The organism is Acinetobacter sp. YH12251 (assembly GCF_013417465.1).
GTDB lineage: Bacteria > Pseudomonadota > Gammaproteobacteria > Pseudomonadales > Moraxellaceae > Acinetobacter > Acinetobacter amyesii.
The window spans coordinates 1-57671 of record NZ_VPDZ01000018.1; the positions used below are offsets into that span (position 1 = coordinate 1).

Consider the following 57671-nt stretch of genomic DNA (forward strand, 5'->3'; position numbering starts at 1 on the left):
TAATCAGCGAAGAATTCAAAAAGGCTTGGATTTTAAGACACCAAATCAAATGGCAGAAGACTTTTATCGGTTAGCTGCCTAGAATCTCCCAAGTGAAAGTCTCCTGCTAATTCAGCACACATCATACCTTTGATACCGCTTGGACTTCCGTAGTGTTTGCATTTGCAGTTGAGAGCATTGAACCAGCTATAAGTACTGCACCACCAGCTAAAAGGAGCTTACGGGTTTTTGAATTCATGTTATAAGCCTACTTTAATTTGAAAGTGAATTAATTACTATAAATTGCTTTTAAGGTCATTTTGTTTTTTTATGTATTAAGTATTTGATCTTTAATCATTGTTTAACTTTTCAAGTTTTATTAATCCTTTTACTACCATTTTTAACAGATAAAATAATATTACTTATATAAGCCCAAAAACTAAGTGAAAAAATGCTTACATTAAGCAAAATTATAATTACTTTCTAAGAACTCACTTACTTCTAAAGCACTTCAAGAGAGTATTGAATAAGAAAATTAATTGACGAAATAAATAGTTTAGTAATGGTCTTAATTTGCTTTACTACTTAATATTGGATTATATATCTAAAAATATGATAACATGCTCAAACTCTAAACAACGGCTTTGAACGAGTCAGCTTTAAATTTTCAAACGAAAATGAAAATGCCAGCACTTTTCAATACAAGCCTGTTTCTTTCGCAAGTAGCGGATATCTCTTTGATCAATTTAGATCTGTCTTACAAATAAAACGGAATAGGGAAGGTATGTCTTCATTGAAACCGTCATGGTATTCCAATGTGAATCCAAATGTGTTTATTAGCACAGTTGTTATTATCGGCATTTTTATTGCCATTGTATTTTTAGCTCCCAATGCTTTTGATTTAATAACTAAACAACTGAATCAATGGGTTACAAACTCATTCAGTTGGTTCTATGTACTATCTGTAGCCATTTTTCTCTTAGTGCTTATTTATATTGCCTGTTCAAATATGGGTAAAATTAAACTTGGTTTAGACCATAGCCAGCCAAAGTTTAGTAATAGCTCTTGGTTCGCTATGCTATTTACAGCTGGTATGGGCATTGGCTTAATGTTCTTCGGTGTCGCGGAACCAGTGATGCACTATGTTTCACCTCCAACTGGTGAGCCTGAAACAATTCAATCAGCGCAGCAAGCCATGCGTGTAACATTCTTTCATTGGGGACTTCATGCTTGGGCAATTTACACAATTGTGGGCTTAGCTTTAGCTTACTTTGCATATAGACATAATCTACCTCTTAAGATTCGCTCTGCTTTATATCCTCTTATTGGAAAGAAAATTTATGGTCCAATTGGTGATGGTGTGGATACTTTTGCGACCATCGGTACAGTATTTGGTGTCGCAACAACATTAGGTTTTGGTGTAACCCAAATTAACTCTGGCTTAAATTATTTATTCGGAATTTAATATTCAACGACGACGCAGCTTATTTTAATTGTCATTGTTACAGCTATGGCATCTTTATCTGTATTTATAGGCTTAGACAAGGGTATTAAACGATTATCAGAGATTAATCTGGGCTTAGCTTTAGTGCTGTTGCTATTTGTATTTTTTGCTAGTTCAAGCATTTTTATATTGCAAACGACTATCCAAAACACGGGGCAATACATTTCAAATTTGTTCAATATGACCTTTAATTTATATGCCTACCAGTCTGATGGTTGGATCGGTGGTTGGACAATTATGTACTGGGCATGGTGGATTTCATGGTCGCCATTCGTAGGTATGTTTATTGCGCGTGTGTCTGAAGGACGTACTATTCGTGAGTTTATTGTAGGGGTTTTACTTATTCCAACAGGCTTCACGCTGATCTGGATGGGAGTCATGGGGAATGCTGCACTCTATAGTATTTTAAACGAAGCGAACACCTCGCTGATTTCTGCCGTGCAACGAGATTCATCCGTTGCATTATTTGAATATTTAGGGACATTGCCATTCTCAGGTGTGATGAGTTTTGTGGCGACCATTCTGGTCATGTTGTTTTTTGTGACATCGGCAGACTCTGGGGCTTTAGTTACAGACTATCTAACTGCAAAATCTGAAAACTCTCCAACTTGGCAGCGATTGTTTTGGACAACGTTAATGGCTGTACTTGCGATTGTTTTGTTGTTTGCAGGAGGTTTAGGAGCTTTGCAATCTGCAACAATGTTGAGTGCATTACCATTCACCTTCGTAATGCTTTTAATTTGCTGGGGCTTAGTCAAGGCTCTACATTTAGATGCAACCAAGATGCAAGCATTACAGGATGCACGTATTACACCTAGAGCAATTCATAATCCAAGAAGTTGGCAACAACGTTTAGGATTGATTATGCATTATCCGCATACACGTGAAGAAGTTGAACAGTATATTGATACAACGGTAAGCCAGGCATTTTCAAATTTACAGAAAGAGTTTAAGCGTCGTCATTTAGATGTGACGGTAAACACGATAGATGATGGCTTGCAGCTACGTGTAAACCATCAAGATGAGATTAACTTTATTTACCAAGTGGTTGTTCAAGAAAAAAATACACCAAGTTTTATGACTGATTCAGCAGAAATTACGCAAGATTATCAAGCTGAAGTGTTTTTGAGGGAAGGTGGTCAAAATTATGACATCATCGAATGGACGCAAGAAGATATTTTGCAAGATGTTATTGATCAATACGAACGTCATCTACATTTTTTAAATCTAGTTAGAACCAAGAACCAATAGATAAAAAACCGCCCAGAAGGGCGGTTTTTTTATTCATAGTTAAATTAGGCCGGTATAGAAGCAACTTTATCTTCACGATCCCAATAACGGTGATTCTGTATCGCTGTTTTAAATTGATCACTGACATCTTTGAAACTTTGTGAAGTGAAAAGCGCAGCATCTTGAGTCAGATTAAGCTCTTTAATTAAAGCCTCTTTATCACCTAATAGTACTATAGGTTTAAGATGCTTAAATGTTTCCATTACATAATGTTTAGCTACACCATCATTTAAGAACTCATCTAAATTATCTCCATCAATAACAACGACAGCATCGTAGGTAACCGAAGGTTCGCCATTCTGACGTCCATCAACTGCAATTTCTTTACCATCGTTAGATATCACCGGCGCGGCATTTGGTGCTAAAACTTCGACTACAGCGCTTTCTGATTCGCCCCAAGTCTTAATTGCATCGATAGAGGAAGCATTAGCGCCGTTGTGCACCAACAGAGCAATTTTTCGTTGCTTAATATCAGATGCAGGGTATGCCAATGTGCTTAAGTGATCAGATTTAGCGACGGTAGCTTTCTTAACCGATTTATTTTGCTTAGTCGGAGCAGCTAACCCTAATTCATTTGCAACAAATTTCGCTAAATCCAAGTCAATATTTGCAAGCACCTCATTTACAACTCGTTCCCTAATTTCAACAGCTTTCACTTTTGAGAGTTCAAAGGCATAGGCATCCTTTATATGCTGTTGTTCATGCTTAGCAAGACTTTGGTAATGCATGGTCGCTTGCGAGAAATGATCTGCGAAGCTTTCTGGTCTAATTCTTAACTTGCTGCCTTGGATTTGTTCAGGATGGGTTCGAAATGCATGCGGATCATTATTAGATTCTCTAGGCCAATTTTCATCTACAGAGTTAGGCTCATAATTCGCTTTACCTTTATAGACTTCATGGTTTGCATAGCCGCCACGTCGATTTGTATGGAAAGGGCAGACCGGTTTATTAATTGGAATTTGATTAAAGTTTGCTGTTCCTAAGCGGTGCAGATGCGTATCTGTATAGCTGAACAAACGACCTTGTAATAAAGGATCATTACTAAAATCAATTCCTGAAACAATATTGGCTGGACTGAAAGCAACTTGCTCTGTTTCTGCAAAGAAATCATCTGTATTTCGATTTAGAGTAAATTTACCTAGTGGGGTAATAGGTACAAGCTCTTCAGGTACCAGCTTTGTAGCATCTAAAACATCAAAGTCCCATTGAGCCGCTTCTTCTTCAGTAAAGATCTGTGCCCCTAATTCCCACTCAGGATAATTGCCACGTTCAATGGCATCCCATAGATCGCGACGATGGAAGTCTGGATCTTTGCCATTAAGCTTTAAGGCCTCATCCCAAACGACTTGAGCAACACCTTGCTTAGGAGTCCAGTGAAATTTAACCAAATGCGCCTGATTATCTTTGTTAATTAATCTGAAGGTATGTACACCAAAACCTTGAATCGATCGTAAATTTCTAGGAATAGCACGATCTGACATCACCCAAGTAGTCATATGAGAAGCTTCGGTATTTAAAGAAATAAAATCCCAAAACGTATCATGCGCAGATTGACCTGTTGGAACTTCATTCGGATCTTCAGGCTTTACAGCGTGGACAAAGTCAGGGAACTTAATTGCGTCCTGAATAAAAAATACAGGAATGTTATTACCGACTAAATCGTAGTTTCCATCTTCGGTATAAAACTTAATGGAAAACCCGCGTACATCACGGACTACATCAGCTGATCCGCGTCCACCTTGTACTGTAGAAATCCTGACAAAGATTGGTGTTGGATTTTGAGTGTTAGTCAAAAATTTAGCCTTAGTCCATTTTTCGTTGCCTTCATAAGCTTCAAAATAACCATGCGCTCCTACACCACGAGCATGCACTACACGCTCAGGGATACGTTCACGGTCAAAATGAATTAACTTATCTCGTAAGAGAAAATCTTCTAACAGAGTAGGACCAGTCTGATTTATTTTTAAGCTATTTTGATTGTCAGCTACAGGTACACCCAAAGATGAGGTCAGTGTTTTACCTTTAGGGTCTACATATGCCTCTTTTTCAAACTGATCAATTTTAGGATTATTTGATTTTTTCATGAGCTACATCCCTTTGTCTGATGTTATTTAGTACATGTGCTAGATAAGGTTTTGCTATTGCATAAAGCTAATATAGACAATAAAGATGCTCGGCAAATTTAAAGTAAAAAATTGTCTATTTTGTGTTCAATCTGAGGGTTGAATAGAGTTGCTTTCACAATAAAAAGCAGATCCAGCCCAGCGGTCACATTTGCAGCGGGGGCACTGAGCATTTAGAGAACTAATAAATTGTGTTTGACCACACAGCATGCACGAATAGTATTTTTTGGAATCAAAACGCTGTGCTTTTTGGTAGTGATCAGGAAAAATTGGTAGTCCCCATTTAATATTATCCTTGGCATAAGGGATTACACTTAGACACCCATCTGTTTCAAGTAATGCTGTCTTAACTTGACCAAGGTGTTCTATTTTGTTTTGCCTTAACTCAGCAAAAAATTCGTCATATGAATACTTTTCCTGTTTGATATCTTCAACAATCAATAAGCCATCTTTAACGATATACATTGGCCTACCTTCTAACATAGTTTCAAATGAATCTGATTTCATGATGAGGTATGTAGTTAATCTATAGAGAAGAATAATGACTGCAAATACAATGAGTGCTTGAATGATGGGGATATCATCATTAAACATGGGGTCGCCTGCTGCAGATCCCAAACTTAAAATAATAGCTAACTCAAATACTGAAAGTTGCCTGACACCTCTTTTCCCTGAAAATCTTAAAAAAATAATAATTAAGATAAACATAATGATGCATCGGAAAATAATTTCCAATGCAAAAGTAAAAGAAGTGTCATGCAGAATTATTTTTATGAAGTCCATGCTTATACATTTTTTGAATTTTAGTTTATAAGTTGTTGTTTACATCTTGTCCCAAGCATCCTTAATTGCATGCTTAGCATGTTCCCATTTCAAACGAGAATCTGCTTTAAACTCTTCCCATTTGGTTTGTAAATCCGGCTCAGAATCTTCGAAACGCGCATTCTCACCGTATAAATGACGTTCGCGCTCACCAAGCTCATAAGCTGACCTTAGATCACGGTCATAGTCAATATCGGGTACTTCTCGTTGAAGATCGCCATAGTACGGTCTATTGGAGTAATCCGTACGCCAGTCATGATGTATTGGATGTTCATTTTGATGGTCGTTCATAGTAATAACTCCGATAAATTATTTAATAAATTGCAAAAGTAGTGATCCCTGGGCTACTTCTGCAAATACAAATTACTGTTGTTACTTTGACTATTGGTCTTGCTGATCATTCTGCTGACGTTGTTGATCAGACTGCTGATTTTGTTGATGTTGGGGTTGCTGCTGTTGTTGCTGATCATTCTGCTGACGCTGTTGATCAGACTGCTGATTTTGTTGGCGTTGGGGTTGCTGCTGCTGTTGCTGACCATTCTGCTGGCGCTGCTGATCAGATTGTTGATTTTGTTGATGTTGGGGTTGCTGCTGTTGTTGCTGACCATTCTGCTGGCGCTGCTGATCAGATTGTTGATTTTGTTGATGTTGGGGTTGCTGCTGTTGTTGCTGATCATTCTGCTGACGCTGTTGATCAGACTGCTGATTTTGTTGGTTTTGAGGTTTTTGAGTATCGCCACGTTGGTGCTGTAAGCGAGTATCATTATTTTGATCTTGGTTATAATTAGACATAATACTGTTCCTTTAAAGATTAATTAGATAATCTACTCAATTACAGTAGACCATTTATTATTAACATGAATATTGCTAATATGATTATTAAAGATGTTACATAATCTTTATTAAGTTTCAATTTGTTTAAAAGTAAAAATTTAGGGGCTGTTTTATATACATAAATAGTCTTTTTTTAATTACATGAAACTAACAATAATAATTTTTTAATATTTTAGTGAGTGACTTGCATAGAGCTTTATATAGTATTTTTAATTTTTTGATAGGCTTACCTTTAGTTAAAATTTTGAAATTATAAAATTTTTTCTTAAAATAAATGCAATAGAAAAAAGTACCTACAGGTTTCTTTTTGTTTTCGGATCCTCCGCGCTTTAAAAGTCCAGTGCAAGATATATAAATATCTGATTTAAATAATTTTTTCCCATTTATAATCATTTGATTGGTTACTTCTGGGGATTCAGCAGTATATTTATCTATAAGTGATTGTTTTATATTTAAAATACGCTTCTTGAATAGTAAGTCATAACTAACAATAGAACCATCCAGAAGTATTCCAGAGTTTTTATCTTGTGAAATTCTATATGCTAAATAACCTGCACTCGCACTTTCAAATAGCGTTATTGATAGGGATTTTTTAGAAATAAAGTCAAAAATTTATTTCATATAAATTATCCTATGAATATTTTATAAAAGAATCATAATTGATATTTAAATATGAATATGTGAATTAAGTCACATCAAAAAAATGTTACTTTTTAAAAACTTGTTAAAAATTATGCTAAAGGTGTGTTTTATATATTAAAATTTTTAAAATATTACATTGCGTTAAATTTTTATTAAAAAAAATTAACAAATACTACTTATTTTCTGAACTATGGTTAAGAAGAATCATTTACCGCGTGAGAATTATAATGCCTACAGCAGTAAAAGAAAGAATCTTAAATTTAATAACCAAAGATCATCAGAAATATTTCGAAATTGTTGAGTTCTTCTTAGATGCTTCAATACCTAATTCTGCCAAAGAATTAAAGGCATTTAAGGTTTTAGAGAATGAAATTATAACTCTCGAACACATTGATGAGATGCCAAATGAGATAGACCATCTTGTCGATTGGATTCATCATAATAACCGTACACAGTGTGAATATTATAAAGAATACCTAGATAGAAGAAAGCAAGGTGGAGGAAGAGAGTATTTTTCATCAGTTAGTAAAGCTTATGAGTTTTTATACAAGGTTGCACCCACAAAAAAAGTGGATGGTTCATGGCTATATAGCTTTACTCAGTATTGGAATGATCCAGTATTTAGAGATTTTATTCAGATATATTTAGAGGAACTTGGTCTCGGTTCAGAAAAAGCCAATCACGTGAGAATGTACGACAACCTACTACTTGCACATGGTTTGAATCAACTATCTTTAAACTTATCTGATGCCTATTACCATCAGGCAGCAATACAGCTTGCGCTTGCATATGCACCTTCAGAGTTTATACCAGAGATAGCAGGTTTTAATTTAGGCTATGAACAACTTCCTTTACATTTGCTAATTAGCAATTACGAGTTAAAAGAACTTGGAATTGATGCACACTATTTTAATGTTCATATCACGATAGATAATTTTGATAATGGGCATGCGCAGCTTGCGACCAATGCCATTAAAAAACTTTCTACAAGGTACAGATCTAAAGAAGAGTTCATTCGTAAACTCAAAATCGGCTATCTCCTAAATAACAAAGGAATGAGTTCAGTTCAGATAATTAAAAATTTAAGCACTGAAAAGATGGTGCTAGAAATATTTAAGAAAAAGGCGATCGTTGGTAAACACATGCATAGCAATAAGTGCATGTTTAATAATAAAACAACGAATGAATGGCTGTCTGAAGATGATAGTGTTGAAGAGTTTATTTTTGAACTTGTCCGTATGGGCTGGATAAAATTGAATCGACCACCTGAAGAGAGTAGGTTCTGGCAGATGATTCACGACGAAGACGGTAAAATGTTTGGAGTGTTTAATGCTGTTGAAAAAACTTTTATTTATGACTGGATTGCAGGTAAATCAGTAGATTCCAAACAAAATCAAGTTAATAATGAGTTTGTAAAAAACTTCCTAGAGACCAATTCATTTAGTTATTTAGCGAACCATGAAATGGCTGAGCTTAAGAAACAATTTGATGGAAGTACGAATACAGGATACAAGATCAACAAACTTCTAAAGTATTTAGCACCTCATATGCATCATCAAGAAATTGGTTTATGGAGTACCCAACGTATTGTTGAGTGTTTATTTCCATCTCTAGCTCGTCAATAAAATGAATGCTCAAAAAGTTTTATAACTTTTATCGTTAATAACAACCGTCTTCGGGCGGTTTTTTACTAATATGTGATAATTCTAAAGATAAAAATAAATACATGTTTATTAATAAAAAAATAAAATAATGCTTAGTTTTTTGTAAAAGTATACAAATTTTGAAATAATTTAATTAAAATAAATTTGTATACTCGCCATATCCTAACCAAGCCTTTTAGATGCAAAAGTATACAACTCTGAAAAGTTTATAACCTATTGTAAATACAAAGGAATACAGCTTGATGCTTAACATTCCAATCCATTCCAAACTCGGTGGATTCTACTTTTTCTATTATTCAATAGTGGGTACATTCATGCCGTATTGGACTTTGTATCTAGAGGATCAAGGGTTTAATTATCAAGAAATAGGTATTTTATCTTCGATTGCAATTGTCACACGTTTTTTTGCACCGTTTATTTGGGGCTGGATTGCAGATAAATCCGGCAAGCGCATGCTTTTAATTCGAATCGCAACATGGATGGAAGCCTGTATTTGGTTTCTGATTTTTATAATTCCCAACAGTTTTCAATCTGTTGCATTACTCATGCTGGTTTTTAGTTTCTTTCAAAATGCTATATTGGCTCAGTTTGAAGGAGTAACTTTATTTTGGTTAGCTGAGCGGCGTGCAGAACTTTATGGAAAAGTCAGAAAATGGGGATCAGTTGGCTTCATTGTTGGGGTATTTGGAATTGGGGCTTTGCTAGAAATAATACCTGTTTCAATGCTGCCTATCATGTTGTTATGCATTGCATTTCTCGCATTTATTTGGTCATTTACGATTAAAGAGCCCGCTACTGCACCATCTTCACAGAAAAAACTTGAACCACTTTGGCCTATCTTAAAACGACCAGTTGTAGCGAGTTTTTTTATCATTGAATTTTTTCTGCTCTTTTCGCATGCACCGTTTTATAGTTTTTATAGCAATTACCTTATGCAGGCTGATTTTTCGACGAGCCAAATCGGTTTTTTATGGTCTGTAGGAGTCATTGCAGAAATCATTATGTTTGCCTATGCCAATGTCTTTTTTAATCGATATTCTTGGCGTAACTTAGTGCTCATTTGTTTGGGGCTAACAGGGATGCGATGGTTGATTGTAGGCTTATATCCGACGGTGTTTATCACTCAATTTGCTGCGCAAACGATTCATGCCTTTAGTTTTGGATTATTCCACTTAATCGCTATGCGAATCATTTTTCAAAATTTTACCGCAAGTCAACAAGGGCGTGGTCAAGCGCTATACAGTACCATGTGGGGCTTAGGTGTTGCGAGTGGCAGTATTTTAGCAGGTCGATATTGGGACATGCTTTCGGGACCCGTTATTTTTATGATCGCAGGACTGGCGGTTATACCTGCCATGTTTTTGGTCGTGGGCTTGCCTAAAACGAACCAAAAGCCAGCTTGAAACAATTCAGTATATTGAAAAGTCTCAATGGACTAAAATCACTTGATTACGGCCGAGTTCTTTAGCTTGATATAATGCCTGATCGGCTTGATTAATCATACTTTGCAAACTTGGAGCATTGGGCAAAGACTGATGAATCAGACCAATACTCACCGTAATATAAATCGTATTTTGTTCATCAATGATGATAGGCGTAGTTTCAAAGACTTTTCGGATGCGTTCAGCAATACCTTGAGCTTCAGTTGCAGCAATGTTCGTGAGTAATACACTAAACTCTTCTCCCCCAATTCGTGCAAATAAATCAGTTTCACGTAAATTCTTACGCACAATACTCGAAAATTCTTGTAAAACTTGGTCACCGACATAATGCCCATATTGATCATTTAATTTTTTAAAATGATCAATATCCATCATGATAATGGAAAAGTTAAGCTGAATTTGGTTTTGTAGGTAAAGCTCACCTTGCTCGAAAAAATATCGACGATTCATCGCATGCGTTAAACTATCATGATTTGCAAGGTATAAAACCTCTTTATATAGTTCGTGCCGATTTCGGCTAATAATACAAAGAATCAACGGCGAGAGAATCAGCATGGCTAGGCCAATACGAACTGAAATTGCTGTCGATAAATAGGCTAATGAAGAATCGTGTAAGTAGAACGCATTTAAATTGTAATAGGTCGCTAAAATTACCACGGCATTAATTAGGGATAAGGTAAATAAGCGATAGGTTAATGCTGCCCAAATTAGAGCCGCTAAAGGGTAGAGAATTGCCCCTGGACCTGCAGAAACAGCTGTTAAAAATACACAGAAGATAACTGCAATTGCCGGAAATATTTTATTGATCTGAAAGCTTTGATGACGTCGATCTTTGAAATAAAGTTTAAGATCGGCCAGTTTAGGAAAAGACAGAATAAGCGGTAATATAATCAGCGCATTTAATATTTCAGTAATCCACCACATACCAAAATCAATCGATAATCTATCGGTCGACATAAACGTGTTGGGGATATAAGGCACAGTGAAAATAGCAAAAAGAGCACCTGCAAGGCATCCACCACAGGCGATGATGACAATCATGGTCAGAAAGGTGAAACCTTTATTATAGTTTTGATAGTTCACCTGAAAATATCGCATAAAAAATAGCGATACCATGCTGTTGGTTAAATTTGAAAAAGTGAGAAATAAAGTGAGTTGGAAATAATTGCCCGTCACTAAATCTGCGAGCATATAACCGGTAAATGCACCTAACCATCCTCCCAGATTACTCAGTTTAGGGAACCTTAAGAATATTGCTAACAATACTGCATTCGCAGGCCAAAAAATAGCTAAATAGCTTAATGGGCGGGTGAAAATACCGATTAAGCAGCAGCAAAGAATAACTGCAGCGACTATTACAAAAGCCATGCTGTGGCGTGCATTAAGCGGAGCAAGACTATTCGAATGCAGTTTCATTAGCTTATGTAAGCCTAGGTTAAATATGGGAGAATTCGTTTTTTTCGTATATTAAACGATAAAAAAGATTTTATATTATTTTATTGTAAATAGTGTGATTTGTTTGGCATTTAGCTGATTTGTAGTTTCGTTAACCGAGATTGATTTTTTGGATAAATAGGAAAAATGATTGTTATGAAAATGTGATAAACCGCGGATTTGTAAAAAAATGTGTTACTTTAAGAGCATGATTTATATGACTGATTAAATGTATGAAAATAGCATATCTTACAGTTTTACTCATGTTGAGTTCATCGTTGGTGATGGCGGCAGATAATAAGAATACAACTCAAAATTCAGAGGTTAAAAATCAAGTTGAAGCGGTGAATAGCTTTAGGGTGACAACACGTTCTGAATTGGTCGGCTTATGGGGTATGGAAATTCCGACCAATAAAAAGTGCGTTGAATATTATAATTTTAAGAGCAATAATGATGTTGTGATCAAAAGCGGTGAAGAGTGGTCATCTGGAGTATATGACTATCAACCTGCGCAAGATCCGAATGTGCAAATTCCAGCACTGATTTTACAAGTGAAATATGACAATAATCAGATGGATTGTTCGGGCAATATTCAAGATCAAACCGGCGAAATTTCACAGTACTTTGTAAAGTGGAAAAGTCCATCGGTTATTAATTTCTGTGCCAATGATCAGGCTCAGCAGTGTTTTGCGACATTGCGTCGAGTTTTGCCTTAAGCATGACTATAGATCTTTCTTATGAAAATAAAAAACCACTCATTTGAGTGGTTTTTTTGACGCTGAAGATTTATTTATCTTCATGTCCTTCGACTTTCTTTAATAGATGTTTTTCAAGATAGTGAATATCCATAGCTTGTTCGCAGAAATTTTTATCTTGAAGAATCAAATCTTTATGTAGCGGAATATTGGTTTTCACGCCAGTTAAGATAATCTCTTCTAGAGCTTGTTTCATGCGCGCAATAGAGGTTTCACGATCTTTACCATGCGCAATGAGTTTTGCAATCATTGAATCATAGTATGGCGGGATACTATATCCTTGATAGATATGAGAATCTAGTCGGATACCTGCGCCGCCCGGTGCATAGAAATGATCGATTTTGCCCGGTGAAGGCATAAATGTAGATGGATCTTCTGCATTAATACGACATTCAATCGCATGACCTTTAAGTTGAATATCTTCTTGTTGAAGATCCAAACCTAAGCCAGCAGCAATGCGTAATTGTTGCTCGATAATATCCACACCAGTTACTTGCTCAGTAACAGGATGTTCTACTTGTACACGAGTATTCATTTCAATAAAGAAGAATTCACCTTCTTCAAATAAGAACTCAAATGTACCAGCACCACGGTATTGCATTAATTTACAAGCATTTACACATGCTTCAAGAATATGCGCACGTGCTTCTTCAGGTAAACCCGGTGCAGGCGCTTCTTCAAGCACTTTTTGATGGCGACGTTGCAAGGAACAGTCACGATCATAAAGGTGAATTGCATGGCCATTACCATCTGCAAGAACTTGCACTTCGACATGGCGTGGCTTTTGAAGGAAACGTTCCATATAAACGGTGTCGTCACCAAACCACATTTCCGCATCACGTTGAGCAGCTTGTACAGATTCGAGTAGCGTGTCTACACGTTCAACGATACGCATACCACGACCACCACCACCTGAGGCAGCTTTTACAATCAATGGAAAGCCAATTTCTTTGGCTTCTGCCAATGCATTGTGAATCGTTACAGCATGGTCACAACCCGGAACAGTCGGTACGCCGGCTTTTTTCATCGCAATAATGGCAGAAACTTTGTTCCCCATTAAGCGAATGTGTTCAGGACGCGGACCGATAAAGATAAAACCTGAGTTTTCTACAATTTCAGCAAACTCAGCGTTTTCAGATAAGAAACCATAACCTGGATGGATGGCATCTGCACCGGTGATTTCAGCCGCTGTAATAATGGCAGGGATATTGAGATAACTTTCGCTGCTGGCACCTGGTCCAATACACACTGCTTCGTCACAGAAGCGTAAGTGCATTAGGTCTTTGTCGGCATCGGAATAAATCCCTACGGTTTTAATTCCTAAAGTTTTGCAAGCGCGGGTGATGCGGAGCGCAATCTCACCACGGTTTGCAATTAAAACTTTTTGCAACATTGTGATTCCCCGTGGTCTTAAGCGCGATAGCGGAATAATGGTTGACCGAATTGGATCACTTCGCCATTTTTAACCAAAATTTCTTCAATTACACCGCTTTGAGTTGCTTCAATTGGGTTCATGATTTTCATTGCTTCGATGATACCGAGTGTTTCACCAGCAGATACAGTTTGACCAACTTTCACAAATGGTGCTTCACCTGGATTTGGCGCAGCATAGAACACACCAACCATAGGAGACGGCTCAACAGCACCACGTGGTGAACGAGGTGCAGCAGGTGCAGCGGCAGGAGCAGCCATAGCAGGCGCAGCGGCAGCAACTACTGGATTGCGACGAGTTAGAGCAATCGATTGATCGCCTTCTTTAACTTCAATCGCCTGTAAGTCAGATTCAATCATCAAATCGATGAGTTTCTTGATTTTACGGATATCCATGAACAGTATTCCTAATTAAGATTGAGAAGTTGGTTGAATTTTTTCGATGGCGAAGTCTAGTGCTGCGGCATAACCTTTTGCACCTAAACCACAAATAACGCCAACGGCTTTATCAGATAGATAGGAGTGATGTCTAAATGCTTCGCGAGCGTGGACATTTGATAGATGTACTTCGATAAACGGAATGGCTACACCAAGAAGGGCATCACGCACAGCAACCGAAGTATGTGTTAGGGCTGCTGGGTTAATAATGATAAATTGAACGCCTTCTTGTTGCGCTTGATGAATTCGGTCGACGACAGCGCCTTCCCAATTACTTTGGAAAGTGTCGAGAGAAATGGAAGCGTTTTGAGCCTGTGAAATCAGTTTTTGGTTAATATCTTCGAGTGTTAGATAGCCATAAACTTCGGGTTCACGTTTTCCCAGTAAGTTGAGATTCGGTCCATGAATGACCAAAATGGTCGAGCTCATTCAGCCTGCTCCAATAAAAAGTTGCAAATTTACTTTGCAAGATACCTGCAAAGTTTGCTCATTATGGCATAAAATTCCACATTTTTTTTATAATTTCTTTGAATTGACGTGAAAAGCATGTGCCGAGAATGGGCTATATAATGCGAACTTTGCAGAGAATTGGCAATGTTAAAAGATTACATTTTTATCATTATATTGTAGGACATCATTTTAAACCCAATTGGCTAAAACTGTTGATAACTTTTGTGTAAACTTGCTTTATCGTGGTGCGTACGTTTAGCAATAACCAGTGCGAATGACCTTAAATGTGAGATGCCTTGTGTATCCATCTTATAGATCGTCAGTTGAACTGCCTACGCATGCATAGTCGTAAAGATAGTATTTATTCAGCGCATTAAAAATTCTAAGGTTTAATTTATTTGTGCATAAAGAAATCTAAATTGCTCTCAGCTTTCAAGCGAGTTATTTAAAAGAATAAAGCAAGTCTGTATGCTAAGTATATGAAAATTAAAAGATAGTTTATTTTTTTATGATTGATACAGCATATTTCCAAACCAATGAAATGTTTTCATAAATGATAGGGCTCAACCTAGATATTTTGTTTGCCTCAGTGAATTGAATTTTCTGTGGGAGCATTTCCTTATAAGTAGGCAGCTTTAGATATGATGAACATTTATTGCGTAGCTAAGTCATACTTTATAGACCTATATATAAGCGTTTTAACCATCTTGTGTATTTTCTAGTCAGTGTTTTGAATGTATAAAGCGTGCAAGGCATTGACGATTTCTTTCATAAATCATGCAAGTTTGGAAAATTGGGTATTTGTCCAAATTTGTACAGGTATTGGCAAAAGTTAAATCTGTGGTGGTAAAGAAGCTTGCTGTTTGCATACTGATTCTATTTTTTATTCGTCTATTTCTGTGTTTGAACGGTATATGTCTTGAATTAAGTCTCCTTTATTCCTGTTTATATCTTTACATGGAATCTACTGCATTGAGTCTTTTGCTATAAATGAATTAATAAAACAAGGCACGAATGCTTTCGCACGGAAAAAATTTATCTATATACGTGTAATTCACGGTAGAATGCCCGAAACCTATATGGCCTGAGAACAAACATGGCAAAACATACGCAAAATTCATCACCTTTGGCAGAGTTGATTGCAGAACAAAAACTTTTATGTGAAGAAGTGGGTTCTGCATATGTAGAAGTGCAGGGCGATGATGTAATTGCTGTGGCTGTCCATACCTTAAATAAAGATCCAATAGTTGGTATTCGTAAGCCTGCAGAAGGTGATGAAAATGTCAGTTGGTATATTTATGGTGGCGAGCTTGAAGGCGCAGATAACTTTGAAACAATGACTGTGCGTAAACTGCAAGATGTCGTGCCTGAAGTGCTACCGTATTTAGCTTTGGATGTAGGCTATCGTTTTATGATAGATGCTGATGATTATGAAGATGTTTGGAAAGAAGGTGATGAGGCTTAATTTATGCATTCTCCATTGATGTATAAACTTTATGTCCTTATTTTCTCTGTGTTTACTGCTTCTGCAGCATGTGCAAATGTGAATGAAGCGGTTACTCCACAACTGACTCAAACTGAATATAATGCTCAGATAAAAGCATATACTGAGCAAATTAATTCAACCAAAGCTATTTTGGATGATCCTGCATCTACAGCAACGGTTCAGCAGCAAACTCAAGCTTTTTGTTTAAGATTGAATGCATATCGACAGATTTTAGAAATTTCTCAGCAAAACTCAGCTCTTGAAATGGCCAATCTAATGCGAGTGGCTTCACAGCACTATTTACAACAACAGCAACAGAGTATGCAGTCATCTGGCTTAAACGAAAGTGCATTTTGTTCGATTCCTACAAAATAATTTAGGTTTAAATTTCTCTTCTAAAACTTTTGGGCTATAGTCTAACTTTCTTTCATTTTGTTCTATTTTTCATAATTCGAAATGGTCTAGTATTTCAAAATTATTACAGCATAATTCACTATAGGTGCAGTTTCTAATAATATTATAAATTGAAAATGCAGATTGTCAGGAAATGATATGAAATATGCTTAAAATGATAAGTCCATCACATTATTATGATCAAGTTAGAACGATTTATATGCAACAAACATCCCTGGTCCTGTTGCATAGGTCAGTCCTAATACATCAACTTGTTGATGTCGTTCTCTTTTGGCCACTGAATAAGTGGCTATTTTTTTGTGAAAAATTAAATGCTTAATCATATTATAAATCGAATTTGGATAAAATTTAAATTATTCATGATGTGGCATCCCCATACATTGACTCATATGTGCAGTTTGGTTCGAGGAATACAATCAAATGATTAAATCACTTTGTATTTTTATTATTTTACTCTCGGTATGAGTGATGGATAAATAGACAAATATTGCAAGTATGATAAGATAATTGAACACATTATTTTTGATGTTTGAGGAGTTGTTTACATGACAGCTTATACTTCAGTAATGAAAGCAAGCCAATATGAGGATGATATGATCCCGAGCCTTGCTATCCATGCATTTCGCCATGCTTTTGAACAAGCAAGTGCGTCATCCACTGTGGTTTATGTAAAAGGTCTACAACTGGTTCAACGTCTGCAAAATGGTCAAGAAGTACAAATAAAAGATGTTTCAGCCGACTTCGTGCAAATGGATGATCTACCTAAAATTTTAAAACGTAAAAAGAAAATAGAGGAAATTGTTTAATACATGCCTCCACAACCTCGCATTAGAATGTTCGCGGGTCCAAATGGTTCAGGTAAAAGCACAGCTAAAGAATATTTATTGCCCCATCATATTGGGGCATATTTAAATGCGGATGAACTCGAAGCTCAACTGAAACATTCACACAGGCTCAATTTGTTGGATTACCATCCCGCTTTAAAATCAGAAGAATTAATTGACTTTCTATATACGAAAAAACGTCCCGCGAATGGAGAATTTATTCCTCTATTAGCACGTAAACCTCAGATATTAGATCCGTGGAAAATTGGGTTTCATCCAGACCAGATTGACTCATATCTTTGTGCAAGAATTATCGATTACATTCGTTTGCAGTTTTTAGAACTAAAAATTAGTTTTACCTTTGAAACGGTGATGTCCCATATTTCAAAGGTGGAGTTTCTACGCGAAGCAAAAAGAAAAGGCTTTAAAACCTATCTGTATTATGTTTCCACTATTGATCCTGTTATCAATATTTCACGTGTTCAGTACCGAGTGAAAACGGGTGGACACGGAGTGCCAGAACAAAAAATTCGCGAACGTTATTATCGAAGTATGGATTTGTTAATGCAGGCGGTGGAAGCAACGGATCGTAGTTATTTATTTGATAACTCTGCCGATGGACAGCATGCTTCTTTCATTGCGGAAATTGAACAAGCTGAAATTTTAAAGATGAATTCAGGTATTCAGCGTTTACCGTGGTGGTTTGTAGATAAGGTGCTTAAAGAGTTTGAGCCAAATTAATATCAACTGAATATAATATAAAACAAAATAACAGGATGAACCTATGCAAAATAACGACTATAAATTACAACAACATGCAAACTCATCTTGATCAAGCCATTGAGCCGCAAGTTGAACAAGAACAGCAAAAAAATAGTACATCATCTGATCCGTTGTCTTCTGTAGATTTGACTGACTTAGCTGAAATTGGTTCGAATATTATAGAATTGGGCTCAGATGCTTTAACGTGGGTGAGCGATGCACTCAGCGATATTAGTATTGATCTATAAATTATTTATTATTTCAATTAACTTCATAATAAACAGCCTTTATTGAAAAATCTCCGAGGATATATTTCGTGATTTTTCAAGTTTATAAATTAATTCTAAATAAAACTAATCAAACACTCTTGAAGCGTTAATTTTTTCAATCAGGAAATGCATGTCAGAATGAATATTTAGACTGGCGAGTTTGCATATTTTTTTAATAAAATATTATAAAAACATATATTGTTTTATGGCTGATAAATATGCATCCATTTCTAACCGCTTTTCTCGGCGGGATCTTATTGGGCCTGGCAGCAGTAGGCTACCTATATGTACATGGTCGAATCGCTGGTATTAGTGGTTTAATTGCGCAAATGTTGAATCCTCAGACGATTTTAAAAACACCTGCGATATGGTTTTTAGCGGGACTTTTTATTGTACCTTTTATCTACGGGAAAATGACCTCTGTGACAATTGAACTGGATGCAAGTCCATGGATGATGATCATTGCCGGTGTTTTGGTTGGATTCGGAACTCGATTAGGTTCAGGTTGTACTAGCGGTCATGGCATTTGCGGTATTAGTCGTCTTTCTAAGCGTTCATTTGTTGCAACTGCTAGTTTTATGTTGGCAGGGATTATCACAGTTTATGTAATGAGACATGTAATCGGAGCTTAATGATGAAAAATATATTGGCATTTATTTTTGGTGGAATTTTTTCATTAGGTTTAATGATTTCGGGCATGTCTAATCCAGAAAAGATCTTAAGTTTCCTTGATACAACAGGGCAGTGGGATGCGAGTTTAGCTTTTGTGATGATGGGAGCCATTGCAGTTGCATTTATTCCATTTCAAATGGCCGTTCGTCAATCAAAACCGACAACCTTTGATGGGACGGCGATTGAATTACCAAGTAATAATCAAATTGATGTAAAACTCGTCTTAGGGAGTGTTATCTTTGGAATAGGTTGGGGTATTGCTGGGATTTGTCCTGCGCCAGCCTTTACTTTGATCGGGCTTGGTTATTATCAAGCGATCTATTTTGTTGTAGCGATGTTTGCGGGCGTCTATATACATCGTAAATTTTCGGGAGCAAATTAATGTCAAATCGTGCACAGGTACAACATTTTTTTGATGAAAATACCAATACATTCAGTTATGTGTTAGCCGATCCGCAAACAAACCGATGTGCGATTATAGACAGTGTATTGGATTATAATGTTGCTTCTGCAACTACTCAAACGAAGCATGCAGATTTGATTATTCATTATATTTAAGAAAATAGCCTAAGCGTAGAATGGATTTTAGAAATGCATGTGCACGCAGATCACTTAACCGCATCTCAATATTTAAAAAAGTTCTTGATGGTAAGATTGCGATGAGCCATAACATCAAGATTGTGCAGGAAACATTCAGCGCCATTTATAATTTTGATGTGAAATATTTTAATTCACATCAGTCATTTGATTATTTATTTGCAGATCATGAGGCATTTAAAATTGGTGAGTTAAATGCCTATAACATTCCAACGCCTGGACATACACCTGCTTGTCTGAGCTATGTGGTTGGTGATGATGCTGTGTTTGTCGGTGATACCTTATTTATGCCTGATTATGGCACAGCACGCTGTGATTTTCCCAAGGGCAGTGCGGAAGTATTATTCGACTCTGTACAAAAGATTTATCAGTTAGCACCTGAAATGCGCGTGTTTTTATGTCATGCAAAATACTGCTGCGAAAGCAGTGTGCATGCGCAAAAACAGTAGAATATTTATATCCACGTTGGTACGAAAAAAGAAGATTTTGTCACAATGCGAACTCAGCGTGACGCAAATTTGGCTATGCCAAAACTGATTTTACCTGCAATACAAATCAATATGGATGCAGGTAAATTTCCAAAACCAGAAGGGAATGGTATTCGCTATTTAAAAATTCCTTTTAATCACTTTAAATCTGCAAATTAAAGACAAAGAACCTTTAGGTTGAATGCGGTTGGCTATTTCACTTAATAAAATAGCCTAAGCAAGTTAATTAATTGCCACCTAAAAATAGCCTAAGTAGGATTAATAAGTTTTAACTGTCATTTGATTTCATTCATTCAACTAGGCATCATTATATCAACATAGCAAAGTATTCAAAAATGATCCTTAATTACGAATATCATCAAAAATTAGAAGGCGAAACGCACCCGCTAGTCTTTATTCACGGTTTATTTGGCAGCCTCAGTAACTTAGGGATGCTTGCCAGAGCTTTTCAAAATTCACATTCTGTCATTCAGCTTGATTTACGAAATCATGGTAAATCACCTCAAAGTACAGAAATGAATTATCGTGAGATGGCAAACGATGTACTTGAGACATTAGATTTAATTGGCATTGATAAGTTTTCAGTGATTGGCCATTCCATGGGAGGCAAGGTCGCAATGCAATTGGCTTTAATCTCAGAGCGGGTAGAGCAACTTGTTGTATTGGATATCGCACCCTTTGCATATCAAGAACGTCATCATGATGAAATATTTAAAGCTTTGATCGCTGTACAAAATGCACAAATTCAATCTAGACAGCAAGCGGTTGAAATTATGCGTGAGTATATTCATTCGGATATGGTTATACAGTTTCTACTCAAATCGTTTAGTAAAGGACAATGGTTGTTTAATGTAGATGCGTTGTATAAACAGTATGACCAGATTATTGGTTGGGAAAATATCGGAAATACTTGGCAACAGCCTGTATTGTTCATCAAAGGTGGAGAGTCACCTTATATTTCAAACACGGAACATACTAAGGCGATAGAACACCAATTTCCACATGCGAAAATTGTAGAAATAGAAGGTGCAGGCCATTGGTTACATGCAGAAAAAACAACTGACGTTTTAGAGCAAATACAAAATTATTTAAATTAATACGGTGTGCCTTCAATTATATTTTGAAGGCAAAACATCGAAATATTACTCAATCGAAATGTTATTGGCTTGAAGCTGACCTTCTGAGGTCAGTAGTGCGGCCATCTCTGCAGTTTTTTTCAGGCCTGGCATACGATATTCTGTATGACCATAATCTTGAATAGATTTCCAGCGTCCGCCCCATGTTAAACCAACAGACTCAGCGGCTTGACCATAAAGTTGATAACCACGCATAGCCCAAGGGTCTCGTTCAGTAATGACCACTTTGCCATTGCGTTTAAATGCAACATCAGCTGCTAAACCAAACTGATGATAACTTTGGAAGCCACGGGCACGAGTGGTATTTTTATTGGTGGCTAAATTATTTTGACGTTCTGGACTACGATAACCTTCGAGTAAAACCATTTCATAGCCATGTTGTTCACGCATGATTTTAAACACCATTAATAAGCGCTGCTTATAACGAGGGTTCATTTTATGCCATTTACGGTCTGCTGAAGGTACATCTGTTGAGTATGTGTGCGTATGGATATCTTGAACTTCTGGGTTAAAGCTAGAAGCCATAACAGATGGCTGCTCAATCATTGCTGCTTCTTCAGCGATCGCTTCTTGAACAAGATATTCTTCAACCTCAGGAGGCGCATCTAAAACCTGTCCATCAAGCATGGCGTAAATTTGTGGGTCGACTTTACGCAAATAATCAGCTTCCACTTTACTTGCAGTAATCGGGCGAGTAAAAGCAAATAATAAAATACTGGCAAACAGTAAGAAGCCTGCAAATAAAATCCACCATTGTTGTAAATGCCAGTGTGATTGAATTTGTTGTGGTGCTGCTGCATAGTTCAGTTCATAAGCAAAATTTTTGGCGTGCTGAATTCTTTTTTTACTTTGTGGAATGATTTGAAAGAAAAAATCCTGAACTTTAACTCTGAGTTCATAAGAAAAACAAAGCACTGTCACCAGTGCTAAGACAAAGAAACAACTAACCAAAAAGATGATCATGGGGAAACTGTAGCGCTCACAGTCGCATTAGCAGTGTTTGTTGCAGCAACCACTTTCGGACGTTTAGTTTCAGAAATTTGCGTTCCACCCATCGGTTCTTCAAAGTGCTCTTCTTCTTTTGCTGCTTTCGTAGAAAGCTCTGTAGGTTTGGTCACCTTAGCTGTTGTTGGCGCAGCTTTTGGTTTTACTAATGTAGTTGGAATATGTTGCTTAACGGTTGTTGTAGCAGCTACAACAGGGCGCTGCGGTTGGGTAATTTCAAAAGGCGAACGGTTATTCGCTACAGCTTGAACAGGCTGAGTCACTTTAGCCGTATTGCCATGATTGAAAGCAGTAGCTAAATCATTCGAATATAAACCATTATCCTGATCTTTTTCGTCCATAGCATGAACGCTTTGCAGTGCTTTTTCAGCTGAAGATTGCTCATTTTCACTTTGACGGGGTGCAGTGGTTGCCTCAGTTTCAGCTTTATCTTCAGTTGGGGCAGAAGTAGTCATTTCTGTATTTGCAGGCTGATCGTCAGAACTTAGATAAAAATATCCCAGGCCAACAACAATAATGACCGCAGCACCAACAAGAAAGCCAATCGCAGCATGAGCTAAAGGCGGTAAATTATTCTTTTGAGTCGACTGTAAAATTCTAACGTTATTCGATTTTTCGTTTGCCATGGTGTCTAAGTCTTATGGTAAATGAATGGTGATATAAGCCTGTTCCGATGGTGCAGTTATGACATTTTGATATTGTGATAACGCCTGATTATTTTGGCTGGATAACATATATTTCAGTCCACCAAATGCTAATACAGCAAACAATGCCCAAAAGATAATGATCCAAAAAAATGGTAATTCACGGTGAATAATATTTTTAATTTGATCCGGCAGTGCCGCGAAAGGCGAAAACGCCTTTTTACCTTTCATATAATCAATTTCATCACCGACACGTGCAACGAGTGAATTGAGCATTTCAATCGATTCAAGTCGGTATTTACCATGAAAACCAAGGAGCATGCAGTAATGATAAACTTCAAGTGCTGCTAAGCGATCTTTATTCTTAGAACGAATTTGCTCTAAATTTTCAAAAAAACGATAACCTGCTAGCTGTGAACCAAAAAGACTTAATTGCAGTGGATTCATCATCCAATTGTTTTGTAAATCAAAAAAACGTGCATCTTGTTGGGTGACAATGGTTTCATCTAATAAAGCGCAATAGGCATATTTTGCGTCCGTGATATCTTCATTGCTGAATTGAAGCTTACGGGCTTGGCTTTCAAATCGGTTTAATAGATCCATAATTTTTGTCCTGAAACTTTCAGGGCTGGATGGAACATATTGATTTTTGAGTAAAAATACGATGTAAAAACCATCATGCAGTAGATCAACTAAATTGGTTGAACTGTTGATTTTAGGTTCAGAACTTGGTTTTGAAGAGCCTAATCCAATTTGACCATCGTCAAAAAGTGAAGGGGCATTATTTGAAATATTCATGATTGCTCCTTAACCATTCATCACAGCAATAAGTTCAATCGAGATATCTTGGAAGCCAGCTGGTATGTAAACGCAGATGGATTCAGAATCAAGCATACGTTGATACAAATCATTATTTGGCTCAACTTCAAAATAACTCACACCTGAACGTACCGGAATTGCTGTTGGCACTTGCATCATATGTTGCAATGGCACAGCCGGTAATGCCGCCATGACTCGCTGTTCAACATCGACAGTATTGCCGACTTTAAAGCGCAGCGGTACATAAGAAATAATGTCATGTGTAGGCATCACACTACTTGAAACAGCTAAATACAGGCGAGAATCGCGAGTAATTTTGTCACTTTCAAGGCTGCCCACCCAGTAGGATTGACGGGTTTCTTTCAAGTTAATACTGATATATCGATTTGAAATAATCGTATCGAGCAACTCACGTAAAATCACATCTATTTGAGCAAAACTTTCTTGCAAATTATGATGTTGATACTGTGGGAGTTGATCTACTTCGTAAGCTGTCGAGAAGGTCAGTAACGAACCTGTCAGACGTAATAATTCAAAATATAAACGTTCAGGATGAATCAGTGGATATTGCAATAAATGGTTTAATGTTGCATGCGCAGTATTTAGCGCATTAACCAACCAAAACGACACAATATCGCCTGAACGGAATTCAATTAACTTTTGTTCATTTTCACGATTATTCGATTGAATGGTTTTAATTTTAGCTTTGATAATATTGAGCGTTCGTTTAAGCCCAGTAATCAGCGAATCACACGAACTAATATGTAATATTGGTGGGATAAATTGATAATCTAAAACAAAATTACCAGAGCTTTGGCGTTTGATGCGGCCTATTGGCATATAAAGAAAACCATCGAGATTGTGCTGTGGTTCTTGGCCTAATTCAAAGATTTTGAACTCTGCACGGCGGCGTAATAAAGTAATTTCCGCAGCCGTCGCATCTGTAAACAAATCATGAGTTTCAGTTAAATGTGAATAATAGCGACTCGATTGGGTATTTTCATCAAAATTGACGTTTCGTTTATTCGGTTGAACGATTGGTAATGCTAAATAAATTTGCATTTCACCGCGTAAATTTAATGAGTCGAGTAGTACAGGCTCAGGTAATAAATCTTGTGCAGGTGCTTGATAAATCTCGCCATCTTGCCAAATCATTTCAACTTTATTCAAAGCCAAAGTATTGGTACTGAGTTGTGATTCATCAAAAATTAAACTTTGAATACCATAAGCGAACGGTATCGTTGCACGAACCGTATGGTTTAAACGCTGTTCATGATAAGCATCTTGTAATTGAAAGTGTTGTGGGCGTAAAAATAATCCTTCGCCCCATAAAATTTTTTCTGCTTTAAACATTGTTTTTACCAGTCGCTATTCGATTCATTGCTTTGTTGCTGAACACCTAACATTTCTTGTACAGCTTCAAGAGGGTTTTCATCCTTAATCACATGAGTTAACCATTCATGCAGTGGCATTTGTGACCATTTAATGGTTTTTTGCAGCATATAACTGACAGGGCTATGCGGCTCATTCACTTGAAAATAGTCCGCAATATCTTGCAAGACTTTCATAGCTTGCTCACGGTTTTCAAGATGATTTTGCACTTGAGGTTTAAATTGCTGTGTATGCTGTTGTTGTATTATTTGCATATCATTCTGCACGGAAGTTACAGTGGAAAGTGTCTGGCTTTCAATTGGAGAATTTGATTGAACCTGTTCAGTGCTCGATGAATTGATAAAAGCATCTGCTTTATAGATTTTTTTTAAGCTCAAGTGAATCATTTCGATTTGAGAGTCAATGCCTGCAAAGCTTGGCGCATCTAAACCCATCAAATCATCAAGAGTCGTTTTTAAGTTTTCCCAATGGTTTAAAATATCTAAAAACTGTTGGTAATACTGGTATTGAATTGATTTTGACGTATTGAACAAGGCATGTTCAAACTGTTCCATACCATTAAAAGACTCTTCTTGATCATCATCTTCATGGTTGGATTTACGTCTTTGGTTTTGAACATGAAGTAGTCGATCATAGTCGGATAGGGAATAAGCTGCCGCGCCATGAACGATTGAAACTGATTTAATTAATGTTGGAATTTGATTAATTATCCCTTGTAATAAACCTAGACGTTGATCAAGGTCATCATCTTCAATTTCAGGATGAAGTTGTAGCCAAAAGTCTTGCAAACTTTTTTGTGTAAGTTCAATCCCTTTGGCAATCCCTTCAAAACCATGAATGTGAGTCCACGCTTCAAGCAACCAACCATATAAGCGAATATCTTTTGTATGTTCGCGAAGTAGATCTGACGATTTTTGGTGCACAAAGCCCCAATCTGCCTGTTTTGGTTCTGCGATCCAGTCGCCTTGATCCAAGAGCGGGTCATCTTGTGTTTTAGCTTTTTTAATTGCATGAAAATCATTTGAAAATGAAAAATCACTACCACAAGGTAAATCATCCGTAATCGGTTGCAATAAAGCGTCGAGCTCTAAACTCATATTCTACATCGTTCCTAACTTATGCTTCTAAGGTTTTAGTCTTTTTGCTGCTGCGTTTTTTCGCAGGTTTACTTTTAGGATCTAAAACATAAATAATTTCATCGTCTTTGACATCGATTTCAATGACTGATGGTATCTTTTGTTCACTCATCGCCATCAACAATTCAGTGGCTAAAGCAGGTAAGACCGTCGCATTTAAAATGTTGTCGACATTACGCGCACCACTATCGACCTCAGTACAGCGACTTAATAATAATTCGACTAAATCGTCGGTATAACGTGTTTGCGTACCATATTGTTTTTCAATACGCGCGGTGATTTTACCTAATTTATGCTGAATAATGCGTACGAGCAGATCATCGTGTAAAGGGAAATACGGCACAATACGCATACGACCTAAAAATGCCGGCTTAAATTGTTTATACAATGCTGGTTTTAATACATCTAAAAGTTCTTCTGCTGACGGCCATTCTTCTACTGGCTGATTTAAACAAGCCTGCATAATGGCACTAGAGCCGGCATTTGAAGTCAATAAGATCGTGGTATTTTTAAAATCAATTACACGACCTTCGCCATCTTCCAAAGTACCTTTATCGAATACTTGGTAGAATAGCTCTTGAACATCGCTGTGTGCTTTTTCAATCTCATCGAGCAAAACCACACTATATGGATTTCGGCGAACTGCTTCTGTCAGTACGCCGCCTTGGCCATAACCGACATAGCCCGGAGGAGCACCTTTTAAAGACGACACGGTATGTGCTTCTTGATACTCAGACATGTTAATGGTGATTAAATGTGACTCACCACCATATAACTCGTTTGCTAACGCAAGTGCTGTTTCGGTTTTACCCACACCACTTGGGCCAACCAGCATGAAAACGCCTTGAGGTTTATTTGGATCTTCCAATTTTGCCTTAGAGGTTTTAATGCCTTGTACCAGTTGATGCAATGCATAATCTTGACCCATCACACGTTGTTCTAACTGTGTTTCAAGCTTCAAAATTTGCTGAATTTCATCATTCACCATTTTTCCAACTGGGATACCGGTCCAGTCTGAAATGATTTCATTAATAATTTGTGCATTCACACGTTCAAAAACCAGCGGCGTTTGACCTTGTAACGTTGCCAATTGGTTACGAATATTGCTTAAAATTTCAATATTTTCTGGTTTTTGCTCGGACTCTTGTTCAAGCGTTTTAATCTGTTGAACGATTTCGAGTTCTTTTTTCCACTGTGTTTCAGTCGACTGAATCTCTTGTTCAAGCACGGATATTTGTGTTTTTACATTTTCAATGCGTTCGTGGTGAATAGGAATATTCTTATGTTCATTTTCAAGAATCACCAATTCAAGCTTCAAATTATGTAATTGAGCTTGAAGTTGATCCAATTTTACAGGTTGTGCATTTTGCGTTAAAGCTACACGTGCAGAAGCCGTATCTAAGACACTTATCGCTTTATCAGGTAATTGACGGCCAGTGATATAACGGTGTGATGCATGGACTGCAGTAACGATAGCTTCATCGTCAATTTGTAAATTGAAATGTTTTGCCATCACTGGAATCATGGCACGCAGCATATCGATTGCGACTTCTTCAGTCGGTTCTTCAACCTGAATTACTTGGAAGCGTCGGCTCAATGCGGCATCTTTTTCAAAATACTGCTTATATTCAGCCCAAGTGGTTGCGGCAATGGTTCTTAACTCACCACGCGCTAGTGCAGGTTTTAATAGGTTTGCAGCATCATTTTGACCTGCTTGACCACCCGCACCAATCAACGTGTGTGCTTCATCAATAAATAAAATGATTGGATGTGCAGAGGCTTGAACTTCATGAATGACTTGTTTTAAGCGATTTTCGAATTCACCTTTAACACTGGCACCCGCTTGTAGTAAGCCCATATCTAAAGTATGAATGCTGACATTTTTTAAAGCATCTGGAACTTGGTTGGTTGCAATTTTTAATGCAAGACCTTCAACAACGGCCGTTTTACCAACACCAGGCTCACCCGTTAAAATCGGATTGTTTTGACGACGACGCATCAAAATATCGAGCATTAAGCGGATTTCAAACTCACGACCAATCACAGGATCTATGCCGCCATTTTTAGCTTTTTCAGTTAGATTAATGGTGTATTGGTCTAGAGCAGGTGTTTTAACTGGCGTTGTTGCATTCGTTTGTGCTGCTGATTTTTCATCTGGTGATGCAGTTGCTAAATCTTCATTTTCAATGCTCTTTAGGCAAAGATCTAAAAATTTATGTTTAATCGTATCGATAGGTAATAAATCGAACAGGGAAGAAGCTCTTGCTGCAATTTGGTATAAATCTGGCGCGGTAAGGAGCGCAACAAGTAAATGACCACTACGAATTTGTGGATTTTGTTCAGCAGAAGCTAATAACCAAGCTTGTTCAAGTAAGCGCACAATGGATTGGGCAAAAATCGGGGTGCGCATATTTCCTTTTGGAAGTTGAGCGATACTTTCTTTGAGGTCATCTGCCAAACCGTCTGCAGAAACTTTGTATTTTTCTAAGAGTATTTGAAGGTCATTTTTATTGTTATAGGTTAATAATTCGAGTAAAAAATGTTCAATTTCGATTTCATAATTTTGCTGTGAAATACATGTATTGGCTGACTTTTCGAGTGAAATGCGGGCGTGAGGTGAAAGTTTAGTAATTAAAACTTTTAAATTATTCATAAATAACTCATCAAATTTAGAATCCACAGTACGAAATTTTACAAGTTTGACTGTGATCTCTTTTTTCTTGCTATAAAAATAAAAACTTTAAAATCAACACCTTATATATTTTTAGTGTCTTGCTTTAGGCGATATAATACAGACTAAATAAAAAAAGGAAAAAGATTTTTTTATAAAATGAAACAAAAAAAAACAAATCGTCGACAAACTTTGGAGTATTTGGCACATTTTTGTATTGACTCTATGTGCTTATTTTTTGTTAAATCTGCAGCATATTTTTAATTTTGATAAATGAAGAGAAAACCCACGGGAAAATAAGTGGTGATTTCTCCACATATCCACATAAATTAAGTTTTAGCACGTAGAAATACAGAGGCAATTTTGAATAAATTTAGTGTTTTATTACCTATAATTTTAGCAGCTAGTTTAACACAAACCGTTTTTGCAAAAGATAAAGCGGCATCTGTGAAAAAATCCTGTTTAAAGGATTATCCACTGGCAGTAGGTGATACAGATCCAGAGATTATTGGTTTTTATAATCAGTTATGTGACAAAAAAAATAAGAAAAATGAGAACTTAAAAAATGAAATTTTTGTAGATATTGCCAAAAAATATCAAGCTAATGGTTACAATTTAAAAGCATTGCAAGCGGTCAATCTGCTGCGAGAAAAGAACTATCAGTCGCCTGAACTTACTGATGTCACTTTTTTAGCAGGTATCGCTATTTCTTATAATGCGCTAAATCATATGCGCAGTAATGAAAATCGTACTCTAGATGAACAGACCTATTCTCCTGCCAAAGTGTTGTCGGATAATATTCGTTATATTCAGCCGACGATTGATAAATCTACGTCTACTGCAGCAGATGTTCGTGAAAAAAGTACTGAATCTTCGAGCAATGTGAAATCTAAACAGACGATACCTACTAAAAAACGAACCAATACAGCGTCTACCAAGCCTAAACAAACGACTACAGCAGCAAGTAAAAAGAAAACCACCACGACAGCAAAACCGCAGACTACAGCGAAAAAACCTGCTACTGGTGGTTCACCTTTCGATACATTGAAGAATAAATAACAAGGAAAAGCACTCATGGCAAAACGTGAAAGTGTACAGAAAAAACTTCAACGAATTCGTCCTCCTCGTGTTCAATTGACTTACGATGTTGAAGTTGGCGACGGTAAAGAAATTAAAGAGTTACCATTCGTTGTTGGGGTGTTAGGTGATTTCTCTGCGGCATCTGAAGTAGAGAAAACTAAATTAAAAGACAAGAAATTCATTAATGTTGATTTAGATAATATTGATGAGGTAATGGAGTCTTTAGCGCCACGTGCTAATTTTCAAGTTGAGAATACCTTGACTGAAGACGGTGGAAAAATGTCGGTAGATCTTACATTTAAGAGCATGGCCGATTTCACTCCAGAGCAAGTTGTACAACAGGTTGATCCATTACAAAAGTTAGTTGCCGCGCGTGAGCGTCTGTCTGACTTGCGTAATAAAATTTCAAATAATGAACGCTTAGAAGATTTACTGGATGAAGTGTTACATAACACTGATCAAATTCGTAAGTTGAGTGTGGAGGCAGAAAATGAGTAATTTTAATACTGCAACTGCTGCAAACCTTGAAGCAACTGAAGAATATTCGCTTTTAGATTCAATTGTTGAACAAAGTCGTATTGCGCGTACAGATCAAGAACATGATCGTGCAAAAAGTCTGATCGGTGAACTTGCCAAAGAAGTCATGGCAGGTACCATCACCGTTTCGGACAATATGACTTTATCAATTGATAAGCGTATTGCTGAAATTGATGCGTTGATTTCATCTCAGTTAAGTAAAATCATGCACCATGCTGAATTTCAAAAAATTGAATCGACATGGCGTGGTTTGTATTATTTCTGCCAAGAAACACCTTCAAACTCTTTAACAAAAATTCGTATGTTAAATACGACGAAAAAAGAGCTGATTAAAGATTTCCAAGGTGCGACCGATTTTGACCAAAGCACATTGTTCAAAAAAATCTATGAAGAAGAATATGGATCATTCGGTGGTGCACCTTATGCAACACTGATTGGTGATTTTGAGTTTGACCGTACACCTTCTGATATGTATTTGCTTGAGCAAATTTCACATGTCGCGGCGGCTGCACACGCACCGTTTATTTCGGCTGCTAGCCCGAATATGTTGGGACTAGAGTCTTTTACTGATATTGATCGTCCGCGTGATGTATCTAAAATCTTTGAAACCGCTGAATATGTACAATGGCGTTCATTCCGTGAAAGTGATGATGCACGTTATGTTGCATTGACCATGCCACGTGTATTGGGTCGTTTGCCATATGATCCAAAAGAAGGTATTGCCACTGAAGGCTTTAACTTCGTTGAAGAAGTTTCGGGTGAAAACCATAATGAATATTTATGGATGAACGCGGCTTATGCCTTTGGTACGCGTTTAACCAATGCATTTGATATGCATGGTTGGTGTGCTGCGATTCGTGGTGTAGAAGGTGGTGGTTTAGTTGAAGGCTTGCCTGTCCATACGTTCAAAACCAATGATGGCGAAGTGGTCTTTAAATGCCCAACTGAAATTGCCATTACTGACCGTCGTGAAAAAGAACTGAGTGACCTTGGTTTTATTCCATTGGTACACTGCAAAAATACGGATTATGCAGCATTTTTCGGTGCGCAATCGACGCAAAAACCTAAAAAATATGACAGCGATACAGCAAATGCCAACTCTGCATTGTCTAGCCAGATCCAATACATCATGGCAGTTTCACGTATTGCACATTATTTAAAAGCAATGATGCGTGACAAAGTGGGTAGTTTTGCATCAGCGGGTAATGTTGAGACCTTCTTAAATGAATGGTTATCGCAATATGTATTACTCGATGATGGTGCATCTCAAGAAGCTAAAGCTCAGTATCCATTGCGTGAAGCTTCTGTAAAAGTTGTAGAAAATCCAGCTTTGCCTGGTCACTACAAATCTGTGGTTTTCTTAAGACCACATTTCCAGTTGGATGAGTTGTCTGTTTCATTACGACTTGTGACTGAGTTACCTCAGTCCTCAAATTAATTTTGGGTCAACACTATAATAACTTTAAATAAATAGGTATTCAGAACAATGAAAGATATATACATTCAATTTCGTGGTAAGTACAAAGTAGACGGCGAATCTCGTGATGCAGAGCACAAGAGTTGGTTAGAAGTTAACTCTTGGACGCATAACATCCGTCAACCTAAATCTGCGACTTCTTCAAGTGTGGGTGGTCACACCGCAGAACGTGTAGAACATTCTGACATGGTTTTTGTTAAAGATTTAGATGCGACAAGCCCTAAACTTTGGGAAGCATGTTCAGCAGGTTATACATTTGATGAAGTTCAAATTGATTTTTACCGTGCGAATGGCGACAAACGCATTAAATATCTTCAAATCAAACTGAAACATGTGTTGGTTTCTAGCGTGACACCAACTGTAAATGATGAAGGTGTTCCACACGAATCATTTGGTTTGAAATATGCTGCAGTAGAGTGGACATATAACCAACAAGATATTAACGGTACTGCGAAAGGTGCTGTTACTAAGAAGTGGTCATTATCTAACAACACTGCTTCATACGCAGCGTAATAGATGGATTCAGATAGAGGCTTACTTGGGTAGCCTCTATTTTCATTTTTTTTAATATTTATAAGAAGATATGAATCTCGATCAGCTTTATCCTTACGGTTTTAGAACGACATTATTTGACCGCTTATTACCAGCAGATGCTCAGCAGACTCAAGGTCTGTCTTTGCAAGAACTTCGTGAATCTGTTGCTTCGGATTTAGAGGATCTCCTCAATAGTCGGGTGGCAAAGTTAGATGAACTGATTGATGACTTTCCATTAGCAAAAAAGTCTATTTTGCAATTTGGTATTATCGATTTTGTGGGCTTATCGACAGCAAATCCATCGGATCGCGACAAAATTTGCCAGTCAATTGAGCAATCGATTGCTGCACATGAACCGCGTTTAAAACAGATTCGAGTCGAAATGCTCATGGATGGCCATAATATGGGGGCACTATGTTTAAGTATTCAGGCATATTTAAATATTCATCCTTTATACGAACCAGTTATCTTTGATGCCTTATTAAAACCAACAACACAACAATATGTTATTTCTCCAAGAGCTTAATGAAGTGGGTTATCTGTGATTGAAGAGCTGTTACCGTATTACGAAAAACAACTACAGGAATTTGGACAACAGTCCCGTGAGTTTGCCAGTAAATACCCCAAAATCGCCCAGCGTTTGTCTTTAAACCAAGAACAAATAGATGACCCGCATATTGAGCGTTTAATTCAAGCATTTTCTCTAATTTCTGCACGGATTGATAAAAAACTTGCAGATAGTTATGACGTTTTTACCCGTTCAATTTTTGAGGTGATGTTTCCTCAATATTTAAAACCATTTCCTGCATGTTCTGTGGTGAGCTTCGAAGATATAAATAAAATTAAGCAATTAACAGATCGACACGTTATTCCAAAGGCGACCAGTCTAAAAGCCAAAAGTACGCGCGGTGTTCAATGTGAATATCAGACGGTACAAGAAGTTACATTATTACCGATTCAATTAAAACAGCTCAATTTCAAAACTCATCCATCGGCACATATGCATTTAAATCAAAATGCTACATTGAGCTTAGGATTTGAAATTTTTTCGAATAAGCACGCTTTACTCAAAAATGAAACTTTGCCGATATTTTTAGACGCTATTTCTAATTTTCCTTTGCAGGTTTTAGATAGTATTTTTAAATCGACTACAAGTTTTTCGATTCGTGTGGGGCAGCACATTTTTGATATTGCCAATCCATTTGAAATTATGGGCTTTGATGAAGTTCAAAGTGTTCTACCTATCGATCAACATACACATCATGCATATCGTTTACTGATGGAATATTTTTGTGTTCCTGAAAAATTCAATTTTTTAAATCTAAATCTAGATTTCATTAAGTTTTTAAGTTTAGAACATAGTGAATTTGATGTTCAAATGCACTTTAAACTCAATTTAAATGATCAAGCAGCGATTCGAAATTATTCTGAATTAAATGCGGCAAATTTTAAATTGTTTGCTACACCAATTGTTAATCTTTTCAATAAACAAGCAGAGCCGCAAAAGATTAATCATAAGCGAATGGAATATCCATTGGTGACAGATGCACACCATCCTGAATATTTTCAAGCCTATAGCATTTTAAAAATGAATATGGTGCGTGAAAAAAGTAACCAAGATGAAGTGTATTATCCGGTACTGCCTTTTTTTGCAATGAGTCATTATCATCAGGATAAAGTGCAGTTTTTTTATAGTTTAAATCCGCAGCAGATGAAGAATAAACATCAGGAATTAAACTATTCAATCATATCTCGTGCTTTAGACCCACATAGCACTCAGTCCGATTTTATTAGTACTGAACTACTATGTAGTAATCGTGAGTTACCTTACGAAAGTTATAATAAAGATCAAAATGCATTAACTCTGAATGATAGTAATTTGGCCCGTCGTGCCCTGATGCTCAAACGACCGTCGTTACCGTATTATTTTGAGCAAAATAAACAAGAACAGTGGCGGGTCATTTCACATTTATCTTTGAATAATATGTCTTTAATGAAAGGCGATACGGTCTCTCATATTAAAGAACTTTTGGAATTGTATAATTTACCTAAATCGAAAGAAAACCAAATTATTATCGACTCCATAAAAAATATTCAGTTTTCTACCACACAGAAACTTGTAGATAGTAAACCGTTTCCATTATTTGTCAGAGGTTTAAAAGTACAGCTCGATATCGATGCGGATATATTTAGAGGGCATAGCCTGTATATATTTAGTCAATTGCTAGCCCATATCTTTAATTTAAAAGTCAATATGAACAGCTTTGTCGATGTCTCGGTTTTTGATGCAAATAGTCAACAGGAGTTATACCAATGCGTGCAGAACGTTGGTGGCAAGAAAGCTCTGTAATTGACGGACTTTTCCAAGAACCGAAAGCCTACGAGTTTGTTCAAGCTACTCGTTTGTTAAGACATGCACCTTATGGAGCGGCTCAAGTCCATTGGGCAAATAACTTTGAGTTTAATAGTTCACTTAATCTGAACTTCCCGAACACTGAAATTGAAAGTTTAGAGTTCAACGATGAGAAAGTTGAACTGACAAATTTAATGGTGGGTTTAACGGGTATTCAAGGTGCATTACCTTATAGCTATACCAATAAGATTAAGCTCAGCGGGCGACATCAGCGACACGAAACACAAAAGTTTTTAGGGCTGTTTAATCATAAATTAACAGCACATTATGTTGATGCCAGTTTAAATTATCATTTACCTATTCGTTATGAAATCGAGCAGGATAATCACTATCTTGATATTTTACATGCATTAAATGGTTATATCAGTAGCCAGCATGATCAGCCAGATTTAGATGATTATTTTGCTGAATTCTCAGGTTTAATGCAGGGGCAAAACAATACAGCTTATGCATTAAAAACCATGCTGAATTGTATCTTTAAGCAGAAATTTGATATTCGAGAATTTATCCCTGAAACTTTTGTATTTGAAGAAGATCAGAGAACATGTTTAGGTGGATCTCAGCCGAGCTTATTGGGGCTGAATACTTTTTGTGGTGAGAAGATTCAACAGATTGACGAAAAAATTGAAATCGTGATTGGACCTTTAAATCATGAAGATTATTTAACATTTTTACCGAATCAGGCACGCAGCCTAAAATTAAAACAAATGATTCAAACTTGGTGTAGTCCAACATTAATGGTGGATGTGCGCTTAATTTTACAAAAAGAAGAAATAAAACCGGTGTGTTTAAATTCTTTGAGCGGAATTGGTTTAGCTCAGGGAGCATTTTTACAGCCGAATAAACAGGTCGATAATACAGAAACCTGTTATGCCTTAATGGGGAATGCATAATAATGCTGAAATTAATAATTGGAACCTTTAGTACGCTTTTTGTTTTGTGTACTGCTTTCGTGATTTTTTACTGGCGAGATACAGGCTATGACCCGACGGCTTTCGATTTAGTCATATACTTTTTACTTCTTCCTTTAGCTTTATGTGCAATTATTTTGTCGCCTTATTTGCTTTACAAGGGCATTCAACATCAAAAAGAAAAAAAACTTGAAGCTGAAAAACGTGCAGAAGAACAAGCTGAGCAACAACAACTTGAGGCCATTGAACAAGCAAAACCGAAGCCTATTGATGTACAGCAATTTCGTTTAAATGTTTATTCATCAGCGGCTTGGCATAGTTTTGGTGAAAACGAACAAATTATCCAAGATATTCAACAATTCAAAAGTCCTGAACTCGATGATAAATTATTCAATGCATACGGTTTGCCTGTTCTTTCATTTCGAATCAAAGGTTTAGATGAACTCACTAATGAAGAAGCAGAGGATGAATATAGTGCCATCACCATGCGTGAAAAACGAATCCAGTCACTTATTCAGCAACAACTAGAGCAACACGTTGAAAGTCTATTTTTAATTGCTGAGCATCTGAAGCAATCAGCACTCTTTTATGATAGTGAATTGGCATATCAGTACCGTATGCATCCGGGTTGGGTGGATCCAGATTATACGCAAGATGAACATCCAGAACATTTGGCGAACAATGCACAGCAAGTTTCACGTTTAAATCGTTTAAATGTCCATATTTTGCTTGCTGATAATTTGATTCATCAATGGAATGATGATTATGCTCAAATTATTCAGCAGTATCTATCTGACGGATTTTCGATCATTCCCGAACAAATTCATATCGAGCCACATTTTATCGGCACTCAAGTCGCTTATTCAGAATGGTTAAGCATTTTAGAGATGATTTCAAAACAAAAGTTTGAAGTCAGTTTGATTCTAAATGCCGACTCTGAAATCGACCAAGAATGGATTGATGAAAAGATGTGGTTACAAGAAAAATACATTGCTGCAGAGTTTGCATCGAGTTGGTGTTTGGCTGCTTCAGACGTTCAAGTTCGAGGTTTAACTCCAAATAAAGTGCTACAAGTGGTGGCACATGAGCCTGAGTTGAAACGTAATTTAGAGCTTAAAGCACTGAATAATTTAGATCAGTATGATCAAGAACAACCCTTTTTATTGATGTTAGATGATGCAACTGATATGAAAGTGGTGAAAAAATTACAGCATAAATTTAATGAAACCGCGATTGAAACCTATCATTTTTTATATACAAAACAGAATCTTGGAAATACCCAGCAATTGGCAAAAATTTTTGGATTCATGTTGGGTATGCACTTGCCAGAAGAGTTAACTGCCATGATTTATAGCACAGACCAAGAATCGACATTTGCTTTTATTCAAGCATTTTCAGTAGAAGATGAACTTGAACAAGAAACTGTTTAATTAGAATTAAGACGAAATTGAGAACATTGTGAACACACTATTTTATACGATCCTCGGTTATGTTTGGCAGTACGTCACCAATCCTAAAGCGATGGTGGCTTTGTCATTTTTTGTGGCCATTGTGGCTATGCATAATTCGATTCCACAAAAGACTTTTTACATTGTGGTTGCTGTTTATATTCTCGGATTAATTCTGTGGGGTATTTATGAATTAGTGCAGCATTATCGTCATAAACAGCAAGGCGAAGAGCTGGCTGAGGCGATTGCCAAAGATAATGAAGCTGAATACGGCAAACAAAAGAATAAAGAAGAACTTGCGCTGATCAATCAGCAAATGAAAGACTCGATTCAACTTATCCGTAAATCAAAACTCGGCGACAAAAAGGGTAATGCAGCGCTATATGAATTACCTTGGTACATGGTGATTGGTAACCCAGCAGCGGGTAAAAGTTCAGCGATTTATAATTCTGGTCTTAGATTTCCATTTGAAGAAACTCATCAGAAAATGGTGTCGGCAGGTCTAAGTGGTACTCGTAACTGCGATTGGTTTTTCTCTACAGATGGTGTGTTACTCGATACCGCAGGTCGATATTCAGTTTATGCTGAAGACCATTCAGAATGGTTAGGCTTTTTAAATATTCTAAAGAAAAACCGTTCTAAAGCACCAATTAACGGTTTAATCGTGATTGTTTCTGTGGCGGAGCTTGTTAGTCAAAGTCCTGAAAAATCAATCAAATTAGCCAAAAACTTACGCGCACGTATACAGGATTTGACGGAACGTTTAGAAATTTTTGCACCAGTCTATATCGTTTTTTCAAAAATGGATTTGATTGCCGGCTTTACTGAATTTTTTGATTGTTATGATAAGGATGAATTTGATCAAGTTTGGGGTGCAACACTACCTTATGATCCAGACTCATCTGAGCATGCCGTTGAGATGTTCGAAAAGCATTATTCAATTTTATACGATGGTTTGAAGAGCGTCAGTACTACGCACTTGAGTCGTCGTCATTCGCAAAATATTTCTCCAAGTGTAATGACATTTCCACTTGAGTTTAAAAGTTTAAAGCCAGTGCTCAAAACTTTTATTGGTACGTTGTTTCAAGACAACCCTTATCAGTTTAAACCGGTATTCCGTGGGTTCTATTTCACCAGTGCGTTGCAAGAAGGTGTGATTGAAAGTCCAATGACGGAGCAAATCGCTGAAGACTTTCATTTGGTGAAAAGTACGGATAGTGAGTTTGGCATTCCTACGAATTCTGTTTCGCAAGACCATGGTTATTTCTTAAAAGGACTCTTTTCAACCGTCATTTTAAAAGATAAAAATCTAGTTAAACAACATATCAATCCTGCACGTAAACGTCAGCGCTTTATGGCATTTATTGCTGCATTGTTATTGGTTGCTGTGGTGCTTGGGTTATGGGTTTGGTCGTATCGTAATAACCAACAACTCGTGGCGGAAGTTCAAGCTGACTTAGACAAAGTTGTGCAAATGGAAAGCCGTAGCGGAAGTGAGCTTTCGACTCAATTAGATGCATTGCTGATATTACAAGGGCATTTACAGCAGCTCGATCACTTTGATGAAGATCGTCCTTTGAAATATAGCTTTGGTTTATACCAAGGGAATAAAATTCGTGAAAAACTCAAAGTTGAGTATTTACGAGGTATTCAACAAATTGTATTAGCACCATCTCAGCAAAATATGGCGCAGTACTTACAACGTGTCAAAGCCAATGAAGCGACGTTGAAAGAAAATCACGTCAATGTGCAAATTACTCAAGCGGTGAAATCAAATCAGCCCTATTTAGAACCATCGGATACTAACCCTCAGGATGCATATAATGCACTGAAGGCGTATTTGATGATGAGCAATCATAAATATATGGAATCGAGCCATTTGAGTGACCAGGTTACTCGTTTCTGGCGTTCGTGGTTAGATTCAAATCGTGGTCAAATGCCACGTGGGGAAATGATTCAAAAAGCCGAACAAGTTTTATCTTATGCGATGACTTTAGCTGCTGATCCTGCGTTTCCGCAAATGGAATCTGATCCTTTATTGGTAGATCAAACACGTCAATTATTGACGGCTGTTACCATGGGTATTCCTGCACGTGACCGCGTTTATAATGAAATTAAAATGCGTGGTTCGGTACGTTTCCCTGCGGTGACAGTGAAGCAAATATTAGGTGAAACAGGCCAAAACAGCATGTTGGGTAGTTACGCCTTGCCGGGTATCTTTACTTACCAAGCTTGGAATGATTATGTAAAAGATGCGATTAACCAAGCTGCGAATAATCCGACGGATACTCAAGATTGGGTACTCAATACCAATCGTTCTGATGACCTGACGTTTAGTGGTAGTCCAGATCAGATCAGTAAACAGCTAACCGAACTTTATAAGCAGGAATATATCGCTGAATGGCGTAAATTTTTAAATGCTGTGCATTATGGAAAAGGTGCAGATGTCGCTCAGCAGTCACGTTTTATCGATATTTTAGGTGAACCTGAGAATTCGCCAATTCGTAAAGTGGTGGACCGTATTGCGAAAGAAACCAGTTGGGATAATCCAATTGTTCAAGCAGAACTGGCTGCGCCTCAGAAAGGTTTTATTGCGTGGTTTAAACGTAAAGTCCTCAGCCGTGATGATGCGCAGCAGGCACAGCAAGTTGCTTCTAAAGCCGGTCAAGGTGTTATTGCAAAAGAATTTGATGTGTTCTATCAACTAGTTCGTAAGCGTGATGATCAGCAAAACAAATCTATTTTAGATGAATACATGCTGTCTTTGAGTCAAGTACGTAGTAAGTTCAATGATTTGAAGAGTGGCGGTGACATGGGGCCTGCAAGCATGACATTGGTGAAACAAACCATCAATGATCAAAGCTCTGTCTTTAATAGCACGCAAAAATTTGTGGATGAAAAAATGTCTGTCGGTCTGAATGAATTAGATCAGCAGTTGATTCAAAAACTCTTTATGCAGCCAGTGACCCAGTCATTTGAGGTTCTTTTGATCCCAGCTCAAAACGAAATTAATAAGTTGTGGGCAATGCAGGCGTATCAACCATTTACAACTAATCTTGCGCCTAAATATCCATTTAATAGCAATGCAACTTTACAAGCGAACAGTAATGAAATTAGCCAAATTTTTGGTGAAAACGGAAGTATCGCTCGTTTTGTAAAAGAATATTTGGATCCATTGGTGATTCGTCGTGGCTATACCTTAACCACGAAAACATGGAAAGATTTGGGCATTGGTTTAAATCCACAATTCGTAGCGAATTTCCAACGCTATGTTGCGCCAAGTAATGGCGTTGCTACAGGGGAATTGAGTCAAGCAGCACCTGCGGCAACCAATCAATCGAACTTCCAGTTCTTCCCATTAGAAAATACACAGTTGCTTTCATATACCATTGATATTGATGGTCAGCGTATGGTGTATGAAAACGGTGTTCAGCAATGGGTGAACTTTGTTTGGCCAAATAAAGGGGCAATTCCGGGTGCACGTATTACCGCGATTGACTTGGAAGGTCAAACGCATACGATTTTTGATGAGCCGGGTGAATATGGTATTAACCGATTGGTTGAAGGCGCTCAGCGTACACAAAATGGTAATTCATTTGAAATGGTGTGGCGTAGCAAACAAAATCCAAAAGTGTTTGTTAAAGTGAATTTCCGTTTAATTAGTGGTAACGCATCTGGCCCAACTACAGGTTCAGGCTATTCAGGTATGACTCTTGTTGATCAAGTGGTGACGAATAAAGGTGTTCGTGTCGTCGCAGCGCAAACGATGCCTGCAGGACAAGCGCCTGTAGCGCCAGCGACTTCACCGATGAGTGTTGTACAAGGAACAGCAACACCATGATGATGAATTTAAAAATGAGAGCGGTGGCATTCGTGCAAAAGAACAAGGAGTGTGACGATGTATGAAGTGAGAACGACACCGCTGTATTATGGAAAATGTCCAGCTCGTGGTGACTTCTTAAAGAGCCGTGAACAATATTCACTGATTCAGTTAATCGATCAGTGGATCACGGAGGCGCTTGAGTTCGCTATGCGTTCAGACAATTTTAATGCAGCGTATAACTCACTGCCTTCATTAGATTTCTTTATTGCCAGTCCAAAAGATAAGCGTTTTTTGGTTGCCAATTTGATTAGTAGTGAAGACAGTTCAAAGCGTCAATTTCCAATGGTGCTCGCTCATCTGCTAGAAATCGATGATCCTTTCGATAATATTTTGTATGCACCTTATCGTTATAAACAAACCTTAATTGACTTATATCAGCGTAACCGAGTGATGCGTTCTATTCGCGATCCCGATATTTTGCTCGATAAATTAGGTAAATTGAATAACGAAATCCAAGTGTTCGGGACAGAAGAAACCTCTTCTTTTTATGAGCACCATACGTTGCATTCATTTGCACGTTTATTGAATTTTACGCCTTATCAGTTGGCGCAAAGCATGATTGGTCTCGGTTTGCTGCTACAACCGATTATTCATCAGGGCACGTCTCGGTTGAATAAAGTGTTGATTTTACCAATTAATAATATTAGTTACTGCTATGAAATCGCGGCTTTTTGGGTCAATTTAATTAGTCGTTTTGTCGAAAACCAAGATGCTGAGTTACTCATTGGCATCCTACACAGTGATTCACCTGTTTTACTATTTGGTTTTCAAGGTGCTGATATTACTGCACTCAGTGATGTTTTTACCCAAAATATGCAAAGTGATCATTGGGTTTCCCTGATCGATGCCAGTTGGATTGATCCTTATCTTGAACAAAATGCAGGCTTAGCCGTTTTGGAACAGTCTTTGAGTGAGCGTCAGATCAGCCTTATTCATGGCATTAAACTTTTTAGACAGACTTTTATAGAAGAATAATGATGCAAAGAATCTTACCAATGTTGCCCAAATTTCTTGCGAGTGTGTGCATTTTAGGCTGTTCGGCTTTGCTCTGGGCAGAGCCTATTGTGATTGAAGGCGCTGTACCGAATGAAGCAACCAAGCAAGAAATATTAAATAAAGCCTATTTGACTTATGGTCAGGCAAATGTGGTTGATAAAATTCAGGTTCGAGCGGTTACTGCACCCAATGGTTGGGGCAATAGCGTAAGCCAGATGATTAATGATGACTTAAAGAAAGTAAAACAGGGGAAACTCTCTGTACGCGGAACGCAAGTCGATTTAAGTGGAAAGATGTCAAATCAAGATGATATCCAACCCACGACCACCAAGTTTCAGTCTTTGGTCACAGCACCTTTTCGTTTCAATGCACAGCTTTCTGTCAATCAGGCTGAACAGGCCATTATTGATGCAGCTTTACGTAATCGTATTATTGAGTTTGAATCTGGAAGCGCGATTTTAGCGCCATCTGGGGTACAGATCTTAGATGAAATGGTTGTCGCACTGAACCGCGTCGGTGGGAAAAAAGTACGAATTATTGGTCACACAGACAGTTCGGGCAATCCTGAGAAAAACTTAAGTTTAAGCCAAGATCGTGCTAATGCGGTTAAAAACTACCTGATTTCAAAAAATATTGCGGCGGCGAATTTAAGTACTGAAGGGATGGGATCAAATAAGCCTGTAGCAGACAATGCTACGCCTGAAGGTCGTAAGAAAAACCGTCGTATTGAGTTTGAAGTACTGTAACTATGTTAACTTAACTACAACGGCTAATACTATGAATGAACCCAGTGTATCTAGACTGGGTTTTTTTATGCCAATTGACTCAGTCGATTATTTGATAACTGAAAACGACATTTTTTAAAGCAGCAGTGTTATAACTAAATAAGACTATATTTTGAATAAAGCTTTAATTTTTGCATTTTATACCACTAAAGCATTCATATTTTGAGCAATAAAACAGTGGATTCTAAAATCAATTAAGGTTAAAACATAAGAATCAGTTTTGGATATGCGTTTCATATCTACTGCTTTCAACCTTGTCGATGAAGAATAATCACTTTTGACATGGTGCAAAGTTTTAAAAAATCTGCAGGACAGTGTGGAAAAACAACAACTCAATATGGATGAATGTGGGAGCAAAGAATGCTTGGTAATATGATGTTTAAACCGCTTTTGATTAGTAGCATGATTGAACATGCGGGTCGCTATCATGCGGATAGTTTAGTCATTTCAAAAAATACAGACACGACGATTACGAAAACCACTTGGGGTGATGTCCATAAAAATTCAAAACGATTTGCTAATGTTCTTGCATCTCTCGGTTTAAATTTAGGGGATCGTGTTGCGACCATCGCTTGGAATAACCACCGTCATTTAGAGTCTTGGTACGCTATTTCAGGTAGCGGCTATGTTTGTCACACCATTAATCCGCGTTTATTTCCAGAACAATTAATTTTTATCATCAATGATGCCGCAGACCGCGTCATGTTATTTGATAAAACCTTTTTGCCTTTAATCAAAGCAGTAAAACCACTATTAAAATCTGTTGAACATTTTATTTGTTTAGATGCACCAGATGCAGCGATTGTCGAAGCGGTGCCAGAAGTTAAATTTTATGATGAACTCATCGCGGCGCAATCTGCAGACTATACATGGCCAGAATTAGATGAATTATCGGCTAGTTCGTTATGTTATACCTCGGGTACCACAGGCAATCCGAAAGGCGTGTTGTATAGTCATCGTTCAACAGTCTTACACAGTTATGCGATTTGTATGCCGGATTCATTAAATATCTCAGCGCGAGATATTATGATGCCCGTTGTGCCGATGTTCCATGTCAACGCATGGGGTACGCCATATGCTGCGGCAATGGTGGGATGTACTTTAGTGCTGCCAGGCCCAGGTTTAGATGGAGCAAGCCTGACGCAAATGATTGATGACTATAAAGTATCCGTTGCATTGGGTGTTCCAACGATTTGGCAGGGTTTGATTAATGCTGCGCAACAAGCGGGTAGTCAGCTTGAAAGTTTAGTGCGTAATGTGGTTGGTGGATCTGCTTGTCCTCCTGCGATGTTAAAAGTGTTTAAAGAACAATTTAACTGTGAAACGATTCATGCTTGGGGAATGACCGAAACCAGTCCATTAGGTTCTTCAAACCAATTTAAAGCCAAACATTTGTTATTATCTGAAGAAGAACAATTACAAGTACGATTGTCACAAGGTCGTCCACCATTTGGGGTCGATTTACGTATTACCGATGAAGAAAACGGTACACACGAAGTTGCACGTGATGGCGAAACGACGGGTAATTTACAGATCCAAGGGCATTGGATTATTGGCAATTACTTTGGCAAAACAGAATCTGCATTAACCTCAGATGGTTGGTTTGATACCGGGGATATTGCAACCCTGAACGAAGATGGTTTCTTAAAAATTAGTGACCGTTCAAAAGATTTGATCAAATCGGGCGGTGAATGGATTTCTTCCGTTGAGTTAGAAAATTTAGCTATGGGACATCCTAAAATTGCAATGGCGGCAGTGATTGCAGCAACCCATCCAAAATGGGATGAGCGTCCTGTATTGATTGCAATTAAAAAGCCAGATGTCGATTTATCTGATACAGAAATTTTGGATTATTATGCAGATAAAGTTGCTAAATGGCAGGTGCCAGATAAAGTGATTTTTGTGGATGCTATTCCTTTGAGCGGAACAGGGAAAATGTTAAAAAAAGATCTACGTGAGCAATTTGGTGCTGTATTACTAGAAAGCTAACTTAATATAAGTCACTAACTAAATGTTGGTAAGGAGCAAAACGCAAAGGTAACATGCCTTTGCGTTTTTTTATAAAAACTTACCTTTCGATACATACCATATGCTTAATATGAGGTTTTTAAATAAATTTTTTTCAACGAATCCATAACCAAGTTCAATGAATAATCTAGCCGTGTTGGGTCGCATTCAATTCAATAAAAGCGTAAATTGATGAGGTATCCACCGTTAAACCACCTTTCTTATGTTTCCAGTTTGGATCTTATTCACTTTAATGGCTGCTTTTATGCAGTCATGGCGCAATGCATTTCAAAAACAACTCAGTACCACTGTTGATGTGTATGGTGTTACCCTTGCTCGGTTTATTTTTGGGCTCCCATTTGCCTGCATTTATTTATTTGTGCTGTACCAACAACAGCCTGTGACTCAGGTGACCACATTTACACCTATGTTTTGGGTCTATGTGGTGATTGCAGGACTAAGTCAAATTTTAGCGACGATGTTAATGGTCTTGCTTTTTAAGCAAAAGAATTATGCCATTGGTGTTGGTTTAGCGAAAAGTGAAGCCATCTTTGCGGCCATAGTGGGGGTGATTTTCTTAAGTGAACATTTAAGTTTATTTGGTTGGATTGGTGTTTTGGTTGGTGGCATAGCCGTTTTTCTTTTAAGCAAAGGTTCTCAACGACAAAAATTATCTCTACCTACGTTATGCATCGGTGTAGGGAGTGGATTAAGTTTTGCCATTACCTCTTTATTGGTTCGTGAAGCCAGTTTAGAGCTAAGTGATTTACCGACTTTGCATCGTGCGGCGTGGGTATTGTTGAGTGTAATTGGCTTTCAATGTGTGATTATGCTGCTGTACCTCAGTCTATTTAGCCGCAAAACGCTCATTGCCATGTGGGAGAGAGTCGGTCTGACCTTTCGCGTTAGTGTCTGTAGCTTTCTAGCATCGTTGGGCTGGTTTACTGCCATGAGCATGCAAACGGTTGCGATTGTTAAAACCCTAGGTCAAATCGAAATATTATTTAGTCTATTAATCTCTGCCTTTTTCTTTAAGGAAAAACTCGCAAGAACTGATCATTGGGGTTTAGCCTTAGTGGTGATTGCGGCCATTATGGTGATTTGGGCTTAATGTGTGCTTTAAACATTCATGAAAGCAAATAGAGGCCGAATTTAAGTCAGTTTTTCGAATATATTTTTAATTAAAATATGGGAAAAATTAATGTTTACTAAGATATTTATCATGGAATTGTTTATGATTTAAAAGATGATTAAACTTTGAACATGATTGAAAATGCTCAAGTTGTTCAATTTATATATTTATTTTTCTAATTTTAGCGTTAAATTTATTTTAATTATTTTTTATTTATATTGCCAAAATAAACAATGTATTGATGGGAGGGCTTAAATTTGGAAATACTCATACAAACATTATCCTTCCCAGCATTGTTAACGATTTTAGCTTCGGCTTTAGGCTGTGGATTGCTCATCGGTTTGGAGCGTCAACGTAACAACAATTTAGACAGTGAACAGAGCTTTGCCGGTTTACGCTCATTTACCATTTGTGCATTGTTAGGAGCACTGTGTTTTTTAATCCATTTAGCTGTTGGTGTGCTCGGTGCAATTGTCGTCAGTATGTTTAGCTATTATGGATTAAGCCAACAAAAACAAGATATTGGAACAACCACAGAACTTGCTTTTGTCATGACTTATTTGATCGGTGCCGCTTGTGTTTTTAATATTCCACTTGCTGCGTGTTTGGCTGTCGTGCTGACCCTCATATTAGTTGGAAAAAAAGGCTTACATCATTTTGCAGCACATTGGATCAAAGACTATGAGTTAAGAGATGGTGTATTTTTACTGGCATTGATCCTAATTGCCTTACCTTTAACGCCGAATCAAGCCTATTGGGGTTCAGTATTAAATCCCTATGTGATTTTAAAATTACTGATATTGATCTTGGTGGTGCAGTCATTAGCACACATTTCCAAGCGGCTATTATCCTCTGATAAAGCCATTATTTTATCGGCCTTGGCATCAGGTTTTGTGTCGAGCACCGCAACGATCGCTAGCTTAGGTATGGAAGTACGAGCAGGAAAAGCCAGTGCCAAAAGTAATGCAGGGGCAGGACTTTTTTCATGTGTTGCGACATTGGTTCAACTTTTGATCATTGTCCTTGGGGTGAGTTTTGCTTGGTTTAAAATATTAGTTATACCAAGTATCGTCGGCATCTTGATATTGGTCCTTGCTGCGCTATATCTGATTTATGGCTCATCTCAAGTTCAGCATAATAAAGAGTCAGAACCCGAAATGCTTCATGTAGAGGCGAATGAACCAGCACAGTTAGAAAAGACCGATAGTCGAATGTTTAGCTTAAAACAGGCGGCAACCATTGCCATCACGCTCACTTTGATCCAAGCACTTGTTTATGGATTAAATCTCGCTTTAGGTGATAAAGGCTTAATTTTAGGGACATTATTAGCATCACTCTTTGAAGTCCATGCAGCTATGGCAACCGTTGTGATGCAAGGTAATATCGATAATTTGACACTGGTTTCTGCTGTGGTGATTGGATTATCAGCCCATGCAATTTCAAAATGTGTGAATGCATTTCTCACAGGTGGATGGAAATATTTTCTATATTTTGCACCAACACAGTTACTTCACATGCTGTGCCTAATCGCGGTTTTGTTATTCAGTTTAAGATAATCAGAGGCAATTAACTGCGCCATATTATTCATGACGCAATTGCATTAATTTGGCTTTTATTTGTGGCCAGCTGGTTGAAATCCAACATACCAGCGAACCGAATGTCACTAAAATGGCACCATGCCAAAAACTTAAACTCAGTGGTGTCTGTAAAATAAACATTGAAATTAATGAAGAAAAAATCGGACTAAAATACGATAAGGTCACCAATATCGTAATATTGCCTTTTATAATACCTACATTCCACGCTGCATAACCCAATGCAGTCACGATGGACACGGTCAACATATACATACCGGTATGTAAGTCTACGGCAGGCATTCGCGGAATACCGTGAAATATCAACATTTTTAGCCATAGCATAATCGTGATCACGACGAAAAAGAATGAAATAGGGTTATGTCCAAGACTGTATTTACGTGTAATCACACAGTAGAGTGACCATAAACTCGCTCCCATAAAAGCAAGAAAATAGCTTAATGGATTAGACTGAATGTTCGTAAAGACTGTAGACCAGTTAAAACTTCCATTACCCGTTTGGATCAAAATGATGCCACCCAAACAAATGGCTAAACCAATGATTACGAAAAAGTTAAATTTTAATTCTTTAAATAAGATTAACGCGGCAATTGTCAGACTTGGCCATAAATAATTGACTAAACTGATTTCAATCGCTTGTTGAGCAGTTTGAGCCAAAGCAATGGCATACGAAAAACACAACTCATAAATCACAAATAGAATAGTGGCGTATATCAAAAATTGGCGCGGAACCAGTTTAAGGTTTGGAATTTTAAATAAGAGCAATAGAATAATTGCGCTCAAGGTATACATAAAGAGCACAGCAAGATCAGGGCCAATACTGAAACTAATTTTCTTAAGTAAACCAACAATAGAAGACCATTGTAAGATTGCACTGAATCCAATCAGCGTTGCAAGATTTTTGGACATGATTGCTCGAAGATTTCGCAAATGGCGAATGAATTTTTAATTTTTATTATAGTCTTTATTCAGTCGTTTAGTATAAGCGTGAAATTATCAAACTCTATTTAATTAAAAATATTTAGAGCTCGTCGTACGTCAAGAGCAGCATGGCGATGAACTAGGTTTAGGTTCTGGTTTAGTAACACAAGATTTAAAACTTGGACAATGTATTCATGCCTATATTCGTGCGAATCCAAATTTTGACTTAGCAGAGGGCGTTAAGTCGGCAATTATGATTGGCAATGGCTCAGGAATGGCGGGTTTGCTTTCACATCTTAAGCAACGTGTCGCAACAGAGCACTATCAAAACTGGTTAATTTATGGTGAGCGTCAACAAGCTTTCGATGCAATTTTTGCTGATGAACTGCATGAATTACAAAACCAAGGTAAAATTGCAGAAATCGATCGGGTATTTTCTCGTGATGGATTTGCTGAAAAGTATGTGCAAGATGTCCTAGTTGTAAAAAAGCTGAATTGATTGATTGGCTAGAGCAAGGGGCTTGTCTCTATATCTGCGGCAGTTTGAATATGGCTAAAGCGGTAGATGCCACTTTGCAAGAGATACTGGGCATTGAACAATTGCATACACTGCGTAAAGCAGGTCGTTACCGCCGTGATGTGTATTAAATATTTGATGGCTATTCAATAAATAAAGTAAAAAAATCCTCCAAACGTGGAGGATTTTTTATGTTTCTGAATTCATTCAGCGTTTATACCTCACATATATTTTAAAATTGTGATGAAAATATATGAATGAGAATTGCATATTGGATGTACAACATCTATTTTAAATTTAGCTGAAGTAACTTTTAAACGTATTGAAAAATAACAGCTAAAAGCGATAATTCATTAAATGACTCTTTTAAGAAAGTTTATTTTCTTTGACGGAGGAAGTTTAAGGATTACTTTTATAAAGAGAACAACATGCTAAAAATGATCATACGCCCAGCCTGTGTAGAGGATGTTGATGGAATCGCGGCAGTCATTGAACCATTTGTCGATGATGTTATTTGCAGTGAAGAAGGTCGTGAGCGCTTTAAGCCCCACATGCTCAAACATATTTTTGAGCGTGATTTAATCCATTATTTTGTTGCTGAAATAAATCAAGAAATCGTTGGCAATGTAGCTTATGTGCATCCTGCACATCTCATGCATTTTTTCTTGAAACCTGAATATCATGGCCAAGGTTTTGGACGTCAAATGTGGGAGTTTATAGAAAGCGAAATAATGCAGCATGAGCCTGAGCATATTACGGTAAATTCGAGTTTCTATGCTTTAGAAATTTATAAAAAATTTGGCTTTGAGATTGTAGGTGAATTAACTCAGCAATGGGGAATTCACTACATACCTATGAGAAAGCAGGTAACTAAACCTATAAAACATTGAAAAATATTAAATCTTATTTAAAAATCATTAAATAAAAATTAATTTTCCAGAGCATGATGAGATAGTTTTACAAAGACATTTCATCATGACGCTTTAAATTTATTAATAATTAAGTATAGACTTCTTTCATAATTCATTTTTTGCTCAGCTCTAAATTATAGATTCCCGCAATTAAATTGAATATTAAGCCCAGTCTTTTTCCTCGATTACGATATCGCTCGGCAAGGATTTTGAAAGTTTTTAAATTACCAAATACATGCTCAACCCCAATTCTTCTTTTGTTGATTTCTTGATTATAGATTTTTAGTTCAGGATCCAATTTACAGCGCTTTTTTGCTTTTAATGGCAACAAGCTATTTGGATACATTGCATAAATCCCTTGATAGCCTTTATCTGCAAGGATAAAGGCACCTGCCGGAATCTGATGTAAGTTTCGTTTGAAGAGTTCGAAATCATGTACAGCACCACGATCAGTGCATAAACTCATAATTTGCTGAGTTCTATAATGAATGATGGCCTGGACTTTGAAAGTATGTGCCTTCTTTTTGCCACTATAGCTTTTCTTCTGTTTTTTTAGGTCTTTGTATTGGAATTTCTGTGGCATCAACAATCACCACGTTCCAGTCGATGCCTTCGCCCTCAGGCAAATGCTTCGGTAAATTAAATAAATTGGACTTGATCAGGCAGTCCTCTACATGACGGACAATTCTTGAAGCAGTCGGCTCTGACACACCATAACTTGTTGCAACATGGAACAAGGTTCGGTATTCGCGCCAATAACTTAAGCACAGAAGGATTTGATCTTCTATGCTCAATTTAGTTGGTCTACCTTTAGCAGGAACATGCATTTTCAGTTGTTCAACCATTAAATCAAATGTTGACCATGATATGCCGGTGTATCGCTTAAACTGTGTTTCAGAAAGCATCTTTGAATCGATATATTTCATCTGCAGATTATGCATGAATATTTAAAATTCTTCGGTACAAATAATCAGCAAGAGACTGTTCGTTTTTTGATTTATGAAAGAGGCTTAGTGATTAGTAATGATTTAATTGAATTAGAGTAGGGGGAAGAATGGATAGTGGAGACTACCCATTCTTGGAGAATGATTAAGCGCTTACGCGGCGACGCTCAATTTCAGTCGTAGGTGCAGTAGTAGTTTCTTTTACAAGTTCAATATTGAACTGAATATGTTTAAATGGCTTATCTACACCGCGACATGCAATTTCTGCTTCATCGGTCACGTCAACAGCAGTTGCGACCAGACCATCACGTGTAGCGAATGCAAAGTCGTCCCAAAGATATTCATCACCTTCAATATTAAATTGAGTTGTTAATTTTCGATATCCAGGTGCAGATACGAAATAATGAACATGAGAAGGGCGATTACCGTGTCGACCTAGTTTATTCAACACAAATTGGGTGGTCCCTTCTGGAGGGCAACCATAACCGACTGGCATAGTCGTTTGAGCGACATATTTACCATCTTGATCAGTAAAAATTGTACGACGGAGATTAAACTCTGATTGAGACTTATCAAAGAAGGAATAATTCCCTAAGCTGTTGGCATGCCATACTTCAACTTTGGCGCCTTCAATAATATTTCCCTCAGCATCCGTTACGGTACCTTCAATAAATAAGGTGTCGACTGTATCTAGTTCTGATCCATCGTCCATACGTGCGAAGCCTACAGATTCAGGTGCCCCAGCAACGTATAGAGGACCTTCAATTGTACGTGGTGTACCCCCAGTAATACCGGCTTTTGCATCAGCTTCATCCGCACGAAGGTCTAAGAAATGTTCTAAGCCTAGACCTGCAGCAAGAAGTCCAAGTTCATTGGCTTGGCCAGCATCTGTAAAATATTCAAGACCTTTCCAAACTTCTGATTGAGATAAGTCTAGATCTTCAATTGCTTTAAATAGATCTGAAACCAAACGAACAACAACTTGCTGTACACGTGCATCTACAGATCCAGTTGCAGTGTCTACGTTCATTTTTTTAACTAAAGCATCGATTTCTTGATGGTTCATGCTACTTACTCCTTAAGTATTTTTTGTTAATTAGGACAATTCTTACTTTTGAAAAAAATCTTGTCCTAGTCCTTCTTGCTAACTGTTTTTCGTGTTTATAAATTGATCTCAAAATTTTGAAATAAATTAAGTATCATCATCTCGAATTGAAGATGGATGACGATTTAATGCCATGACTTCAATCTTCATAAACGGATAAAGTGGCAAACCTTGTAAAAGGTTATGTAGCTCTTCATTAGTTTCGACATCAAAAATACTGATATTCGAGTACTGACCTGTAACTCGCCAAATATGACGCCATTTGCCTTGGCGTTGCAGCTCTTGTGAGTATACTTTTTCATTAGCTTTAATTTCGTTAACTTGTGCTTCAGGCAAGTCACGAGGAATATTTACATCCATTCGTACATGAAACAGCATATTCCACTCCTTAATCCGTTACAGTGTCGCTTATTTGCGGCGAAGGTTATCGATTTTGTCTTCATCCATTTCAATGCCGAGTCCTGTGCCTTGAGGCAGGTGTAATGCAAAGTCATGGTATTGCAATGGTGTTTTCAGAATTTCTTCAGTGAGCAGTAATGGGCCAAACAGTTCGGTACCAAATGCCAGATTTTCAAAGGTCGAGAACAGGTGAGCAGAAGCAATCGTTCCTACACAACCTTCTAGCATGGTGCCGCCATACAGGTCGATCCCTGCAAGGTTAGCCACAGTGGCTACATCACGGCCTTCAAGCAAACCACCCGATTGCGCCACTTTGACTGCAAATACCGATGCTGCATTGGTACGTGCCAGTTTATAAGCACTACTTGGCCCCATCAGTGATTCATCGGCCATGATGGCAATATCAAAGCGACGAGTCAGACGTTCCATGGCATCAATATTGTCAATAGCACATGGCTGTTCGATCAGATCGACACCACCGTCTTGCAGCAAGGTAATGCCTTTAATAGCATCCAGTTCTGACCAGGCACGGTTCACATCAACACGAATAGAGACTTCATCGCCGAGAGCTTTTTTGATCGCTAGTACATGTTCAACATCGGCTTCAACCGCACGAGAACCAATTTTTAGCTTGAAGAAGTTATGGCGTTTCGCTGCCAGCATTTTCTGTGCTTCTGCGATATCTTTTTCTGTATCCCCAGAGGCCAGTACCCAAAGCACTGGAACGTTATCACGTAAACGGCCACCGAGTAGTTCAGATAAAGACAAACCTAGACGCTGTGCCTGAATATCTAGCAGGGCTGTCTGAATAGCACATTTTGCAAAACGGTTGCCATTGATGTTCTTTTTTAGAACTTGCATGGTTTGTGCAATATTCTGTTTATTCAGCGACTTCAGTAGTGGGCTAAAATATGTATCAATATTGGTTTTGATACTTTCTGGGCTTTCTTCACCATAGCCTAAGCCACCGATTGTGGTTGCTTCCCCCCAGCCAATCAACCCGTCCTGAGTTTCAATTTTGATCAGCACCAATGTTTGGGTCTGCATTGTGGCTACTGCCATTTTGTGAGGGCGTATGGTTGGGATATCGATAAGCAACGTTTCTATTGATCTGAACATATCGCTATATAATCCATTATTCGATATCACATACCATATTTGAATTTATTTTGCGAAAATAGGCTATAAATAGTATTTTAATATACTTAAAAAGTATTTAATGGGGCGATTCAATGGAACTGAAAACTTTAAAATATTTTGTAGCGGCTTTGTTGCATAAATATGTAAGCATCTGATTTAAATAAATTTAATTTTGGATCAAAAAATAATCAAAATCTTTAAAATCATATGGTTATGAAATCTTTGTGCAACAAAGCCGTGTCAAACCAAATTGAAATATTTCCTCGATTTATTAATGCTCGATTATAAGAAGACCAATTGGTGGTACGATAAATTTTAGGTGCAGGCTTGTTCATTTGGAAATTATATTGTGGAATAAGCCCTTAACGATAGGTTTGTGCAACAAAGCCTATATGAGTTAAAAGTCGAATGTGGGCGTGCTAAGCAGAACAAATATAATAAAAAAGATTTATTAATCGATGGTAAATGGGTTGCAGAAGATGAATGGTTAATTCCAGGTTACATTCGACCAAGTGAAATAGTAGGAAAGAAAAAAGTATGATTAAGGTGATAAAGACTAAAGATCTTAGTCCAGAGGATATCCCAGATTCCTATCATTGGGATAGCTTTGTTAAACTTGCATTAAGCTTTGATTCATCATTAGAAAAAAAAGATTGGATTCAAAGTGATTACATAGATAGGACAAGACTACCTATATTATCTGATTCTATTATAGGTTTAAGAGAGTATCTATATAGTCTGCAACGAATAAACAATCAATATATTCGAGATGAAAATGAATTAAAAGAGAGAGTAGAGTATGTATACAAAATTTTAAGAAAAAAAATTAGAAAGCTAAGATGAATAAAGAATAATTGTATTAATCATCGGCTTTGTTGCATAAAGATTTTAAAGATAGAGCTTTCATAAGTTGTTCAAATTTAAGTGACAACTTGGGTATGAGGCCGGCCGAGCTCCGCAAACTTATTTAAGATGGCCACACGTGCATGAATCTCGTTGACTTGGCTGTCAAAATTTCGAGCACTGAGTTTATCGCCTAATAATTTGATGCAGTGCATCTTGGTTTCAACCAGACTTCGCTGATGGTAGCCCGACCATTTTTTCATAGTGTCCTGCCTAAACGTTTAACAGTGCGAAGTACTTCATTTCGCTCTAGCGAATGAACTTTTTTATCTTTCCATGGTTTCGCATTTTTTCTAGGTGGTATCACTGCATGTGCTTGCCGATCTGCAATGACCTGTCGACATTGCTTGGTGTCATAAGCTCCGTCTGTATAGACTGAATCAATCTGCTCTTCCACCGAGATTTGATCCAGTAAATCACCAAGTACTTGCGAATCACTCACGTTATTGGTTGTAAGCTGAACAGCTCGTATTTGTAGGGTTTTAGCATCTATACCAATATGAAGTTTACGCCATTGGCGACGATATTCAGGTCCATGTTTCTTGCGCTTCCATTCGCCCTCACCTAGAAACTTCATGCCTGTAGAGTCCATGAGTAGATGCAGCCCATCGCTACTTTTTTGGTAGCTCATTACAATATCAATATGCTTTTGTCTTCTACAAAGCGTGGTGTAATCTGGAGCTATCCAATTTAATCCGCAAAGTTTAATCAGACTTTGCACAAAGCCAGTAACCATACGTAAAGACAGACGAAATAAGGATTTAATTATTAAGCAGCATTGGATGGCTGCGTCGGAGTAGGTTTGATTTCGCCCTTGTTTGCCTTTTGATGGAGCATACCATTGCGTAGCAGGATCAAACCAAAGGGCAATATTTCCGCGACTCATGAGTGCTCGGTTATATGCGGGCCAATTGGTTGTGCGGTAGATTTTGTGTGTAGGTTTCTTCATTTGAAAATTATATCGCTGAAAAAGCCTTTACAGATAGGTTTGTGCAACAAAGCCCTTTTGAGTAGTTCATGCAACAAGGATAACCGAATACAGCTTATAGATCGGTACGAAATATAATCACCGAGTTGGTTGTTTTTTGATTTATGCAAGATGTCTATTAAAAACTTTATAGGAGTTTTTTTGTTATATCAGGACATTTTATTGGGAGAAATAATTTTCAAAAAATCAGGTGTGGTTCAGTTAGTCATTGCTGATCATAGGTATATCTACCTATACAAATAAGTATTCTTATAGATTCTGTCAGTTTTTTTCTTATCACATTACACGATTTTGACTATTACTCCTTAGCTTTTGCCTGATAAAAGCACAGATTCATCCTTATATTTCCCTGCCATGTTTCAGGTCTAGATTAAGTCATGAGCTTAAAGTCCGATAAACAAAGACTTTAGAAATTAGGGGAATGCTGTAAATGGTAAGAAAATATCTGAAAACAGTGGCATTGACCACATGTCTTTTCAGTAGTGCAAGTTTAGCGCTTGCCGCTGAAAATGGCGGAAGTGCTTATCCTGATGGAACAGAGAGTTTTTTTGGTGGAGCAATGCCACCACCTGGAATGTATCTCGTCAGTTATAACCAATACTACAACGCAGATAAATTTAAAAATGATCATCCAGTATTTGAGGATTTTAAAATTGATACTTTTGCCACAGTTGCTCGTGGTGTCTATGTCAGTGACAAAACATTTTTAGGCGCGACATGGGGTATGCATGCATTCCTTGTATATGCCCATGCAGATCTTACATTAGGTGGTCGTCAAGATGATCACATGGCAATGGGTGATCTCATTATCGATCCATTCTTATTGGGTTGGCATAAAGGAGATTGGCATGTAGCGACAGGTATAGACTTTTATATTCCAGTTGGCTCTTACAACAAAAATAGACTCGCGAATATTGGACGTAACTATTACACCATTCAACCAATTATCTCGACCACATACTTAAATAAACAAGGTATCGAAGTCAGTACAAAGTGGATGTACGACATCAATTTCGAGAATAAGGATACCAAATATGAATCGGGCAACGCTTTGCATGTCGATTACTTAGTCGCGAAACACATGGGACCTTTGGCGGTTGGTGTTGGTGGTTATGTACATCGTCAGATTGAAGGTGACTCAGGTGAAGGTGCTGTTTTAGGTGACTTTAAAGCTAAAGCAGCCAGCATAGGTCCGCAAGTTCGCTATCAATTCCCTAAAGGGTATGCAATCGCAGCGAAATATCAAAAAGAATTTGATGTTGAAAACCGACCAGAAGGTCAGAAGTTCGCAATTGATATCACCATCCCATTTTAAAACATTGTTACCTAAACATTAGAGCAAGCATATAGAGGTAAGGCCATGAAAATTGAGAATCAAGAATATGCAGCAGGCAGTGCTGGAGCTGTCGATTATTTAGTGGTGAATGAGTTTTCAGGCGGTATTGTGGGACCAAGCCAACGTATGCTGGGACCTTTAAAAAATGGTGGGACACTTAAAACTGGTACACCTCCAGGATGCTGGGGTCCCATGATTACACCTGCATTCCAAGGTGGGCATGAAGTAACACTGCCTGTCTTTATTGAAGGTGCAGAGGTGGGCGATGCTGTCGCTTTAAAGATAAAACACATGCATGTGACCTCTACGGCGACCTCATCTGGTGTGATGCAATTTGTTGAGGGGCGTTATAAAGGCGATCCGTTTGTTGCGAAATATTGTGAGGCATGTGGTACTGAACAGCCTGCAAGTTATGTAGAAGGGATTGGCGACGACGCGATTCACTGTAAAAACTGTGGTGCAGAAGTCAGTGCTTTTCGCTTTTCACATGGTTATGTGATCGTGTTGGACGAAGAAAATAAAGTGAGTTTGACGGTCAATCAAGAGATTGCCAACAAGTTAGCTGGTAATGCCAATGAGCTTTCTG

General features: G+C 37.6%; 52 protein-coding genes and 4 pseudogenes (1 of these 56 running past the window's edge). 33 read left to right on the forward strand and 23 right to left on the reverse strand.

All coding sequences use genetic code 11. From position 1 onward, the window contains the following. Positions 1–763: 763 nt before the first annotated feature. Positions 764–2734: pseudogene (locus tag FTV27_RS14775) on the forward strand (BCCT family transporter). Between the two features lie 44 nt (positions 2735–2778). Here FTV27_RS14775 and FTV27_RS14780 read toward each other — a convergent pair. The 5 genes from FTV27_RS14780 to FTV27_RS14800 all read right to left on the reverse strand — a co-directional run bounded on the left by FTV27_RS14780 (position 2779) and on the right by FTV27_RS14800 (position 7164). Next, positions 2779–4857: a catalase gene (locus FTV27_RS14780; protein ID WP_180079148.1), complete on the reverse strand. Its 2079-nt coding sequence runs from the start codon at positions 4855–4857 to the stop codon at positions 2779–2781. A 126-nt stretch (positions 4858–4983) separates the two neighbouring features. Beyond that, positions 4984–5679 (reverse strand): DUF421 domain-containing protein, encoded by a 696-nt coding sequence (locus FTV27_RS14785; protein WP_180079149.1) that lies wholly within the window; start codon positions 5677–5679, stop codon positions 4984–4986. A 39-nt stretch (positions 5680–5718) separates the two neighbouring features. Next, positions 5719–6009 (reverse strand): hypothetical protein, encoded by a 291-nt coding sequence (locus FTV27_RS14790; RefSeq protein ID WP_218948340.1) that lies wholly within the window; start codon positions 6007–6009, stop codon positions 5719–5721. A gap of 90 nt (positions 6010–6099) precedes the next feature. Continuing rightward, the gene (locus FTV27_RS14795; RefSeq protein WP_180079150.1) at positions 6100–6510 is read right to left on the reverse strand and encodes a hypothetical protein; all 411 of its coding nucleotides are present in this window, start codon (positions 6508–6510) and stop codon (positions 6100–6102) included. A 189-nt stretch (positions 6511–6699) separates the two neighbouring features. Further along, entirely contained in the window at positions 6700–7164 is a 465-nt protein-coding gene (locus tag FTV27_RS14800; protein WP_180079187.1) for a CinA family protein, read from the reverse strand. Positions 7165–7421: 257 nt separating this feature from the next. On the opposite strand from FTV27_RS14800, the gene FTV27_RS14805 reads away from it, so the two are divergent. Together FTV27_RS14805 and FTV27_RS14810 are read left to right on the forward strand one after the other, a co-directional pair. Then, a complete protein-coding gene (locus FTV27_RS14805; RefSeq protein WP_180079151.1) occupies positions 7422–8819 on the forward strand; it encodes an iron-containing redox enzyme family protein in 1398 nt (465 codons plus the stop codon). Between the two features lie 281 nt (positions 8820–9100). Then, a complete protein-coding gene (locus tag FTV27_RS14810; RefSeq protein ID WP_180079152.1) occupies positions 9101–10261 on the forward strand; it encodes an MFS transporter in 1161 nt (386 codons plus the stop codon). 24 nt (positions 10262–10285) lie between these two features. On the opposite strand, the gene FTV27_RS14815 is transcribed toward FTV27_RS14810, so the two are convergent. Continuing rightward, on the reverse strand, positions 10286–11668 hold the full coding sequence (locus FTV27_RS14815; protein WP_249734381.1) for a GGDEF domain-containing protein: 1383 nt from the start codon (positions 11666–11668) through the stop codon (positions 10286–10288). Between the two features lie 299 nt (positions 11669–11967). Here FTV27_RS14815 and FTV27_RS14820 point away from each other — a divergent pair, with 299 nt between their 5' ends. Next, entirely contained in the window at positions 11968–12450 is a 483-nt protein-coding gene (locus FTV27_RS14820) for a hypothetical protein (protein WP_180079154.1), read from the forward strand. A gap of 70 nt (positions 12451–12520) precedes the next feature. Here FTV27_RS14820 and accC read toward each other — a convergent pair whose 3' ends face one another. The 3 genes from accC to aroQ are packed head-to-tail and all read right to left on the reverse strand — an operon-like array spanning position 12521 to position 14787. After that, a complete protein-coding gene (accC, locus tag FTV27_RS14825; RefSeq protein WP_111885487.1) occupies positions 12521–13882 on the reverse strand; it encodes an acetyl-CoA carboxylase biotin carboxylase subunit in 1362 nt (453 codons plus the stop codon). A 17-nt stretch (positions 13883–13899) separates the two neighbouring features. After that, the gene (accB, locus tag FTV27_RS14830; protein ID WP_078190790.1) at positions 13900–14316 is read right to left on the reverse strand and encodes an acetyl-CoA carboxylase biotin carboxyl carrier protein; all 417 of its coding nucleotides are present in this window, start codon (positions 14314–14316) and stop codon (positions 13900–13902) included. Between the two features lie 15 nt (positions 14317–14331). After that, positions 14332–14787 (reverse strand): type II 3-dehydroquinate dehydratase, encoded by a 456-nt coding sequence (gene aroQ / locus FTV27_RS14835; protein ID WP_078190789.1) that lies wholly within the window; start codon positions 14785–14787, stop codon positions 14332–14334. 1117 nt (positions 14788–15904) lie between these two features. On the opposite strand from aroQ, the gene FTV27_RS14840 reads away from it, so the two are divergent. From FTV27_RS14840 to FTV27_RS14880, 9 genes and pseudogenes are all read left to right on the forward strand, one after another. Beyond that, positions 15905–16273, forward strand: a complete 369-nt coding sequence (locus FTV27_RS14840) for a hypothetical protein (protein ID WP_078190788.1) — start codon at positions 15905–15907, stop codon at positions 16271–16273. A 3-nt stretch (positions 16274–16276) separates the two neighbouring features. Continuing rightward, positions 16277–16669, forward strand: a complete 393-nt coding sequence (locus FTV27_RS14845; RefSeq protein WP_249748881.1) for a hypothetical protein — start codon at positions 16277–16279, stop codon at positions 16667–16669. Positions 16670–17253: 584 nt separating this feature from the next. Continuing rightward, positions 17254–17514, forward strand: a complete 261-nt coding sequence (locus tag FTV27_RS14850) for a hypothetical protein (RefSeq protein WP_180079155.1) — start codon at positions 17254–17256, stop codon at positions 17512–17514. A 3-nt stretch (positions 17515–17517) separates the two neighbouring features. Beyond that, complete coding sequence (locus FTV27_RS14855) at positions 17518–18273, forward strand: zeta toxin (protein WP_257230027.1); 756 nt, start codon at positions 17518–17520, stop codon at positions 18271–18273. A 74-nt stretch (positions 18274–18347) separates the two neighbouring features. Continuing rightward, a complete protein-coding gene (locus FTV27_RS14860; protein WP_180035250.1) occupies positions 18348–18542 on the forward strand; it encodes a hypothetical protein in 195 nt (64 codons plus the stop codon). Between the two features lie 239 nt (positions 18543–18781). Next, positions 18782–19195 (forward strand): YeeE/YedE family protein, encoded by a 414-nt coding sequence (locus FTV27_RS14865; RefSeq protein ID WP_078193374.1) that lies wholly within the window; start codon positions 18782–18784, stop codon positions 19193–19195. Positions 19196–19197: 2 nt separating this feature from the next. After that, positions 19198–19617 carry a DUF6691 family protein gene (locus tag FTV27_RS14870; RefSeq protein WP_078193373.1) on the forward strand — a complete coding sequence of 140 codons (420 nt, stop codon included), beginning with the start codon at positions 19198–19200 and terminating at the stop codon, positions 19615–19617. After that, a pseudogene (locus FTV27_RS14875) lies at positions 19617–20479 on the forward strand (MBL fold metallo-hydrolase). Before FTV27_RS14870 ends, FTV27_RS14875 begins: the two are co-directional and overlap by 1 nt. A gap of 176 nt (positions 20480–20655) precedes the next feature. Continuing rightward, positions 20656–21417: an alpha/beta fold hydrolase gene (locus FTV27_RS14880; protein ID WP_180079156.1), complete on the forward strand. Its 762-nt coding sequence runs from the start codon at positions 20656–20658 to the stop codon at positions 21415–21417. Between the two features lie 45 nt (positions 21418–21462). Here FTV27_RS14880 and FTV27_RS14885 read toward each other — a convergent pair whose 3' ends face one another. Genes FTV27_RS14885 through tssH form a run of 6 tightly spaced genes read right to left on the reverse strand, consistent with a single transcriptional unit; the run spans position 21463 to position 29105 of the window. Next, positions 21463–22419 (reverse strand): M15 family metallopeptidase, encoded by a 957-nt coding sequence (locus tag FTV27_RS14885; protein ID WP_180035248.1) that lies wholly within the window; start codon positions 22417–22419, stop codon positions 21463–21465. Further along, entirely contained in the window at positions 22416–23087 is a 672-nt protein-coding gene (locus FTV27_RS14890; protein ID WP_180079157.1) for a hypothetical protein, read from the reverse strand. Before FTV27_RS14890 ends, FTV27_RS14885 begins: the two co-directional genes overlap by 4 nt. 12 nt (positions 23088–23099) lie before the next feature. Then, positions 23100–23903 (reverse strand): type IVB secretion system protein IcmH/DotU, encoded by an 804-nt coding sequence (icmH, locus tag FTV27_RS14895; RefSeq protein WP_180079158.1) that lies wholly within the window; start codon positions 23901–23903, stop codon positions 23100–23102. A 9-nt stretch (positions 23904–23912) separates the two neighbouring features. After that, on the reverse strand, positions 23913–25277 hold the full coding sequence (gene tssK, locus FTV27_RS14900; RefSeq protein WP_180079159.1) for a type VI secretion system baseplate subunit TssK: 1365 nt from the start codon (positions 25275–25277) through the stop codon (positions 23913–23915). Between the two features lie 5 nt (positions 25278–25282). Further along, positions 25283–26413, reverse strand: a complete 1131-nt coding sequence (gene tssA / locus FTV27_RS14905; protein WP_180079160.1) for a type VI secretion system protein TssA — start codon at positions 26411–26413, stop codon at positions 25283–25285. A 19-nt stretch (positions 26414–26432) separates the two neighbouring features. Continuing rightward, the gene (gene tssH, locus FTV27_RS14910; protein ID WP_180079161.1) at positions 26433–29105 is read right to left on the reverse strand and encodes a type VI secretion system ATPase TssH; all 2673 of its coding nucleotides are present in this window, start codon (positions 29103–29105) and stop codon (positions 26433–26435) included. 465 nt (positions 29106–29570) lie between these two features. On the opposite strand from tssH, the gene FTV27_RS14915 reads away from it, so the two are divergent. The 14 genes from FTV27_RS14915 to FTV27_RS14980 all read left to right on the forward strand — a co-directional run bounded on the left by FTV27_RS14915 (position 29571) and on the right by FTV27_RS14980 (position 47882). Then, complete coding sequence (locus FTV27_RS14915) at positions 29571–30182, forward strand: hypothetical protein (RefSeq protein WP_180079162.1); 612 nt, start codon at positions 29571–29573, stop codon at positions 30180–30182. Between the two features lie 15 nt (positions 30183–30197). Then, the gene (gene tssB, locus FTV27_RS14920; RefSeq protein ID WP_078193364.1) at positions 30198–30701 is read left to right on the forward strand and encodes a type VI secretion system contractile sheath small subunit; all 504 of its coding nucleotides are present in this window, start codon (positions 30198–30200) and stop codon (positions 30699–30701) included. Next, entirely contained in the window at positions 30694–32178 is a 1485-nt protein-coding gene (tssC, locus tag FTV27_RS14925; RefSeq protein WP_168379480.1) for a type VI secretion system contractile sheath large subunit, read from the forward strand. The genes tssB and tssC overlap by 8 nt, the downstream gene beginning before the upstream one ends. A gap of 48 nt (positions 32179–32226) precedes the next feature. Further along, positions 32227–32730, forward strand: coding sequence for a type VI secretion system tube protein Hcp (locus tag FTV27_RS14930; RefSeq protein WP_078190771.1), 504 nt, complete (start codon positions 32227–32229; stop codon positions 32728–32730). A 70-nt stretch (positions 32731–32800) separates the two neighbouring features. Continuing rightward, on the forward strand, positions 32801–33277 hold the full coding sequence (gene tssE / locus FTV27_RS14935) for a type VI secretion system baseplate subunit TssE (RefSeq protein WP_078190770.1): 477 nt from the start codon (positions 32801–32803) through the stop codon (positions 33275–33277). A 15-nt stretch (positions 33278–33292) separates the two neighbouring features. Then, complete coding sequence (gene tssF, locus FTV27_RS14940) at positions 33293–35101, forward strand: type VI secretion system baseplate subunit TssF (protein ID WP_180064162.1); 1809 nt, start codon at positions 33293–33295, stop codon at positions 35099–35101. After that, entirely contained in the window at positions 35065–36057 is a 993-nt protein-coding gene (tssG, locus tag FTV27_RS14945; RefSeq protein WP_180079163.1) for a type VI secretion system baseplate subunit TssG, read from the forward strand. Before tssF ends, tssG begins: the two co-directional genes overlap by 37 nt. Positions 36058–36059: 2 nt before the next feature. Continuing rightward, positions 36060–37505 carry a hypothetical protein gene (locus FTV27_RS14950; RefSeq protein WP_180079164.1) on the forward strand — a complete coding sequence of 482 codons (1446 nt, stop codon included), beginning with the start codon at positions 36060–36062 and terminating at the stop codon, positions 37503–37505. A 28-nt stretch (positions 37506–37533) separates the two neighbouring features. Next, entirely contained in the window at positions 37534–41364 is a 3831-nt protein-coding gene (tssM, locus tag FTV27_RS14955) for a type VI secretion system membrane subunit TssM (protein WP_180079165.1), read from the forward strand. A gap of 57 nt (positions 41365–41421) precedes the next feature. Then, positions 41422–42381 carry a type VI secretion system-associated protein TagF gene (gene tagF / locus FTV27_RS14960; RefSeq protein WP_078190765.1) on the forward strand — a complete coding sequence of 320 codons (960 nt, stop codon included), beginning with the start codon at positions 41422–41424 and terminating at the stop codon, positions 42379–42381. A 20-nt stretch (positions 42382–42401) separates the two neighbouring features. Then, on the forward strand, positions 42402–43148 hold the full coding sequence (locus FTV27_RS14965) for an OmpA family protein (protein WP_257230032.1): 747 nt from the start codon (positions 42402–42404) through the stop codon (positions 43146–43148). Between the two features lie 399 nt (positions 43149–43547). Continuing rightward, complete coding sequence (locus tag FTV27_RS14970) at positions 43548–45176, forward strand: long-chain-fatty-acid--CoA ligase (RefSeq protein ID WP_180079167.1); 1629 nt, start codon at positions 43548–43550, stop codon at positions 45174–45176. 241 nt (positions 45177–45417) lie between these two features. Continuing rightward, positions 45418–46305 (forward strand): DMT family transporter, encoded by an 888-nt coding sequence (locus FTV27_RS14975; protein ID WP_180079168.1) that lies wholly within the window; start codon positions 45418–45420, stop codon positions 46303–46305. Positions 46306–46583: 278 nt separating this feature from the next. Beyond that, positions 46584–47882, forward strand: coding sequence for an MgtC/SapB family protein (locus FTV27_RS14980; protein WP_180079169.1), 1299 nt, complete (start codon positions 46584–46586; stop codon positions 47880–47882). A gap of 24 nt (positions 47883–47906) precedes the next feature. Here the strand turns inward: FTV27_RS14980 and yddG are convergent, their stop codons facing one another. Continuing rightward, the gene (gene yddG / locus FTV27_RS14985) at positions 47907–48830 is read right to left on the reverse strand and encodes an aromatic amino acid DMT transporter YddG (RefSeq protein WP_180079170.1); all 924 of its coding nucleotides are present in this window, start codon (positions 48828–48830) and stop codon (positions 47907–47909) included. Between the two features lie 265 nt (positions 48831–49095). Here yddG and FTV27_RS14990 point away from each other — a divergent pair, with 265 nt between their 5' ends. Together FTV27_RS14990 and FTV27_RS14995 are read left to right on the forward strand one after the other, a co-directional pair. Beyond that, on the forward strand, positions 49096–49341 hold the full coding sequence (locus FTV27_RS14990) for a hypothetical protein (protein ID WP_180079171.1): 246 nt from the start codon (positions 49096–49098) through the stop codon (positions 49339–49341). 455 nt (positions 49342–49796) lie between these two features. Then, the gene (locus FTV27_RS14995) at positions 49797–50249 is read left to right on the forward strand and encodes a GNAT family N-acetyltransferase (RefSeq protein ID WP_180079190.1); all 453 of its coding nucleotides are present in this window, start codon (positions 49797–49799) and stop codon (positions 50247–50249) included. Between the two features lie 133 nt (positions 50250–50382). Here the strand turns inward: FTV27_RS14995 and FTV27_RS15000 are convergent, their stop codons facing one another. From FTV27_RS15000 to FTV27_RS15025, 6 genes and pseudogenes are all read right to left on the reverse strand, one after another. After that, positions 50383–50853: a transposase family protein gene (locus FTV27_RS15000; RefSeq protein ID WP_180079172.1), complete on the reverse strand. Its 471-nt coding sequence runs from the start codon at positions 50851–50853 to the stop codon at positions 50383–50385. Beyond that, complete coding sequence (locus tag FTV27_RS15005; protein ID WP_180079173.1) at positions 50801–51175, reverse strand: transposase family protein; 375 nt, start codon at positions 51173–51175, stop codon at positions 50801–50803. Before FTV27_RS15005 ends, FTV27_RS15000 begins: the two co-directional genes overlap by 53 nt. A 184-nt stretch (positions 51176–51359) precedes the next feature. Then, complete coding sequence (gene catA, locus FTV27_RS15010; RefSeq protein WP_180079174.1) at positions 51360–52280, reverse strand: catechol 1,2-dioxygenase; 921 nt, start codon at positions 52278–52280, stop codon at positions 51360–51362. A 126-nt stretch (positions 52281–52406) separates the two neighbouring features. After that, positions 52407–52697 carry a muconolactone Delta-isomerase gene (gene catC, locus FTV27_RS15015; RefSeq protein WP_180079175.1) on the reverse strand — a complete coding sequence of 97 codons (291 nt, stop codon included), beginning with the start codon at positions 52695–52697 and terminating at the stop codon, positions 52407–52409. Positions 52698–52727: 30 nt separating this feature from the next. Beyond that, positions 52728–53837, reverse strand: coding sequence for a muconate/chloromuconate family cycloisomerase (locus FTV27_RS15020; protein WP_180079176.1), 1110 nt, complete (start codon positions 53835–53837; stop codon positions 52728–52730). A 260-nt stretch (positions 53838–54097) separates the two neighbouring features. Continuing rightward, positions 54098–54193: pseudogene (locus tag FTV27_RS15025) on the reverse strand (IS5/IS1182 family transposase); the annotation flags it as partial. Positions 54194–54234: 41 nt separating this feature from the next. Between FTV27_RS15025 and FTV27_RS15030 the strand changes: the two are divergent. Both FTV27_RS15030 and FTV27_RS15035 read left to right on the forward strand, forming a co-directional pair. After that, positions 54235–54399 (forward strand): hypothetical protein, encoded by a 165-nt coding sequence (locus FTV27_RS15030; RefSeq protein ID WP_180079177.1) that lies wholly within the window; start codon positions 54235–54237, stop codon positions 54397–54399. After that, positions 54396–54701 (forward strand): hypothetical protein, encoded by a 306-nt coding sequence (locus tag FTV27_RS15035; RefSeq protein ID WP_218949578.1) that lies wholly within the window; start codon positions 54396–54398, stop codon positions 54699–54701. The genes FTV27_RS15030 and FTV27_RS15035 overlap by 4 nt, the downstream gene beginning before the upstream one ends. 77 nt (positions 54702–54778) lie before the next feature. Here the strand turns inward: FTV27_RS15035 and FTV27_RS15040 are convergent. Continuing rightward, positions 54779–55710, reverse strand: a pseudogene (locus FTV27_RS15040) (IS5 family transposase). Between the two features lie 469 nt (positions 55711–56179). Here FTV27_RS15040 and FTV27_RS15045 point away from each other — a divergent pair. Both FTV27_RS15045 and FTV27_RS15050 read left to right on the forward strand, forming a co-directional pair. Then, positions 56180–57064 (forward strand): transporter, encoded by an 885-nt coding sequence (locus FTV27_RS15045; RefSeq protein ID WP_180079178.1) that lies wholly within the window; start codon positions 56180–56182, stop codon positions 57062–57064. Between the two features lie 45 nt (positions 57065–57109). Beyond that, positions 57110–57671 carry the start of an acetamidase/formamidase family protein gene (locus tag FTV27_RS15050; protein ID WP_180079179.1) on the forward strand. The gene runs 773 nt beyond the window's last position, so 562 of the gene's 1335 nt are visible here — the first part of the coding sequence; its start codon is at positions 57110–57112; the stop codon falls past the right edge of the window.

What these genes read in the sequence shown, in the direction of transcription:
- FTV27_RS14780 (WP_180079148.1), bottom strand. Translation starts at nt 4,857, where the DNA reads ATGAAAAAATCAAATAATCCTAAAATTGATCAGTTTGAAAAAGAGGCA.
- FTV27_RS14785 (WP_180079149.1), bottom strand. Translation starts at nt 5,679, where the DNA reads ATGGACTTCATAAAAATAATTCTGCATGACACTTCTTTTACTTTTGCA.
- FTV27_RS14790 (WP_218948340.1), bottom strand. Translation starts at nt 6,009, where the DNA reads ATGAACGACCATCAAAATGAACATCCAATACATCATGACTGGCGTACG.
- FTV27_RS14795 (WP_180079150.1), bottom strand. Translation starts at nt 6,510, where the DNA reads ATGTCTAATTATAACCAAGATCAAAATAATGATACTCGCTTACAGCAC.
- FTV27_RS14805 (WP_180079151.1), top strand. Translation starts at nt 7,422, where the DNA reads ATGCCTACAGCAGTAAAAGAAAGAATCTTAAATTTAATAACCAAAGAT.
- FTV27_RS14810 (WP_180079152.1), top strand. Translation starts at nt 9,101, where the DNA reads ATGCTTAACATTCCAATCCATTCCAAACTCGGTGGATTCTACTTTTTC.
- FTV27_RS14815 (WP_249734381.1), bottom strand. Translation starts at nt 11,668, where the DNA reads ATGGCTTTTGTAATAGTCGCTGCAGTTATTCTTTGCTGCTGCTTAATC.
- FTV27_RS14820 (WP_180079154.1), top strand. Translation starts at nt 11,968, where the DNA reads ATGAAAATAGCATATCTTACAGTTTTACTCATGTTGAGTTCATCGTTG.
- accC (WP_111885487.1), bottom strand. Translation starts at nt 13,882, where the DNA reads ATGTTGCAAAAAGTTTTAATTGCAAACCGTGGTGAGATTGCGCTCCGC.
- accB (WP_078190790.1), bottom strand. Translation starts at nt 14,316, where the DNA reads ATGGATATCCGTAAAATCAAGAAACTCATCGATTTGATGATTGAATCT.
- aroQ (WP_078190789.1), bottom strand. Translation starts at nt 14,787, where the DNA reads ATGAGCTCGACCATTTTGGTCATTCATGGACCGAATCTCAACTTACTG.
- FTV27_RS14840 (WP_078190788.1), top strand. Translation starts at nt 15,905, where the DNA reads ATGGCAAAACATACGCAAAATTCATCACCTTTGGCAGAGTTGATTGCA.
- FTV27_RS14845 (WP_249748881.1), top strand. Translation starts at nt 16,277, where the DNA reads ATGCATTCTCCATTGATGTATAAACTTTATGTCCTTATTTTCTCTGTG.
- FTV27_RS14850 (WP_180079155.1), top strand. Translation starts at nt 17,254, where the DNA reads ATGACAGCTTATACTTCAGTAATGAAAGCAAGCCAATATGAGGATGAT.
- FTV27_RS14855 (WP_257230027.1), top strand. Translation starts at nt 17,518, where the DNA reads ATGCCTCCACAACCTCGCATTAGAATGTTCGCGGGTCCAAATGGTTCA.
- FTV27_RS14860 (WP_180035250.1), top strand. Translation starts at nt 18,348, where the DNA reads ATGCAAACTCATCTTGATCAAGCCATTGAGCCGCAAGTTGAACAAGAA.
- FTV27_RS14865 (WP_078193374.1), top strand. Translation starts at nt 18,782, where the DNA reads ATGCATCCATTTCTAACCGCTTTTCTCGGCGGGATCTTATTGGGCCTG.
- FTV27_RS14870 (WP_078193373.1), top strand. Translation starts at nt 19,198, where the DNA reads ATGAAAAATATATTGGCATTTATTTTTGGTGGAATTTTTTCATTAGGT.
- FTV27_RS14880 (WP_180079156.1), top strand. Translation starts at nt 20,656, where the DNA reads ATGATCCTTAATTACGAATATCATCAAAAATTAGAAGGCGAAACGCAC.
- FTV27_RS14885 (WP_180035248.1), bottom strand. Translation starts at nt 22,419, where the DNA reads ATGATCATCTTTTTGGTTAGTTGTTTCTTTGTCTTAGCACTGGTGACA.
- FTV27_RS14890 (WP_180079157.1), bottom strand. Translation starts at nt 23,087, where the DNA reads ATGGCAAACGAAAAATCGAATAACGTTAGAATTTTACAGTCGACTCAA.
- icmH (WP_180079158.1), bottom strand. Translation starts at nt 23,903, where the DNA reads ATGAATATTTCAAATAATGCCCCTTCACTTTTTGACGATGGTCAAATT.
- tssK (WP_180079159.1), bottom strand. Translation starts at nt 25,277, where the DNA reads ATGTTTAAAGCAGAAAAAATTTTATGGGGCGAAGGATTATTTTTACGC.
- tssA (WP_180079160.1), bottom strand. Translation starts at nt 26,413, where the DNA reads ATGAGTTTAGAGCTCGACGCTTTATTGCAACCGATTACGGATGATTTA.
- tssH (WP_180079161.1), bottom strand. Translation starts at nt 29,105, where the DNA reads ATGAATAATTTAAAAGTTTTAATTACTAAACTTTCACCTCACGCCCGC.
- tssB (WP_078193364.1), top strand. Translation starts at nt 30,198, where the DNA reads ATGGCAAAACGTGAAAGTGTACAGAAAAAACTTCAACGAATTCGTCCT.
- tssC (WP_168379480.1), top strand. Translation starts at nt 30,694, where the DNA reads ATGAGTAATTTTAATACTGCAACTGCTGCAAACCTTGAAGCAACTGAA.
- FTV27_RS14930 (WP_078190771.1), top strand. Translation starts at nt 32,227, where the DNA reads ATGAAAGATATATACATTCAATTTCGTGGTAAGTACAAAGTAGACGGC.
- tssE (WP_078190770.1), top strand. Translation starts at nt 32,801, where the DNA reads ATGAATCTCGATCAGCTTTATCCTTACGGTTTTAGAACGACATTATTT.
- tssG (WP_180079163.1), top strand. Translation starts at nt 35,065, where the DNA reads ATGCGTGCAGAACGTTGGTGGCAAGAAAGCTCTGTAATTGACGGACTT.
- FTV27_RS14950 (WP_180079164.1), top strand. Translation starts at nt 36,060, where the DNA reads ATGCTGAAATTAATAATTGGAACCTTTAGTACGCTTTTTGTTTTGTGT.
- tagF (WP_078190765.1), top strand. Translation starts at nt 41,422, where the DNA reads ATGTATGAAGTGAGAACGACACCGCTGTATTATGGAAAATGTCCAGCT.
- FTV27_RS14965 (WP_257230032.1), top strand. Translation starts at nt 42,402, where the DNA reads ATGTTGCCCAAATTTCTTGCGAGTGTGTGCATTTTAGGCTGTTCGGCT.
- FTV27_RS14970 (WP_180079167.1), top strand. Translation starts at nt 43,548, where the DNA reads ATGCTTGGTAATATGATGTTTAAACCGCTTTTGATTAGTAGCATGATT.
- FTV27_RS14975 (WP_180079168.1), top strand. Translation starts at nt 45,418, where the DNA reads ATGTTTCCAGTTTGGATCTTATTCACTTTAATGGCTGCTTTTATGCAG.
- yddG (WP_180079170.1), bottom strand. Translation starts at nt 48,830, where the DNA reads ATGTCCAAAAATCTTGCAACGCTGATTGGATTCAGTGCAATCTTACAA.
- FTV27_RS14990 (WP_180079171.1), top strand. Translation starts at nt 49,096, where the DNA reads ATGATTGGCAATGGCTCAGGAATGGCGGGTTTGCTTTCACATCTTAAG.
- FTV27_RS14995 (WP_180079190.1), top strand. Translation starts at nt 49,797, where the DNA reads ATGATCATACGCCCAGCCTGTGTAGAGGATGTTGATGGAATCGCGGCA.
- FTV27_RS15000 (WP_180079172.1), bottom strand. Translation starts at nt 50,853, where the DNA reads ATGCCACAGAAATTCCAATACAAAGACCTAAAAAAACAGAAGAAAAGC.
- FTV27_RS15005 (WP_180079173.1), bottom strand. Translation starts at nt 51,175, where the DNA reads ATGCTTTCTGAAACACAGTTTAAGCGATACACCGGCATATCATGGTCA.
- catA (WP_180079174.1), bottom strand. Translation starts at nt 52,280, where the DNA reads ATGAACCATCAAGAAATCGATGCTTTAGTTAAAAAAATGAACGTAGAC.
- catC (WP_180079175.1), bottom strand. Translation starts at nt 52,697, where the DNA reads ATGCTGTTTCATGTACGAATGGATGTAAATATTCCTCGTGACTTGCCT.
- FTV27_RS15020 (WP_180079176.1), bottom strand. Translation starts at nt 53,837, where the DNA reads ATGTTCAGATCAATAGAAACGTTGCTTATCGATATCCCAACCATACGC.
- FTV27_RS15035 (WP_218949578.1), top strand. Translation starts at nt 54,396, where the DNA reads ATGATTAAGGTGATAAAGACTAAAGATCTTAGTCCAGAGGATATCCCA.
- FTV27_RS15045 (WP_180079178.1), top strand. Translation starts at nt 56,180, where the DNA reads ATGGTAAGAAAATATCTGAAAACAGTGGCATTGACCACATGTCTTTTC.